Here is a 53,582-nt window from a genome sequence, read left to right on the forward strand (position 1 = left end):
GACGGGATGTCGGCGACGATCATCGGAGACAAGCCGCCTATCACGGTGACATCGCCCCACCAGTTCAGCATGCGCGCCATGGCACGGCCGCCCTCGCCGCCGAACAGCGACGGCCGGTCCGGATATTTGTCTTCGAGATAGTTCGCAATCGCCCAGGAATCGACAACAGACGTTTCGCCGTCGAGCAGCACCGGCACCCTTTCGGATCCGTGCGGCGCGATCGCGTCCTTTTCCGTAAAACACCACGGAATGGTTTTCGCGGAAAGCCCCTTATGCGCCAGCGCCATCCGCGTCCGCCAGCAGTACGGACTGAACGGGCGGGCGGCGTCGGCGCCGACGAGTTCGAAGAGTTTGAGAGGCATGCGGGCTGAACCTGTGCGATTTCAGCCATCAGACTATCCGTCATTGCGAGGAGCGCAAGCGCGTGCTCCCTCTTCTTGTCATGCCCCGCGCAGGCGGGGCATCCAGTACGCCGCGGCGGTCGTGTGAACCACCACCGCCGGTGAATACTGGATCATCCGCCTTCGCGGATGATGACAGCGGAGCCTACCGCACCACCGCCGCGGTTTGGCCGAACAGCACCCGGCGCTCTTCCTCGGTGCGGTTGACCGGTTGGCCGAAATTCGGATTGACCTCTTTCGCCAGCGCGTAGGCGCGCTCGGTCGCGGGCCGTGCGCGGATGGTTTCCAGCCAGCGCTTCAGATGCGGGAAGTCGTCGATGTTCTGTTCCTGGTTCTTGTAGGGCACGATCCAGGGATAGCTCGCCATGTCGGCGATCGAGTAATCGCCGGCGATGAATTCGCGGTCGGCGAGGCGCTTGTTGAGCACGCCGTAGAGCCGGTTGGTCTCGTTCACATAGCGGTCGATCGCGTATTTGATTTTTTCCACCGCATAGTTGCGGAAATGGTGGTTCTGCCCGGCCATCGGCCCGAGCCCGCCCATCTGCCAGAAGGTCCACTGGATCGCGTCATAGCGGCCATGGAGATCTGATGGCAGGAACTTTCCGGTCTTCTCGGCGAGATACAGCAGCATCGCGCCGGACTCGAACACCGAGATCGGTTTGCCGCCGCCCTTCGGCTCATGATCGACCATCGCCGGAATCCGGTTGTTCGGCGCGATCGCCAGAAACTCCGGCTTGAACTGTTCGCCCTTGCCAATCTGCACCGGGAAGATCTTGTACTTCAGCCCGGTCTCTTCGAGGAACATCGTGATCTTGTGGCCGTTCGGCGTGGTCCAGTAATGAAGGTCGATCATTGGCACGGTCCCGCTGTGATGAAATTGCACGCATCGCAAAAAGGATGCGGATGCATGAATGTGGTCGGGTCGCGCCGTGGAGTCAATGGAATTGGTGCCGTGCGCGCGAATGTGATGACTTCCCGCACGCGCGCGAAACGATCAGTTCGCCCGGCCGTGTTCCCGCAGGAAATTCCTGCCGCCTTCGGTGATCGCGACGCGCACGCCGAGGCCTTCGACCGGCTGGCGCGCGACATAGCCGCGGTCGACCGCGTCTTCCCAGATCGTCAGCCGCGGGCATGAGGTGCGCCAGGTCTCGATCACGTCGGCATAAAGCCGCGGCTCGCGCGCTACCCATTCGACGAGATCGAGCACCAGTGCGTCGGTCGTCTCGGTCATCGGGCCCTCCTTCGTTCGGAATGCCTCTATCAAAAAGCCATCGCGCTGGAGCGCGTGACCAGCAGCCAGCTGCCATAGAGGATGTAATAGCTGGCAACCGTCGTGATCAACCGTCCGGCCCAGGTGCGGAACTGCGCGTCGCTCATCGCTTCCAGGATACGCCGCGCCAGCGTGGTGCCGAGCATCGAGGCCGCGATCGCAACCAGCGCCAGCACCGGATCGAGCGTCGCCGCCTGATCGATGATGCCGCCGAAATAGACCAGCTTGACGAGATGGCTCGCGACCTGGCAGGTCGCCTTGGTCGCGACGATCTCGCGGCGATCGAACTTGCCGCCGAGAAAGAACGTATCCATCAATGGGCCGGACACGCCGGTCATCAGCATCAGGCCCATGCAGATGAAGCCGTAGAAACTGCCCTGCCAGATGCTGTCCGGGTCCGGCTTCAAATTCGCCGGCATCAGCCGCGCCATGAACGGCGTGACCCCGAGCAGCAGCAGCGCGATCGGCTTGTCCGGCACGTAGCGGGTCAGCGACCAGAGCCCGAGCGCCAGTGCGCAGCCGATCAGATAGACGCACACCGGCCGCCAACGGATGTGATTGCGCCACAGGAAGGCGCGCCAGCCATTGGACGCCATCTGCGTGATCGCATGCAGCACCATCGCTGTCGGCAGCGGCATCAGGGCCAGCAGCACGCCGATCAGGATCATGCCGCCGGCCATGCCGAACAGGCCCGACAGGAAAGCTGTCGCGACCATCAACAAGCCAAGTGCTGCGATCAAAAGCGGCGTCATCCTAAATCTCCTGACATACTACTGCCGCGCTTGGACGCGACGTGCAAACTGAGTTATCTTGCCCTGGCATCAGTTTTCCTGAGGGTTCGAATGCGGCGGCTGCTCTTCCTCAACGGCATCAAGGCATTCGAGGCCGCGGCGCGGAGCGGCAGCTTTGCGGCGGCGGGTAGCGAGCTCAACGTCTCGGCAGCGGCGGTCAGCCGGATGGTGCATCTTCTGGAAGACCGGCTCGGCGTGGCGCTGTTCGAGCGCAAGGCCAACCGCCTGGTGACGACGGCCGCCGGTCGCACCTATCAGAGCGGGCTGACGCCGATCTTCGACGCGCTGGCGAGCCTGACCGCGCAGGTCACCGCGCCCTCCACCGTCCGCGTGCTGACCATCGGCGTCGGGCCGACCTTTGCGATGCGCTGGCTGATCCCGCGGCTGGCGGATTTTCACAAGCAGGAACCCAACATCGACGTGCGCATCACCACCGGCGGCGCGGCCGCGCCGTTCGGCGAGGACTGGAGCTGCGGCATCCAGCTCGGCGACGGCGAATGGCCGGGACTGATCGCCGAGCCGCTGTTCGCGGCCGACCTGTTGCCGGTCTGCGCGCCCCGCCTTGCAAGCTCGCTCAAGCGGCCCGGCGATCTGAAGGGGCCCACGCTGCTGCGCGTCGCGCATTCGCCCGACGATTGGCCGTCATGGCTGAAGGCGGCCAGCGTCGCCCGCGTCAGCGCGCGCGGACCGGAGTTTCAATTCTACGGCCAGGCGCTGCAGGCCGCGGTCGACGGCCTCGGCGTTGCGATGGGCATCCGCCCCTATATCGACGACGACCTCGCCGCCGGCCGGCTGGTGGCGCCGTTTGCGCAGAGCGTGCCGAAGGGCATGCGCTGGTACCTGGTCTATCGCGAATTCCGCACCGGCCAGCGCGACTTCGTCGCGTTCCGGCGCTGGATCATCCGCGCGGCGGCCGAGCCCGCCGCGCGCCGCAAGGGCCCACGCCATGCCAATTGAACGCATCGACACGCTCGTGATCGGCGGCGGCCAGGCCGGGCTCGTGATGAGCTACCGGCTCAAGCAGCGCGGCATTTTGCACCTCGTGCTGGAACGGGCGCGCATTGCGGAGCGCTGGCGCAGCGAGCGTTGGGACGGATTAAAATTCCAGTTTCCGAACTGGTCCGTACAGCTGCCGGATTTTGCCTTTCCGCACAGCGATCCCGACGCCTTCGCCACATCAGGCGAGATCGTCAAATTCATCGACGCCTTTGCCGAATTCGTCGCGCCGCCAATCCGCTGCGGCGTCGAGGTGACGCGCCTGAAACGTGGCGGCGACGGCTTCATCGCCGAGACCGCTGATGGCACCATCGAGGCCAGAAACGTCGTCGTCGCGACCGGGCCCTATCAGCAGCCGCTGGTGCCGGATCTGCTGCGCGATCATCCGGTGTTTCAGGTCCATGCCAACAGCTATCGGAATCCCGGCCAGCTGCCACCGGGCGCCGTGCTGGTGGTTGGCGCCGGCGCGTCGGGCGCGCAGATCGCCGACGAACTGCATCGCGCCGGCCGCCGCGTTTTTCTTTCGATCGGCCAGCACACCCGCATGCCGCGCCGTTACCGCGGACAGGATTTGACCTGGTGGTTCGGCGCCCTTCACCTGTTCGACATGACGGCGGAGCAGCGCGGGCCGATCCGGGTCAACCCGTCGATCACGGGCGCCTATGGCGGCTACACCATCGACTTCCGCAAGTTCGCCGCCGACGGCATCACGCTGCTGGGACGGGTTTTGGCGGCGCGCGACGGCGTGCTCGAGATTGCCCCCGGCCTCGCCGAGAGCCTCGCGACCGGCGATGCCTATTACGCAGGCTTCCTCGACATGATGGACGCGCATGTCGAACAGCACGGCCTCGATCTCCCCGCTGACCCCGCCGCCCGTACTGTGCTGGCCGACCCGCCTTGCGTCACCGAGCCGATCCGGCGCCTCGACCTCGGCAAGGAGGAGATCCATGCGGTAATCTGGGCCACCGGCTACGGCGTCGATTTCAGCTGGATCGACCTTCCGGTCCGGGATGGCAGCGGCGAACCGGTCCATCGGGGTGGCGTGTCAGAGGTGCCGGGGCTCTATTTCCTCGGCCTGCCGTATCTGTCGAAACTATATTCCGCCTTCCTGTCCGGCGTCGGCGACGATGCCGCCATACTCGCCGATCACATCGCCGCCCGCCGCTGAAGTTCCCTCTCCCCGAAAATACGCCGAGATGTGAAGCGGTTCACACCGGCTGCCGAAAAACCATGGTCTGATCAGGCCCGGATAATCGCGGGGGCGATTGTAATGCCGGGAGTTCAGCCATGATTTACGGCGGCTTTGAAATTCAGTCGTTCGAAGCGGGGAGAGGGCAATGGCACGCCAGGATACAACGAACCGATCTCGCGCCGGTCGTCATCGATGGCTTGTCGTTTCCGACGCTCGAAGTCGGCTTTGCATGGTCCGATCCGGAAGCGGCGATCGCGGATGCGAAAGCCCATATCGACCACAACCGGCAGCGCTACACGACGGCGGCGTCCGCCTGAAGCAAGCGGCCGTGATGTCGTCCCCCGAATCCAATCCGGCGGCGCAGCCATCCAGGCAGGTGATGTCGAACTGCCCGCAATGCAGCGCCTCCCTCGCCGTGCTGCGCATCATCCCCGGCAAGGCCGGCGCCGAATACTGGACCATGCGCTGCACGAAGTGCGGCGGCATCCATCTCGACATCGTCCAGGCGGATTCACCTGCCGCGACGGTTGCGGATTCCAGCGACGTCTTCGCCTGACGCTGACATCTGCTGACATTGGAACGGCCTGAATCGGCCGTTCAATCAACACCGGCTTTGCCCTTTTTTCGCGCGGCGATTGGCCCCATATTCGCCCCATGGCGAAGAAACCCGACTCCCCAAAAAAATCAGGCAAAACCCCGAAATCCAAAGCTCACCGGCCGGAAGTTCAGCCGATCGGGCCCGCTTTGGCGGAACTGCTCAATCCCGCGATCAACCGCGGCGATGCCGGCATGGGCTCGGGCACCGGCCTGCAGCCGCCGCCGGACAATTCGAAGGACCGTCGTTCCGGCGGCGAAGCCGCCGTGCATCGCGCGCGATCGTCGACGAAGGGAACGAGTGAGGATGTGGCGAGGCGTGATGCGTCTTCTTCCTCCCCTCCCTCCACGCGCGAAGCGCGTGGCGGGGAGGGGTCAGGGGTGGGGGGTAGCGCGGCAAACTCACTGCCAGCGGAACTTGCCGAAACACCCCCCACCCCCGACCCCTCCCCGCCGCTTCGCGGAGGGAGGGGGGAAGAAAGGCATGGCCTCGACGAAGCCCCGCAAGCCAATTACGGCACCTCAGCGACCATCCCGACGCTCGATCCGGAACTGGCAAAACAATTCGGCTTCACCACCGAAGAGGAAGACGCCGCCGCGCTGGCGCGGCCGCCGCGCAACAAGATGGAGGCGCTCGGCGTGCAGGCCACCGCCGATGCGCTGGAAGACCTGATCCGCGAGGGCCGGCCCGAATTCAAGGGCGAAGGCGGCGGCGTCAAGGTCTGGACGCCGCACCGCCCGCCCCGCCCCGAGAAGTCCGAAGGCGGCGTGCGCTTCGAGATCAAGTCCGAATACGAGCCGAAGGGCGACCAGCCCACCGCGATCAAGGAATTGGTCGAGGGCATTGAGCGTAGCGACCGCACCCAGGTGCTGCTCGGCGTCACCGGCTCCGGCAAGACCTACACCATGGCCAAGGTGATCGAGGCGACGCAACGCCCCGCCATCATCCTGGCGCCGAACAAGACGCTGGCGGCGCAGCTCTACGGCGAGTTCAAGAGCTTCTTCCCCGACAACGCCGTGGAGTACTTCGTCTCCTATTACGACTACTACCAGCCCGAAGCCTATGTGCCGCGCACCGACACTTACATAGAAAAGGACTCGTCGATCAACGAGCAGATCGACCGCATGCGCCACTCGGCGACGCGCGCGCTGCTGGAGCGCGACGACGTCATCATCGTGGCGTCCGTGTCGTGCATCTACGGTATCGGCTCGGTCGAAACCTATACTGCGATGACGTTTGCGCTGAAGAAGAACGAGCGCATCGACCAGCGGCAGCTGATCGCCGACCTCGTCGCGCTGCAATACAAGCGCACCCAGGCCGACTTCACCCGCGGCACCTTTCGCGTGCGCGGCGACGTCATCGACATCTTCCCGGCGCACTATGAAGACCGCGCCTGGCGCGTGAACCTGTTTGGCGACACCGTCGAAAATATCGAGGAATTCGATCCGCTCACCGGCCACAAGCAGGACGATCTCGAATTCATCAAGATCTACGCCAATTCGCACTATGTGACGCCGCGGCCGACGCTGGTGCAGGCGATCAAGTCGATCAAATCAGAACTGAAGCTGCGGCTCGACCAGCTCAACAACCAGGGTCGGCTGCTGGAAGCGCAGCGGCTGGAGCAGCGGACGACGTTCGATCTCGAAATGATGGAAGCGACCGGCAGCTGCGCCGGCATCGAGAACTATTCGCGCTACCTCACCGGCCGCCGCCCCGGCGAGCCGCCGCCGACGCTGTTCGAATACGTTCCCGACAACGCGCTTGTCTTCGCCGACGAAAGCCACGTCACCGTTCCGCAGATCGGCGCCATGTTCAAAGGCGATTTTCGGCGCAAGGCGACGCTGGCCGAATACGGTTTCAGGCTGCCCTCCTGCATGGACAACCGCCCGCTGCGCTTCGAGGAGTGGGACATGATGCGCCCGCAATCGGTCGCGGTGTCGGCGACGCCGAGCGGCTGGGAGCTGAACGAGAGCGGCGGCGTGTTCGTCGAACAGGTGATCCGCCCGACCGGCCTGATCGATCCACCGGTCAATATCCGCCCTGCCCGCACCCAGGTCGACGACCTCGTCGGCGAAGTCCGCGCCACTGCACAGGCCGGTTATCGCAGCCTGATCACGGTGCTGACAAAGCGCATGGCGGAAGACCTCACGGAATACCTGCACGAGCAGGGCATTCGCGTGCGCTACATGCACTCTGATATCGACACGATCGAGCGCATCGAGATCATCCGGGATCTTCGCCTCGGCGCGTTCGACGCGCTGGTCGGCATCAACCTCTTGCGCGAGGGCCTCGACATTCCCGAATGCGCGCTGGTCGCAATCCTCGACGCCGACAAGGAAGGCTTTTTGCGCAGCGAGACCTCGCTGATCCAGACCATCGGCCGCGCCGCGCGCAACGTCGACGGCAAGGTGATCCTCTACGCCGACCAGATGACCGGCTCGATGGAGCGCGCCATTGCCGAGACCGACCGCCGCCGCGAAAAGCAGGTCGAATACAACACCGCCAACGGCATCACGCCCGAAAGCATCAAGAAATCCATCGGCGACATCATGAACAGCGTCTACGAGCGCGACCATGTGCTGGTGGAAATCGGCGACGGCGGCATGGCCGACGACGTCATCTCAATCGGCCACAATTTCGAGACCGTGCTCAACGATCTCGAAACAAGAATGCGCGAAGCCGCCGCCGACCTGAACTTCGAGGAAGCCGCAAGACTGCGCGACGAAGTCAAACGCCTCCGCGCCACCGAGCTTGCCGTGGTGGACGATCCCACCATCAAGCAGCGCGGCGTGGCGGCGAAGGCCGGTGCGTACGCGGGCACGAAGAAATACGGCGATGCTGCGAACCTGCCGGCCAGCGCCTCGAAGAAGCGCGGCGGCTTCTCCTCCCCCTCTCCCCGTTCTTCACGGGGAGAGGGTCGGGGTGAGGGGCGCCCCACGGGCGGTCCCTCCACCTCCAAAGTCCACAAACCCCACCTCGACGAAATGCACGGCCCGGAATCCCTGCCCTACCGCCCCAGCGGCGCCAAACCGCGCAAGCCCGACATCGGCGGCAGCACCAAAATCTTCCAGCCCACCGACTCGCGTCAGTCGGGGCCGGAGTTCGGGCCGGCACCGCGTTCGAGCGGTGGCGCGCCGGGGCATCGGGGCGGGTGGAAGAAGAGGTAGCGATCAAGAACTAGGTCGTCATTCCGGAAGCTGCGAAGCGGCTGTCCGGAATCCATACTCCCCATCGTGGTTATGGATTCCGGGTTCGATGCTTCGCATCGCCCCGGAATGACGAAACAGCCCTACCCCACGCCCGCCACCCCCACCGCCAGCAGCGACAGCAGCATCACGTTGGTTACCAGTTGCAGCGAGGTCAGCGGCTGGGTCCGCCAGCGCGCGATCTTTTCGATGAAGGACAGGCTGGCGTCGAAGAACAGCGGTTCGAAGCCGTACCCGAACCGCTTCGGGAATTTGCGTGCCAGCCATGGCGTCAGCAGGGCGTAAAAGACAGCGGCCAGCACGACGAAGATCGCGGCGCCGTAGCGCTGGCCGACGATTTCGTGGCTGCCGACGAGCTTGAGCATCAGCGCGGCGGCGGCGAAGGTGGGGAAGCCTTGGAACAGCGCGGTCAGCACAAAGCCTTCGAGACGGTTCCGCGAGCTGGATTTCGGGGCTGACATGGCGTTCATGGCGGCGGCTTCCTGTGGTCCCCGATGGGGAGGTTGATGCCGCCAGGATAGGTGGTCACGCAGGGGTGAGACGTGATGCGTGTCACGGATTCACTCCCCTTGTCATTCCGGGGCGTCGCGAAAGCGACGAACCCGGAATCTCGAGATTCCGGGTTCGCTTCGCGCCCCGGAATGACGGAGAAAATCACCCCGACCGTCGATTGCTCGTGTTCTGCGTCATATTCCCGTGGTCGCCCTGCTCGCGGATGTTGTTCTTCTCGTCGTCGCGATGGCCCTTGGTGGTGTCGACGGGCACCTTCGGCGTGCTGCCGGGGCCCTTGTGACTCCTGTTCTCCTCGGGAACGGGCGTAATGGTTTTTTCAAACGGTTTGGTCATCAGATTCTCCATTGATAGGAGGAGAAACGCGGGACAGGCCGTAGTCGTTCCCGACCTGAACGCGTCCCCGCCTTGCGCCGACCAAGCCAACATGAACCAATTGTTCCCGCCGACTGAAACCATGATCCGCCCGATGCCGAAAATTAATGCCTTCACCGCGCTGGCCACTGCCGGCGCCTGCCTTCTCGCCAGCCCGGCTCGCGCTGACGATGCCGACCGTGCGCTGCTGTCGACGTTTTGCGACGCCGCCGATATCGAGGGATCGACCTGCAAGCGGGCGAAGAACTATCCGGATGCGGGAAACCGCGAATGCGACGTCAAGCTGACCGCCGATCGCCATAGCGGCCGGTTCATCGCCGCAGGCAATCCGCTTCTGGTGGTCAATTACGAGAGCGGATGCGAGCCGCACGCCACCGACAATGGCGGCGCCGTCGTGTTCGAGCAGAGCCGCGGCAAAAGCATTTTCCGAAGCTTCCAGCCGGGCTCGCAGGTCAATGACTGCATCACCCTGGCGAGGAGCGCGCAGCAGGATTGGCTGATGTGCATCACCGGTCATGTCGGCCAGGGCAATCTGGAAACCGGCGTCGCCGAGTTCGTGTTCACCCAGGACTACAGCAGGAACGTCAGCATCTCCCCGGATTTTCTGATCACCGCGTCGGATTCCATTCGCGCCTATGGCGCCAACGTCGTCTCCTGCAAGGAGCGTTCGAAATATTTCGAGGTCTCGGACATCAAGGCCGGGCCGCGGCCGCAGACCGTGACCGTGACGGTTCGCCATGCCGACGCGAGCACGATCAGGAAGGCCTGCCGCAAGGGCTTTCCCAAACCGAAGGAAGTCTTTGGCACGCTGTCGCGCGGCGAGGCCTATGTGCCTGAAAGCTACGAGAAGCGCGGCACATTCATCATCGATCTCGTCACACGCAAGGTGACGCCGCAGGGGTGACGCGTTGTGAACTCGTCGTCCCGGCGAAGGCCGGGACCCATACGCCGCAGCGGACGTTGGTGAAAAAGGAAGATAACGACCAGCGTCTGTACCAATTGCCGCTGGTGGCTATGGGTCCCGGCTTTCGCCGGGACGACGATGACAATAGTGGTCAGCTGCGGCAAAACGGCACGACGGGCAAATCACTTCTGTTTTACGGAAAACATGTCAAGTCCTAAATTTCTGTAAATCAAAAATATTTCCCTTTCCTTCGACCCAAATCACCTGCACAACTATCGCCATCCCGTCCCACTCAGAGGGCGTCGGCCGTCGTCACGACGAGGGGCGGGTCGCGGTGGACGTAACAGTTGCGATTGACGGTCGCGGCTGAAGCGTACGGCGAAAGCGTGTGGTCCTGGCGCCCGTAACGGCGTCAAGTCTTTCGGGAGCCAACGCTTCCGAGGGGCGACGGTGGCAATAGAGGCCGTCTCACCGGGGAGAGCACGCCATAAGCCGTAAAGCCATTGCGCAGGGAATGTCGGATGTTCTCCGCTGCCCTGTATGCTCGTGTGCGCACTTCCTTGTGCACATTGCACACGAGACCGCGGGTGCAGCGCGCGTCCGGCATTCCCTGCGCCCTCTGAATTTCGGGGGCGAGAACTAAATTGAAAACCTCGGGCGCAATGCGTCGCGAGATCGCAACCACATACCCAGTCGTCATCGCCCGGCTCGACCGGGCGACCCAGTATTCCAGTGACGCCAATGATTGAATCGAGAGGCCGCGGCGTACTGGATCACCCGCCTTCGCGGGTGACGACAGCACGGTGTGGAGCGCACACTGGCATCGTCGGTAAGACGGCCTGGCTGTTTGAAATTCGAATCCATTTCATTCGCACGCGAACGCACCGGCAGCCGCGCCGGGTGCAGCGGACGCCAGCGGTCTCCGTAGTTCCTCGCATTGCCAATCCAGCGGTTCGGCCCACAATGCAGCCGGGCGTCAGCTGCACGTGTGGATTGAGGACTTGCAGCTGGCGGTAGTGAACCGTTTCCACGCTGGCGACGTCAGACTTTGTGCCTGCTTTTGCGGATCGGCCGCTGTGTTATGGCGTTCGTTGTGGAACCGGCGGGCGCGGGGCAGGTTGAATATCGGCGGAGAAAGACCGGATGACCGCGGACCTGCATCGGCAGCGCCTACTGAATTTCCTCGACGTCTACTATGCCGGCGACATCGAGGGCGCGCTGGCGCGCTGCACCGACGATGTCGAATTCGTCGCCAACGCCCCGGTCGACCTGCTTCCCCACATGGGTCATCGCCGGGGCACCGAAGCGATGCGGCAGATGTGGACCACCGTCCACGCCCGCTATTCCGAGATGCGCTGCGAGGTGCCGATCCTGGTCGCCGAGGGCGACAGGGTGGCGGCGAACATCCGCGTGTTCTTCCGCAAGCGCAGCAATCAGCGGATGGTGCATTTCGACATCGCGGCGTTTTATACCTTCCGCGACGGCCGCATCGCCCAGATCCGCGAGATCATCGACACCTTCGACATGGTCGAGCAGGTGCTGGAGCGCGACGTCAGCGCGATCCTGAAGGGCGACAAGCCGCAATAGAGATTATGACGACGTCATTCCGGGATGGTCCGCAGGACCAGACCCGGAATCTCGAGATTCCGGGCTCGATGCTGCGCATCGCCCCGGAATGACGAATTATACGACAGCGTTGAACCTCACCGCCCCGGCGGCGACTCACCACAAGGCTTTTTCCGGGGCAAAAGAACATATGAAGATCGCGTTGCTGGCTCTGCTGGGTTTGGCGTTGGGGGCGCTGGGAGGTGCAGCGCTTGGAATCGGGGCCGGGCTGGCCTGGGTCGAAATCTTTAAAGTCACGAGTTTTGAAGGCTATAACGGCATGCTGGTGTTCTTCACCTTCATGCCGCTGGGCGCCGCAATCGGCGGGATCGCAGGCGCTTTATTGTTCGGCGTGATCGCGATCAAGGACGCCGAAATCGCCATCGAGCGCGAGCCGGTGCGCCGCCGGGAGCGGTAAAAGCGGCGCCAGGGGCGGTAAAAACACGGAAAATCCTGCATTTGTGCAATGCAAAAACGTCGGTTGTATTTTAGCGAAAAACGCCTATTGTTAGTGTACGAATGAATTTAGCGGCGAGAATTTAGCAACTGCACGGCGTCGATGCGGACGCCTCCTGGGCCGTTGCCGTTTGAAATCAGTTTCAAGGACCATCTCAAATGACAGAGCATAGTCTCTGGCGTTTTTCTCGCGCGTTGCATCGTGCGATCAATGAACGCCAGCCCGCCGATCTCGACGCCCTGCTCGACGAGGACGTCGATTGGGCGATCTATGGCCCGATCGACATGTTTCCGTTCTTCGGCTCGCGCCGGGGCAAGGCGGCCGTGATCGAGGTCATCAGGCAGATTGCCGAGAACATCCGCGTCCATCGCTTCGACCGCGAGTCGATCATGCTGGGGGTCGATTCGGCCGCCTCGATGATGCGCTATTCGCTGACCGCGCTGGATTCGAACAAGCCGATCAGCCTGCGGGTCGCGCATTTCGCCCAGTTCAAGGCCGGCAAGCTGACCAATTTGCGCGTGCTGGTCGACACCTTTGACCTGGTCGAGCAGGCGGTGGGTTATCCCATCCATCTGCCGCGAATGGCAGTCTAGCCGCCAATCCCTTTCGTCATGGCCGGACAAAAGCGCGAAGCGCGTCTTCGCGCTCGAGATCGCGGGGACCCACGTCCTCCTCACCAGCCCCTGGAAGACGTGGTTGCGACAACACGTCGAGGCGCGCTTCGCGCTTGATCGAGCAGCGAAGCCGCACTCGGCGCTGTGGCCCGGACATGACGGAGTGCGAGGGCGCGCGAATGCGCCCTCGCCATAATTTCGCACCACCGCCGACGCATTCTCCGCCTGATTTGGAATGCGGGCGGGTTATGATTTCCTCGACACGATTTGGCTGGATAAGGCTGCCGTTGCTGGTGGCCGGCTTCAGCTTGGGCGCGGTGCTGGCCGTGGCGGCGCAAACGCCGCCCGCCGATGAAGACACCGAAGAGCCCGTGGAGGAAGCGGCCCCCGACGTCGCGGCGGCGCCTGATGTCAATGACCCCGATATCATGAAGGATATCGACGTCTCCAAGCTCGACTGGAGCCAGCTCGACCTCGATGCCGCGCCCCTGACCGGGCTTGGCGCAAAAACCCGCGCCGCGTCGAAAGCCGCAGCCGCGACCAGCGCGGAGACGGCCTGGTCGGCGAACGAAAAGGCGAACGGCAGCTCCGCCGTGTCGGTGAAGCAGTCGCTGACCCCGTTCTGGGATGCGCGGATCGGCGCCGACATGACGGTTGCCCGGCAAGGCACGCTGACGGCCCAGGAATTACTGTCGGAAAAACTCGCCAATGGCGGCAGCCTGCCGCAATCGTCCGGCACCGCCTGGGCCGCGATCACAGCGCCGGGTGTCGGCTCGATCTGGGACAAGACGTCAGTCGAAGCCCGCGTCGATCCCGGGGCGGACCAGAGCAAGCTCGGCACCTCCTTGAGCAAATCGCTGCCGCTCAGCGAGCAATACTCGCTGACGCTGCAGAACAGCTACAATCTGATCCAGCAGGGCATCGTTCCGGTGCCCGGCATCATCAGCCATCCGACCCGCAGCTATGAGACCGACCAGTCGGCGCGACTGAGCATCGCCGACACCGGCACCAGCTTCATGGCCGGCCAGACGCTGTCGACCTCGGACGACAGATGGCTGCGCAAGGTCGGCGCCGAACAAAAACTGTTCGACGGCGTCACCATCTCGGGTTCGGTCGGCGAGACCCCCTCGGGCGTGGTTAACAAGAGCTTTGGCGCAGGCTTCAAGCGCAGCTGGTAAGCCCCTGCAGTTCTTCGCCAATCCTTTTCAGAATGATGCAGCATTGCCGCATATTGGCCCAGATGCGGTCAAATTCCACACTACTGATAGGAACGCTTCACTTCGTCGTGCGGGGGACGTCCGCGCTCGCTTTTCGCGAAACAGAGGAATGGCCGATGAACGCTACCAATCGAACCGAACAAGTTGAATCAACTGAGGATGTCGTCGACAGCAACCTCGCTGCGGTGTCGGAAGTCGAGGCCGGGATCCGCGACTTCGTCCGCAACGACATCGCCTATCTGCGCCGTCCGCCTGCCGGTGCCACGGAAACCGTGCCGCTCGATGCCAGCGCGGAGGCCACCGTCAACAACGTCAACTCGCTGATCCAGCGCGTCGCCGGCACCTCGCTTGCTGAAATCGAGAAGCTGATCTCGGAACTCGAAAGCCTGCGCGATCTCCTGCATGCCGAAGGCCAGCGCGTTCAGCGCGAAATCTCCGGCTATGCGCAGCTCAGCCAGGCGGCGATGAAGTCGACGCGCATGATCGCCGACAACGTCACGCAGTGGAAGCGCGCCGCCGACGGGCTGCGCAACAGCTGATCCGGAATCTTTTACTGATTCCAGACCGTTGCAAAAATCCTACACCCGCCGTCTCCTTCAACAGAAGGCGGCGGTTTCGTTTGATGTGTGGCTGTTTTGAACTTTATAAGCAGCGCGTCGGGATCAAGGGACGGGTGCCGCCACCAACGGTAGGCAAACTTCCAGGGATACGAGATGCAAAACAGTCAGCCCAACAACACCCATCCACTGCCGCATTCGGCACATGGCATGGGCACGCTCATGGTCCGGTTCGTCGGACTGCTGACGGTTGCGGTGGTGCTGATGACGCTGATCTGGAACAGCTGACCCGGCGACGATCAGTTCCAGGTGCTGGTACGATCCAGCGCCGTGGTTAGCAAAGCCTGACCTTATTGGACGGACGACGTGCTCTCGAGCGTGTAGCCGCCGTCGGCATAACCCTTCACCACCATCGCAGTCGTCAGCATCACGCCAAGCGTGATGGTCGCGAAAATAAAGCCGACAAGTTTCAGGTGACTGCGATCTGCCATGGTCGTGCCCTCGGTACTTCCCCTAGGTCTCATATGGCAGGCAGAAAGTTCAAAATGTGTTAGCAAATAAATTGCTTCGCAGAATGGTAAACTGCGCCCGGACCAAGAAACGGTTCGCTAAGCGTACCGGCTCGGGTCAGGAACCAGGCTTCCGCCGCGGCACGAACGCGGTGGCCAAAAACGAGTACACCTGTTCGCCGCGCTGGTTGGCGCCGGTGTTGCGGGCCTGCAGGATGCCCCATTCGGGACGCTTGTCCGACGTGCGCTTGGTTTCGACGACACTCGAAAAGCTGATGGTGTCACCGGCCAGTACCGGCCTGATCCAGCGCAGTTCGCGAAAACCGGGCGACGGTCCCCAGACCGCAACTTCCTCGCCGCGCGCGATAGCCTCCCGCGTCAGGCGCTGGCCGTCGGCGACCAAGAGCTTCATGCAGACAGAGCCGACATGCCATCCCGACGCCGCCAACCCGCCGAACAGCGATTGGCGTCCCGCCTCCTCGTCGAGATGAAACGCCTGCGGATCGAACTGCGCGGCGAATTGCTTGATCAGCTCGGCGGTGAAGGTGAACGATCCGAGCTCACGCCGCGAACCGATTTCAATGTCCTCAAAGAAACGCATCGAAGATCCTATTCCGCCGCGGCATCGGCGCGACGGCGCACGATGATAGGCGACACCATCTCGCACAGCGTCACGCCGGCGGCGTTCTTGACCACGCCCTTGAACGTCACGATGCCGGTCTCGGGACGGCTGCGCGAGACTCGCGCCTCCGCGACCTCGATATCGAGCATCAGATCGTCGCCCGGCCGCAGCGGTGAGAGCCAGCGCATCTCGTTGACTCCCGGCGAGCCCATCGACGCGGTGCGGCCGATGAAGCCGTCGAACATCATCCGCATCATGAGCGAGCAAAGATGCCAGCCCGACCCGGAAAGGCCCTTCAGCATCGACTTGGCTGCGGCCGCTTCGTCCAGATGCATCGGCTGCGGGTCGTACTCCGCAGCGTAAGTCAGGATCTCCTCGCGCGTGACGTGGCGCGGTCCGAACGTACCGAAATGGCCGGGTTTGAAATCTTCGAAGGTGAGCGTTGTCATGATGGGATTTTACAGTGCGGAAGCCCGATTGTGGCCGTTATTTGCAGCAATCTCAACCCGTCCACCCGCATGGCTCGTGCCCGACGGGGCGAACACCGTCGCGACCGGTGCCCGCCTTCGGCTTGCTCGGGACCCCATTCGGAGCTAGGCCCTGTGCTCTCAGGAGCGAGGCTGGACGCGAATCACTTTCGACTTGCCGGGAGAACCACCGATGTTCGATTTTCAGGATCTGTTTCAGTGGGACCGTTTTATCACGCCCACGATCATCAAGACCTTTTACTGGCTGGTGATCGGCCTGATCGTGCTGTTCGGCATATCCGGCATTTTCTCAGGGCTAGCCGCGATGGCGATCAGCCCGTTCGGCGGATTCATCGTGCTGCTGTCCTCGATCGCCAGCGTCGTGGTCGGCGTGGTGTTCTCACGCATCGCCGCAGAATTCATCCTGATCGTATTCCGCATCAACGAGCACCTCGGCGCGATCCGCGACCAGGGCCAGACGCATTAGGATCTCTCAAGTATTGAACCTGAAATGCATGACGTCGCCGTCAGCGACGACGTATTCCTTGCCTTCCAGCCGCAGCTTGCCGGCGTCGCGTGCGCCGGCTTCGCCACCCAGCGCGACATAGTCGGCATAGGCGATGGTTTCGGCGCGGATAAAGCCCTTTTCGAAATCGGTATGAATCACCCCGGCCGCCGCAGGCCCTTTGGTGCCGCGGTTGATGGTCCAGGCGCGGGCCTCCTTCGGCCCGACCGTGAAATAGGTAATGAGGTCGAGCAGCTGGTAGCCGGCGCGGATCAGGCGGTCGAGGCCGGCCTCTTCGAGGCCGAGCGTATCGAGGAACTCGGCGCGCTCCTCGCGTGACAGCGTCGCGATCTCGGATTCGATCTTGGCCGAAATCGCCACCGCGACCGCACCCTCTTTCTTGGCGTGCTCGAACACCTGTTTGGAAAAGCTGTTGCCGTCCTTGGCGGAGCCTTCCTCGACGTTGCAAACGTACAGCACCGGCTTGGACGTCAGCAGGCCAAGCATGCCAAAGGCACGCTCTTCTTCCGCCTTGCGTTCGAGGAACCGCGCCGGCTTGCCGTCGCGCAGCAGCACCAGCGCGCGGTTGACGAGGTCGAGCTGTTCCTTGGCGTCCTTGTCGTTGCCCTTGGCCTTCTTGGCAAGATTGTCGACGCGCTTTTCGAGGCTGTCGAGATCGGCCAGCATCAGCTCGGTCTCTATGGTCTCGATATCGGCCAGCGGCGCGATCTTGCCTTCGACATGGGTGATGTCGGAATCCTCAAAGCAGCGCACCACATGCGCCACCGCGTCGACCTCGCGGATGGTGGCGAGAAACTGATTGCCGAGGCCCTCGCCCTTGGAGGCGCCGCGTACCAGGCCCGCGATATCGACGAAGGTCAGCCGCGTCGGGATGATCTGGGCTGATTTGGCGATCTCCGACAGCTTGTCGAGCCTGGGATCAGGCACCGCCACCTCGCCGACATTCGGCTCAATGGTGCAGAACGGATAATTCGCCGCCTGCGCTGCTGCCGTCTCGGTCAGCGCGTTGAACAGCGTCGACTTGCCGACATTGGGCAGGCCTACGATACCGCATTTGAATCCCATGACGTGTCCTGAAGTCTGTTGCTGGCGGTCGGCGGCGCGTTACGCAGCGCCGTCATCGCCCTTGTCTAAAAATCCCTTGGCCTGCAGCGCCAGATGCACCTTGTTCTGAAACGTCGAGGCGCGCTCGGTCGCGAGCAAGCCGGCATTGTCGGCGACCGCCTCGCACAGCGCCTCGACCCAGGGCCGATCGCTCTTGGCGAAATCCGACAGCACATGGCTGTGTACCAGCTCCTTGACGCCGGGATGACCGATCCCGAGCCGCACCCGGCGATAGTCGTTGCCGATATGCGAGGAGATCGAGCGCAACCCGTTATGGCCGGCAATGCCGCCACCGACCTTGACGCGTACTTTCGCCGGCGGCAGTTCGAGCTCATCCTGAAACACGATGATCTCACCGACCCCGAGCTTGAAAAAGTTCGCGGCTTCCTGCACCGCACGCCCGGACTCGTTCATGTAGGTCGTGGGCTTGAGCAGGACCACGCGCTCGCGCTCAAGCGTGCCTTCCGACGTCTCGCCCTGAAAACGGCGGCGCCATGGTGCGAAACCATGACGCCGCGCAATTTCATCGACGACCGCGAAACCGATATTATGCCGGTTGTTCGCGTACTTCGTGCCGGGATTACCGAGGCCGACAAACAGGCGCATGACGCGGCATCCCGCGTTCGCTTACTTCTTTTTGTCGCCGCCAGGCGCCTTGGCGCCAGCCGCCGGCGCCTTCGCACCCGCCGCCGGAGCAGCAGCACCCGCTGCGGGCGCAGCAGCCGCACCCGCTGCCGGAGCAGCACCAGGAGCCGCAGCACCGCCAGCAGCAGCCGCCGCAGCCGCCTTGAGTTCTTCGGCGTAGCCGGACGGCGGCACGATGGTCACCAGCGTCGCATCTTCACGCGACAGCGACTTGACGCCAGCGGGCAGCTTGATGTCGGACAGATGCAGCGAGTGGCTGATTTCCAGCGTGCTGGCATCGGCCTCGATGTACTGCGGAATATTATCGACCGAACACTCGAGTTCGATGGTGTGGGTGACGATGTTGACCGTGCCGCCGCGCTTGACGCCGGGCGAGACTTCACCGTTGACCACATGCAGGGGAACGCTGACGCGGATGGTGGCGCCTTCGCCGAGCCGCATGAAGTCGACATGCAGCGGGAAGTCACGCACCGGATCGAGATGGAAGTCGCGCGGGATCACGCGGTGCTTCTTGCCCTCGAGATCGATGTCGTAAATCGTGGTCAGGAACCGGCCGGCCAAAATGCGCTGGCGCAGTTCGGCGTCATCGACCGAGATGGTCACGGGGGGCTGGTTGTTGCCATAGATCACTCCGGGAACTCTCCCGGCGCGACGCTCTGCCCGGGCGGCCCCCTTGCCGCTCTGCGGACGCGCGGTCGCCTTCAATTCCTTGACGGTCGCCATCGTGTTAAGTCCTTGTTTTCTAAAAAGTTAAAGGCCGCAACGCGGCCCGGTAGCGTCCGACAGCAAGCCTCCAGGGGTGCGGGGGCTGCGGACGTGGCGGGCTTTTAGCCCCAAAGCACCAAAATGACAAGGAAATCAGGGGATTTTTCTGCCCCCCTTCAAAGCCTGTCATTGCCGGGCTTGACCCGGCAATCCATCCCTCTTCGCGGGTTTTTTCATGAAGATTGATGGATGCCCGGGCACAGGCGAGCGGAAGCGACGCCGTTCTTCGAACGGCTATGCCCGGCAATGACATGCCCCTCAGCTGGTCGCCGGCTGAGAACCCCCTAGCCTGGCTTCCAGCGCTTCGATCCGGGCCTTCAGCGCCTCGTTTTCCTCGCGCGCCAGCCGGGCCATGTCCTTGACCGCATCGAACTCCTCGCGCTTGACGAGGTCGAGGTCGCGCAGGATGCGTTCGGCCTGGTTGCGAACGACCGCATCGACCTCGCGCTTGACGCCCTGGGCGGCGCCGGCGGCGTCGTTCATCAAACGACCGATCTCGTCGAAAAACCGATTGTTGGTCTGGGTCATCGCTAAACGCTCCGGTCGCTGCAACTGGATCTGCTTCCACCAAGACAATGGCGATCCAAACGCCCGGGTTCAAGAGTGCCGTTCAACGCCAAGGTGATGTCCGTTTGCCTTGTCATGCCCTCCTTTCCTTGCAATCGTAGTGGGCGCCCGCCCCAAGAACCAAAATCAGAAAACAGAAACGCACATGATCGACCAGCAGATCGACATCCAGACCAAGGACGGCAAGACCACTACTTTCATCACCCATCCCGAGCGCGGCGGACCGTTTCCCGTCATCCTGTTCTACATGGATGCGCCGGCGATCCGCGAGGAACTACGCGACATGGCGCGGCGGCTCGCAACCTCAGGCTATTACGTGATGCTGCCCAATATGTATTACCGCGCCGGAGTGATGGAGTTGGGGCCGATCAATCCCGATCCGGAATCGCCCGAACGCAAGCGGATGTTCGAGCTGATGCACTCGCTCAATATCCCGCTCGTGATGGAGGATACCAAGGCGTTGCTCGCCTATGCCGAGACACAGCCCGCGGCCAACACCAAAATCATCGGTACCGTCGGCTACTGCATGAGCGGCCGCTACGCGGTCAACGCGGCGACGCATTTTCCGGACCAGGTGAAAGCCGCAGCCTCGATCTACGGCACGCATCTGGCGACCGACCAGCCGGACAGCCCGCATAGTGCCGCCGGCAAGACCAAGGCCGAACTGTACTTCGCCTGCGCCGAAACCGACATCTACGCGCCGGCTGAAATCATCGAGCAGCTGAAGCAGGGCATGAAGGGATCGAACAACGAGGTCGAGATCTATCCCGGCACCCATCACGGCTTCGCCTTCCCGAAGCGGCCGGTCTATCACCGCGACGCCGCCGAGCGGCATTGGGAGCGGCTGCTGGCGCTGTATCGCCGCAACCTCGCCACCTGATCGCAAGGTTCCGATGCAGGGCCGAGATGACTGACATCCTAATCAGGGATTATGAAGGTTCGGATGCGGACAACCTCAATCGGACAGCCGCCGCTGCCTTTGGCCAGTTTCGCGATCACTACAATGATTGGCCGGCGATGCTCGCCGGCCTGTCGAAGACCCCAGCGCTTGGCACCACCGGAGAAGTCATCATTGCCGAATTGCAGGACAAGTTCGCCGGCGCGGTCGCCTATTTCGGGCCGGACCGTCCCAAGGCCGCGTTCTTCGATCAAAGCTGGCCGATCATCCGCATGCTCATCGTCGATCCAGCATTTCGCGGTAGAGGGATCGGGCACGCATTGAGCAACGAATGTATCGCCAGGGCCAAACGCGACGGAGCACCGCTGATCGCGCTCCACACCAGTCCGATCATGACGGTGGCCTTGCCCATGTATCTCAAGATGGGTTTTGTCAAAGCCTATGACGCTCCGCCGATTTTCGGCGTGGCCTATGCCGTCTACACCAAAGCCCTGTGAGCCAGATGCCCTTCCTGACCATCGCCTTTCCGGTATTCGATCCGATCGCGCTCTCGATCGGACCGATCGCCATCCGCTGGTATGCGCTGGCCTATATCGGCGGCATCGTGCTGGGATGGATTTATGCGCGGTCGCTGGTCAAAAATGAGAGATTATGGGGCGGGCCGGCGCCGATCACGCTGGTGCAGCTCGACGATTTCATCCTGTGGGTCACGATCGGCATCATCGTCGGCGGCCGCACCGGCTACGTGCTGTTCTACAATCCCAGCTACTTTGCGCAGCACCCTGCGGAGATTTTCGAATTGTGGAACGGCGGCATGTCGTTTCACGGCGGCTTCCTCGGCTGCGTCGCCGCGGTGATGCTGTTCTGCCGCAAACACGGCATCCCGATCCTGTCGCTCGGCGACATCACCACCGGCGTCGGGCCGATCGGCTTGTTCCTCGGGCGGCTCGCCAACTTCATCAACAGCGAGTTGTGGGGCCGGCCGGCCGATTCCAGCGTGCCCTGGAGGATGGTGTTCCCCAACGGCGGGCCGCTGCCGCGCCACCCCAGCCAGCTCTATGAGGCGGCGCTCGAGGGCATCCTGCTGTTTACGATATTGGCGGTCATGATTCGGATGGGTGCCCTGAAGCGGCCAGGCCTGATCCTCGGCAGCTTCATCGCGATCTACGCAATTGCCCGAATAATAAGCGAGTTCTTCCGTGAGCCGGACCCGCAGCTTGGATTTTTGTGGGGCGGGCTGACTATGGGTATGCTGTTGTCGGTGCCGATGATCATTGCCGGAGCCATCCTGATGGTGATGGCATGGCGCAAGGCGCCGGAGCATTTGCAGAAGCCCATTTAAGGCAAGGAAGGCCGTGACCGAACTTTCGCCGCTACAGTCCGAGATCAGGAAGCTGATCCAGTCGTCAGGCCCGATGCCGGTCTGGCGGTACATGGAATTGTGCCTGATGCATCCCGAGCACGGCTATTACGTGTCGCGCGATCCGCTCGGCCGGGAGGGCGATTTCACCACCGCGCCCGAAGTAAGCCAGATGTTCGGCGAACTGCTCGGATTGTGGGCCGCTTCGGTCTGGAGGGCGATCGGCTCGCCGCCGGCGCTGCGGCTGGTCGAGCTCGGGCCCGGCCGCGGCACCATGATGGCGGACGCGCTGCGCGCGCTGCGGGTGCTGCCGCCACTCTATCAGTCGCTCAGCACGCACCTCGTCGAGATCAATCCGGTGCTGCGCGAGAAGCAAAGCGCGACGCTGTCGGGCGTTCGTAATCTCAGCTGGCACGACAGCATCGACGACGTGCCCGAGGGCCCTGCGGTCATCTTCGCCAACGAGTATTTCGACGTGCTGCCGATCCACCAGGTGGTGAAGCGGGAGACCGGCTGGCACGAGCGCGTGATCAAGATCGACGACGGCGGCAAACTGGTATTCGCGGCCGCCGACGAGCCGACGCCGCGGTTCGAGGTGCTGCTGCCGCCGCTGGTGCGTGCCGCCCCCGTCGGCGCCGTGTTCGAATGGCGGCCCGACGCCGAGATCATGAAGATCGCCAAGCGCGTTCGCGAACAGGACGGCGCGGCGCTGATCATCGATTACGGCCATCTGCGCAGCGACGCCGGCGACACCTTCCAGGCCATCGCGCGCCACAGCTTCGCCGATCCCCTGAAAAATCCGGGACAGGCTGACGTCACCGCCCATGTCGATTTCCAGGCGCTGGTGCGCGCCGCCGAAGACATGGGCGCCCGTGCCCACGGCCCGGTGACGCAGGGCGAGTTCCTCAAGCGGCTCGGCATCGAGACCCGCGCCCTCACGCTGATGGGCAAGACCACGCCGGAAGTATCCGCCGATATTTCCAATGCGCTGAAGCGGCTGACCGACAGCGGCCGCGGCGGCATGGGCTCGATGTTCAAGGTGCTGGCGATCACGGAGCCGCATCTCACCTCGGTCGCGGGCCTGTCCGACGAACAGGAATCTGCCGACGAAGAGGCGTCATGACCTTCGGATCCTCGTTGCTTTCGGCCATTCCGGGCCTGCGCCACGCTTTCTTCACCCGCGAGGGCGGCGTATCCGGCGGCATTTACGAAGGCCTCAATGGCGGCCTCGGTTCGAACGATGATGCCGCCCACGTCGCGGAAAATCGCCGCCGGATGGCCGAGCAGATGGGCGTCGCACCGGATCGTTTTCTCAGCGTACACCAGATCCATTCGCCCGATGCCGTGGTGGCGACCGGCCCCTGGACCGGGGACAAGCCGCGCGCCGACGCCCTCGTCACCCGCACCGAAGGCCTTGCGATCGGCGTCACCGCGGCCGATTGCGGGCCGATATTGTTTGTCGACCCCACGGCCCGCGTGATCGGTGCGGCCCATGCCGGCTGGAAGGGGGCGCTGACCGGAGTAATCGAATCCACCGTGGATGCGATGGAAAGCCTCGGCGCCGACCGCAGCGGCATGGTGGCGGCGATCGGTCCCCTGATCCGCCAGCATTCCTACGAGGTCGGCGGCGAATTCGTCGAACGTTTTCTCGATGCCGACACCGGCAATGCCGCCTACTTCATTGCTTCGGAGCGCGCCGGCCATTCGATGTTCGACCTTGCCGGCTACATCCGGATGCGGCTGGAAAATGCCGGCGTGCTCATGATCGACGACATCGGCGTCGACACCTATTCCGACGAGCGCTTCTACAGCTACCGCCGCTCGGTGCATCGCAAAGAGCCGGACTACGGCCGCCACGTTCACGCCATCGCCCTGGAACCGTGATTGCGCTTGAACCATTGCTGTGGCTCCCCTGCCCTAGACCTTAATGCTTTTTAACGATATCGGGGGGCAATGAGGGACCTCATCCCAGCCTCCTGCCTGCGAGCCCCGCGCGCGATCATCGCCGCGGCGCTGTTCGCCGTTTCGTGCGCGCTCGGCGGCTGCGCCGGTGGCGGCGCGGCGAGCGGATCGTTCGCGATGGCGACCAGTGGCGTTGGCGGCGGCTCGACCGTGGCTTTTGAATCGATCGACGGCCCGCCGCCGCACGTCTTCGACCGCATGGTCGGCGTCATCGACAGCGAATCCAAGCTGCGGAACCTGCAGATCGTCTCGCGCGAAGGCGGCGCCTCCTACCGCGTACGCAGCTATCTCTCGGCGCAGGTGGTGCGCGGCAAGACCATGATCGCCTGGGTCTGGGACGTCTACGACAACAACCAGCAGCGCGCGCTGCGGCTGTCCGGCGAGGAGCCGGCGGGCAAGGCCGGCCGCGACGCCTGGGCCGCCGCCGACGATCTCGTGCTGCGGAAAATCGCGCAGGCCGGACTTGCCGGCCTCAGCGGCATGATCAACGGCACACCAGGAGCACCGCAGCCCGCGCCGGCGGCCCCCAGCCTCCGCGGCTCCGCGGTCGCGAGCGTGGAGCAGACCGCACCCGCCGAGGGTGCATTCGGTGTCGCTGCGCTGGGCTTCAGCAGCCATTAAGCCTACCCCGTAAAGTCCCGTATCGGCTCATTTTTAATCGGGAAAACAGCTGCGACGGGTTGCCAGCCGCGCCACCTGCCTGATATCTCCTCGCGCATCGAAACCCGCCGGTATACAGGTATCCCAGATGCTGAACGTCGTATCCAGCAAGGCGCGGGGAGAGGCCTCGATGTCCGCCAAGAATGGCTCCATCAAGCTGGTCGCCGGCAATTCGAACCCTGCTTTGGCGAAGGCCATCGCCGAAGGGCTGGATCTGCCGCTGACCAAGGCCAGCGTCCGCCGCTTTGCCGATAACGAAATCTTCGTCGAGGTCCTCGAGAACGTGCGCGGCTCGGACGCCTTCATCATCCAGTCGACGTCGTTTCCGGCCAACGACCATCTGATGGAATTGCTGATCATCACCGATGCGCTGCGCCGCTCGTCCGCGCGCCGCATCACGGCGGTGATCCCCTATTTCGGCTACGCCCGGCAGGACCGCAAGGTCGGCTCGCGCGCACCGATTTCGGCCAAGCTGGTGGCCAATCTGATCACGCATGCCGGCATCGATCGCGTCATGACGCTCGACCTGCATGCCGGCCAGATCCAGGGCTTCTTCGACATCCCGACCGACAATCTCTACGCCTCGCCGCTGATGGTGCGCGACATCAAGGAGCGCTTCGACCTCGCCAATGTGATGGTGGTGTCGCCCGACGTCGGCGGCGTGGTGCGCGCCCGCGGCCTCTCCAAGCGCATCAACGCGCCGCTCGCCATCATCGACAAGCGCCGCGAACGCGCCGGCGAATCCGAAGTCATGAACGTGATCGGCGACTGCGCCGGTTATACCTGCATCCTGATCGACGACATCGTCGATTCCGGCGGCACGCTGGTGAACGCGGCCGACGCCCTGATCGCCAACGGCGCCAAGGAAGTCTACGCCTACATCTCCCATGGCGTGCTGTCGGGCGGCGCCGCCGCGCGCATCGCCGGCTCCAGGCTGAAAGAGCTCGTCATCACCGACTCGATCCTGCCGACGGAAGCGGTCAACAAGGCCGCCAACATCCGCACGCTCTCGATCGCGCCGCTGATCGCCGAAGCCATCGGCCGCACCGCGGCGGAAGAGTCGGTTTCGAGCCTGTTTGATTAAGACAACTCCGTATCGTCGTCCCGGCGAACGCCGGGACCCATACTCCGCGGCGGTCGTTGTAACCGAAGGTCTCTAACGCCAGCGCTCTCATCGATGGGCCGCGGCGTATGGGTCCCGGGTCAAGCCCGGGACGACGGCGGTATTTGTTGTTGGCATCATCATACAAACGCACCTTCGCATTCTCGCGACGCATTGCGCCCGAGCTTTGCCAGAAACTTCCCGCCCTCTCATTAAGAGGGCGCAGGGAAGACCGGGTGCGCGCTGCACCCGCGGTCCCGTGTGCGGTTTGCACTAAAAAGGCTGCACACGAGCATACAGGGCAGCGGGGAACACCCGGCCTTCCCTGCGCAATGGCTTTACGGCTTATGCCGTGATCTCCCCGGAGACGAGTTCTTGGTTGACTCCGTCACCACCGGTTCAGCTTGCGCCTAGCCGACAGCTTGACGCCAGCAACGGGCGCCAGGACCACACGGTTTTGCCGTACGCTTAGTGCACGCCATCGTCAGACGTGAACAAGCGTCCACCGCAACCCGCCCAACGTCCGTGACGACGGCCGACGCCCTTCTGAGTAGGACGGGATGGCGATAGATGCGCACTGATTTGGGTCGGCCGACTACAGAAATATTTTTGATTTACGGAAATTTTCTACTTGACACGATTTCTGGAAACCGGAACTGATTTGCCCGTCGGGTTGTTTTGTCGCACCCCGCATCTCACCACGCGTACCGCACCACGCCCTTGCCGGCGTAGCTGCGCGTCACGTTGGAGAACTCGCCTTCGAAGGTGGCGGCCGTCGACCAGCCGTTCGTCCATCTGGTTTCGGCGGAGGCGGTGACCAGCGCGGAGTTGGCAGCTTGCGCCGCGCCGTTGACGAAGAAGCTGGCGCCCGGCAGCGTCTGGAAGGTCGCACCGATGCCGCGGTCGGGGTTGAAATCATGCGCCCAGGCGACGCGGCCGCGCAGCGTCAGGATCGCGCTCTGCATGGCAAAGGATTTGTCGGTGCGCAGACCAAGTTCGCTGCGGGTGTCGGTCACGCTCTTCGCACCATAGGCCAGTGCAAAGGTGTTGGCGCCCGAGATGACGCCTTCCGCATAGGCTGGCAGTTCGAACGTGGTGAACTGGCCTGCCGCGTACGGCGTGAAGCCGACCCCGCCGATCACGGGGGCGACGAAACGATAGCCGCCTTCGGCGCGTCCGGACCAGGCATTGGCGTTGAACCGCGCGCGCAGTTGATCGATACCGGCGACGGTGACGGTGCGATCGGTGGTGACGTCCTGCCAGCCATAGGCCAGCGCACCGGAGAGGTAAGCCGCGCCGATATTGTGCCGGATGAACGCACCGGCCTGGAACAGATCGGATCGCCCGGTGCCGTTGTTGGCGACACTGAAACTGGTGCCACCGCCGGCCAGCGAGAAGCCGGCGATGGTGAACGGCGAGAAGCGATAGTCGGCACCGATGGCGGTGCCGTAGATCCGCGACGTCGCAGCATTGGAGCCGGTTGCATTATTGCCGTCCGTGGTCTGCGAGCCGCCGAAGCCGGCCGCCCACACGCTCCAGCGCTGCTGGAACGGCGCCATTGATGGCGCCTTGGTATGGATCGCCGCCAGCGCGTCGTTCGGGTTGCGCTTCTTCGCAGCATAAGCCAGCGCTTCCTCGTCGGCGTAACCGGGCACGTTGCCGCCGGCAATTGCCGCGTCACCGCGTCCGGCAATGAACGGGTCCATCAGCACGCCCATGAACTGGTTCATCGCGTTGAAGGTGGACTGCTGCGATCCCGTGCCGGTCTCGCCGGAGATCTGCGTGAGCCCCGCTGGCGTCAGAGCGCCGAATACCAACGGAATGCCGCCGGTGGTGTTGAAGAAATTGACGATGGCGTTGCCGACGTTCTTCTGGTTGGTGGAGAGTCCAGTGCCGGGCGGCGGAACGAAGGTGAGCGCCAAGTTTAGATAGGCGTTACTGGCATCGTAGCTCAAGCTCGACTGGAAACCGCCGGGTAGATTGGTATTGACGATGGAGCCGAACGTTCCGCTCAGGCCTCCCGCCGCGGTCACGATCGTGTAACGTTTGGCAATGTAGTTGCCGTTGGCATAATTGGCGCTGACAGTGCCACCGTTAAGCGTAGCCGCGCCGGTGACAGCCGTGAACGAGGCTGCCGACGGATTGATCTGCACGAGATATGTTGCGGCAGATTGAAACACGAAACTTCCGGTGACGGTCATCGAGGCGCCCGGCGCGCCGTTGCCCGGGGCGAATGTGCCACCGTTGACCGAAAGATTTTGGGTGTTGCCGACGCCGCTCAGGGTTCCGGCCACCATCGCATAGGCGCCGCTGATCGTGCCGTCGTTTATGGTCGAGTTTGTCGTAATCGTGCCGAGATTGCCGATCGTAGCGCCGGCGGCGTTTACCAGTGAGATCGCCCCAAGGGTGCGTCCCGCAGAGATACTGATGCCGACCGCATGGGTCGAATTGTTGGTCAGGGTCGTGATGCCGGTGAAGTCGCCGTTATTCACTTCCAACCTCGCCGTCCCGTTGTTCGTGAACGAGGTCGTGGTCCCGTTACCCGCGAGATTGCCTGTTACCGTGAATGGTCCGTTGCCGTTGTTGACGATTGCCCCATTGATCGCGCCCATGAGGTTGACGCCGCCGCTGTTGTTGGTCAGGTCGCCATTGATGACCGATCCGGGCAGCATGCTGTTGATATTGCCGTGATTGGTGATTGTCGTCGCCGTCAGTGTACCGAAGATTCGGAGGTCCGAAGTGTTACCATTCATGATGCTGTTCGCACCGAGCGTCGCGCCTGCCCTTACAAACACAAAGCCGCCAAAAGTATTGGTGAGCGTCGTGACGCCGGTAAAGCTGCCAGCGACCACATCCACAAGGCCCCCGGTATTTGTGACCGTGCTAGTTGCGGCAACGGTGCCGTTGACGTTGAAAGTATTCGTATTGCTGATAGCGCCGTTGATCGCCCCGCCGTTCGCGTTGAAGGTTCCGCCATTTGTAACGGCGCCCGTCAACGTTCCTGAGTTGGTAAATGTTGCGCCGTTCGTGACTGCGGAGGTGAGGCTTCCAGTGTTAATCAGCGTACCGGCGGTCACGCTGGTGGTCGCAAAGATGCTCGTACCCGAGATCGTCAGCGCGCTGGCCCCGGCCTGGGATAGGGTGCCTCCAGTCATGTTGTTGCTGACTGAAATTGCCTGACCGGCAGTCGCATCGTTGGTCAATCCGCCACCACCGAAGTTTACCGCGCCACCGGTCACGACATACGACTGTGCGTTCGACGAAAACGTCCACGAATCGGGCGCGATGGGCCCCGCCGTTACCACGACCGAGGCCGTCCCGGTGTTGGCAAATTGAGCCGACTGCCCGACAGCCACTGGCGGGGCGCCGACGGGCGCTGTGCTCCAGTTGGTGTTGAGGTGGTAGTCAGTAGTGGCTGTTGTGCTTCCGATGCCGCCCCAGACACTCTGCGCCTGAGCAGAAGAAGGCATTAGTGCCAGCCCGGCCAGCGTGGAGCCGGCCAGCAATGCAATGCGGTATGGGGACAAGCGGCATCGGCGGGAAACATGCGATGCAATACCTGATTTCAAAATCACTGCACTCCCAACGCCGGCCGCAAACTTGGCTGTTGAAATGTTTCCGCGCGAGGGCTCGTTTCCAAAGCTAAAGAATGACACCCCGCTCCAGGAACTTCCGCTGATATCTGCGGTTTCGATTTTTATGCCCCGGTTAGCCATCGTGATTTCGTCCTCATGCAACGGACGAGCGCAAAGATACATGCGCCAACGCTCGCTGGTCCCATCGAGACAGTTCGTTTGCGATTCGGTTGTTGATTGATTGGGTAGCCGCCCAGGAATTCATGGGGCGATGTTGGTATACGGGGGATCGTTGCACATCATCGGAACCAATGAGACCGACGAATTGCTTGCAAGTATTTGTCTTGGTGAGGCGCTCACGCCACACCGCCATCTACAGATTAAGCAGCTACGGCGCGCGAACCGCGGGCGTTGAGCTCTGCAACAAGCGCAGCAGGTCGGCCTGCCGCAATGTGTTGGTCTTCGCGAACATATGCTGCAAATGGGTGCGCACGGTGGGCTCGCTGATGCCGAGCATGTCGGCCGCCTCCTTCGCGCCCAGCCCCTGGGCCAGCGCCAGCAGGACGCGCAGTTCTCCGCCGGTCAGCTTGTGAAGCCTGGCAAAGGCCTCCCCCGGCAGCATCGGGGCTTCGAGCGGATCCTGCATGAAGATCGCGACGGAAGCGGCGAACGGCGCCACGATGTCGGCGCGCTGACCGCGCTGAACCGGCAGCAGGGTCGCGATATAGCCCGCGCCGTTTCCACTGGGGATGGCGAGCGAACGCTGGTTTGCACCCGCACTATCGTCATCGCGGGCCGCTCGGTCGATCGCCATCGACAAGGCGGCGCTTGCGGCCGGATCGACGGGATCGAGGCGATTGTTCAGGATGCGAATGGAGGTGCCGGCTTTGACCTGACGCTCGGCCGCTTCATTCATATACACGACCCGGCCATCGCGGGCCGCGAGGAAAACGCCGGCGGAGAGGACATCGAGCGTCTTCTCCAGCATCTCCGAGCGCAGGGTGCGGATATCGAGCGCATCCGAAATCGTGAGCGCGCGACAGACGTGCGGCGACAACAGCTTGAAGAGCCCGATCTCGAGCTGCTGGTAATGCGGCGCCTGTTCCTTCCGGGATGCGTGCAGCGAGGCCATGCGGCCGCCGGTCCGCAACGCCGGAAACCAGATCATGTCCGTCAGGGCGAACGGCGCCAGCACATCCCGGTAGAAACGGCTTTCGAGCAACTCCTGGCGGTCGGTGGAGAGGATGCTGACGTCGCCGACGCTGGCGACAATGTCGGCTGCCGCCATCGGGCTTTGCGCATACTGGCTTCCCAGCTTTTCCAGGAATTCCGGCTGGTATCCGAACACGAACAGTTGATCGTTCTGCACGTGCCGCATGTCGTGCACGCAAATGCCGCCGCCTGTGCTTTCACAGAGACCGGCGATCTTCCGGCAGGTCTCGGGCCAAAGCTGCGGATCAAGCGCGCAGTCATAGATCGCGCCGATCGTATCCGACAGTGCTTGGGCCGAGACGCCCTCCAGACCGATCACGTTGACATAACGGCTGCATTCACGGCCGACAGGCCGACCAATGCACGGACCGCGTGCAGTAAATTTCCTTTGCAATACATGGAGTTCCCCTATGAAACGATTGTTTCAGGTCTGGGAAATCGGGTCAAACGATATTGCGCGCAACTCGCCAGCGCGCAGCCAGACGCAACGGCTTGTCGGCGTGCTGCAGGTTGAACCAGCCGACCGTCGTCGGGGTGACCGCGGTGGCCTCGATCTCGCGATTGGCCACCGCTGCAACAAGATCGTCCTCGAATGCGAACGAAGATGTCGGTGGCTTTGAGCCCTCGCCGGGCCATCGCTTGACCACTATCAAGCGGCCAGCGCAACTCACATCCCGATCCAGCCACTTGTCGCGCTCGCACCGCTCGACGGCCCGGTCAGCGAGAGGGATCTTGAGTCTCGGAATTCGGCGTCCGGGACGCATAAAGCGTCGCACGATCATCATTGGGGACCCATTCCTCCGCGCTTGAGTCCCAATGATGGGTGTCGTCGAAGTGTTTCCAGAGTGGCAGCCTTGGTTTGCTTTCACCCCTCTGTCGCAATGCAGTCAGGGCGCGGAGTACAACGAGCGCGCCAGCCATCGTCACCCATCCGCGAGCGTTATATCGGGAGTTCCTGGTTGTCTCGAGCATCTGATGCCTCCTTCAAGAAAGAAGCCTTCCGCCATCCTAGCCCGGGCCAACAACACAGGACTGTAAACTACTTCACAGTCGGCCGACATCTTCGACATCGCCAGGGGCGAACCCATGAGGGGATGCGTCTGGCGGTGCCGCCGAGGACTGAGTGTCCCGGATCATATCCGCTCCATCATATCCTTTCTATCGCAAGGACGGAACATCGTCGGCGCGCGTCATTTTGCAACACGCGCCTCCTGCTTCCTGGTCACATGCCAGATCACGAAGTGATAATGCGGCACGTCCACTCCGGGGTGACCCGGGTTGAAGTAGATGCTGACGTGGTCAAGCGCTGCGCCAGGGAATCCCGGCGCCTCCAATAGCTTGTGATCGTCGATGTCTCTTGTCGGGACCATGTACACGGTTGCCACCAGGCGATCCTTGCGGTCGAAGCACAGGAACGGTCCGAGCGGCAAGGTTTCGGGTTTGACATAGAGGACGCCGAGGCTGGGAAAGAACTTTGGGAAGTTCACGAGATCGCTGACGCGCTTGTATCCGTTCCTTTCGGCAAGCTTCCGCTGATTTGGAGGCGGACGAACGACGTGCTGCTTCCGGTGCGCTTTGCCGACTTTGCGAGCGGCTGTTTTGGCTTTTCCGACCTTGTCGGCGGTTTGCACCCGGGTCGGCGCGAGCGCCTGCGGCGCCGCGCTTTGGGATGGACCAAATTGGGGTTGAACAAACGGAGGTTGAACAAATTGCGGTTGACCGAATTGCGGTTGGCCAAATTGGGCGGCAGGCTGCCTCACGTCGGCGATCAATCCGAGCGAAGCGACGAGAGCTGCGGTCACCAGCGCGTGGCGCATCGTGATCTCCCAATCTCACCTGCCCTGCTTGCGTTCTTGCCACCGCATGTAGTTTTGGAACAACTCTTCGCGGTCCGGCGGATTGCCGGTTGGCTTTTGCTCGAGGAACCGGCCGAACGCCTTGCGAAGCGCGGCCTCTCCGCCCGATTGCCGCTGGAGCCAGCGCTCTGCCGGTCGAAATCGCCGCCAGCCAGTCAGCACCTCGGGCAAATTCACCTCTCGCCATTTGGGATGGTGGGGCTCACCGAGAAATTCGGGAAACCGCGAGAACAGCGTTTCGACAAAATGTTCCAGGAGCTGAAACCGCTCGCTGCGGGCCGGCCAGTTGTAGGCGAAAAGAGCGCATTTGATCGCGATCGTGTCGACGCTTTCATCGGTCCCAACGATGTTTGGGTAATCCTCGCGGCGGAACGTCGATGGCAGATAGTCTTGCTGCAGCGCCCGGGAATAGGGAATCGGCAGCAGGTGAATGCCATCCATTTGCGCGGTGCGGGACAGGGCGTTGACCGGTTTTCCCGAAACCAGCAGGCTGGCGAAGATTTGCCCCTTCCTCATCCCATCCAGCGCGGCGTCCAGCCCCAGGTTCAATTCGCTGAACTTCACCTCCAGACGGTTGAGCACCTCACGGCCAAGCACCGCGGCGGCACTGCCTTCTTCGCCGAGATTGACCGTCTTTCCCTCAAGATCCGCCAGGCTCCTGATCTCGGAGCGCGCGAGGAGATGGAACTCTTCGACAAAAAGCGGGGTGATGTAGACGAGCTTGTTCTGGATGTCCGGGATCGTCCTTGTATCCCGCAGCCGGTCGACCAGGACGACAGGCGCGATCGCCATGTCGGCACCCGCCAGCGTAAGCACGTCCATGATGTTGCGGATGCCACCGTTTCCCACCATCGGGAGCACCCGTAAGGCGACCTCGCCGCGCGGACCGGTCTCCTGGCCGGTGGCCAACGTTGTCGCGATGTCCTGCGTGATGGCGAACTCGGTGCTTTGCGGCGGACCGGTTACCAATCCCGCCGTGTATGGGCTCACAGCTGCTCCCGCTTCCTTCCGGGGAGCGCTTGCCTTGGGCGCGGACGCCTTGGCGGGTTCACTCGCGGAAGCGGATGGTCGGGTTTGGGCGAGCCCCTCCCGGACCGGTTGGCCGAGCCAAGCCGCCGCAATGAATGCGGTCAACAAACCGACCCGCACCACTCCGCAGACCCTCATTGTTCCCACCTGTTCGACCAGACCAGCCCCGGGCGTGACATTCGCTCGCCGTCAGGGAAAAGGCTTGAGCCGACAAATCGTCACCCCGCGACGTCAGAAGCACGGCCGGGTAGAATGGATTTGCTTCGCCTTTTTTAACGCGCCTGAACCAGCGGCGTTCCTTTGTCAGGGATGCCGATGAACGGACGTCGTCCGGCCGCTTCGGCAGGCCTGGAAACTGCCAATAGCGGGCTCGTGCACTGCAGCGAAGAGCAGGGCTATTCAATTACGGCGTCAGCGCGCGCAAGGGCAGTCCAATCGCGTACCACCCTATTTTCATGTGTGCTACCTAGTTGCGTGCAAACTGGCAGCAGGAGAAACCGATCATGACTGACGATCAGGTCAATCTCGTCGTTCAGCACCTTTGTGAGCAATTGCACCTGGCGCTCCGATTGAAGGGCAGCGAGGCACATCCACCAAACGCCAAGGAAATTGGATTTGATTCTGCCTCCGTGAGAACTGTATTGCTGACCGGGTTGCGTTCGGCGGGTGTCACGACCCACCACGAGGCAGCCGCGGCGAGCGAAGAGCCGCCGTGGTCCTGAAAGCAAAACGCGGGACAGAAGCCCCGCCAACGCCTCAGTTGGGTCAAACCCAGAAATCACAGCGCGCACTGAGGAAGTCCGCTTTGCCCTCAAGAACACACATGGTCCGCCTAGCCTGTCAGGTCAGATAAGTGCCGCCACGAGCAGACGAAAGGCTGGCGCAATTCCAGCTTTCTGCCGCCCTTCACCGATCGTCTTTGAACTCACGCGAAGGATGGCAGGTTCGGCGCGCCCGGTACTCGGGGCAAGGAAGCAATGTGCTTCGATGTAAGCCGCTACTTGGCTTTTATTCGTGCTATGCAGACTTTTGCGCGTTCTACAATTTCGTTTGGAGTTACCTGCCTAAGAAGCCGTTCGCGCTCCTTCAACACATTATCGAACGCTTCTCTTTCCTTAAGACCTTTGGGAATCGCCCACGCGTTCAGATGGGTCATCGCAGCATATAAACCCTTTGGCGTTACCGAGTCATCGGCGGCAACTCGACCAGTCGTTACAAGCTGACTCGCAGCGCCAATCATTGCCGCACAGGTGAAATGGTCGTCACCTTGTGGAGAGCAGGCTGCCGCCAACAAAACTGTTGAAAGAATAATCACGTTCAACAGAGGTCTTGCTAAGCGCTTCTGCTTCTCCATTAAGGAACTCTTCCGGTTGGCGTATCGAGAGCGTGGGGTCAGCAGATGTCAGGTTGCATCACCTCTCACTAACAAGTTGTGAACGAGTTGGAGCCTTAACAGCGCGCGAGTGTTTTCCCGTCGGGCAACCGCGGGACATCTCGCGCGATACCAGGCCTCACTGCGGTGACCGCAGCTCGATGCCGTAGCGGGCATAGATCCGCGCGATGGTGCCGTCGGCCAGCAGGGCCTCGATCGCCGCGTCGACACGCGCGCGCAGCTGGTCGTCGGGACGCAGCAGCCCGGCGGCGATGTTCCAGTTCAGGTCCTGATCGTCGCCGAACGCCGGAATCAGGCGGAGCGGCTTGTCGGCGTGCTGCAGGTTGAACCAGCCGACCGTCATCGGGGTGACGGCGGCGGCGTCGATTTCGCGATTGGCGAGCGCTGCAACGATATCGTCCTCGAAGGCGAACGGCGATGTGGCGGCGCCGCCCTTGGCGAGCGTCATCGAGACCACTGAGCCGACGGGTACCCCGACCCGCTGATCGGGACCGAGACCGGCCAGCGAGGACGCCGATGAATCGCCGCGCACCGCGAGCACGACGCCGCTGCGATGGTAAGGACGCGACGTCCGCACACCGCCGGCGGGCGGCGTATCCTTGCGGGCGATGACGTCGAGCACGAGGTCGCAGTCGGCGCGGCGATACTGGATCGCGCTGACCACCCACTCCCGCGTCAGCTTGACCCCGAGTTGCCCGGCAATTTTTTCGCCGAGTTCGACCTGAAATCCCGGAAGCGGTCCGGACTTGCTGGCAAACGGCAGCGCGTTGGGGCTGGCGCAGAGCGTCAACGCACCGCGTTCGATGACGGCTTCCAGCGAGCGGGCATCCGCCGGCGCGTGCCACAGCATTATCAGCGCGAGGCCTGCCGCGTATCGCGAGAGGCGATATCGCGGTTTCCGCGCCGCTTCAGTCATCAAGCCCTCTGATGTAGGCCAGGATCGCGATGATCTGGCCGTCGCTGAACACCGCACCATAGGCGGGCATGGCGCCGACCTTGCCCTTCTTGATGCGCTCGACGAGGTATTCGTCGCTGCGCTCGGACTTCGACAGCTTCGGACCCCTGCCCGCATGGCGGCCGCCCTCCTGGTGACAGAAGCCACAGGTGGTGGCGAACATTTTCCCGCCCTCGATGTCATCAGGCGAGGCTTCGGCTTGCGGCAGCGGATTTGCCGCGCCCACCGGGGAGGACTGTTGGGCTAACGCGGCGGTCGACAGAAATGGCCAGACGATGGCCGAAACAACTAGCAACGGTATTCGCATTCCAGCATCCGTATTCACCTATGGGGGTAGCGGGCAACGCATTGAACGGGGGCGGCAAGGAGATCCCTGCCGCCCGCGCCAACCATTATTGCCTGAGTGCGTAGACAATCAGAGCGCCGGTATTCTTCGACATGCTCTTGAAGGGCTCGCCATAGAGCGCAACGAACTCATCGGCCACCAGGCTGCCCCAGCCGGCCGGTACGGCGACGTACTGCTTGCCACCGGCCATGTAGCTGATGATGCCGGCGTTGTGCCCCATGCCGTTGTTGCGCGACCAGAGCTCTTCGCCGGTATCGGCATTGTAGGCGTGCACGATGCCTTCGGCGTCCGGCACGAATACCAGATTGCCCGCGGTGGCGAGAACGCTGGCGAGCGGCGGCTGCTTGTAGGCGACCTCCCACTTCTTGGCGCCGGTGACGGGATCGCGGGCGCTGAGATGACCACGGGCCGGCCCGTCCGGCGGCGCCACGATCTTGAACGTGGCACCGATGTTGAGCTGGGCCATCGGCTCCATGATCGGCGTGGTCTTCTCGACGCTCATCTCCATGCACCACTCCTGCCCGATCCGGTAGAACAGCCCGTTCTTGGGGCTGTAGGCGCCGGAGTTCCAGCTGATGCCGCCGGCGATGGCCGGGCACAGTGGCGGGTCCACCTTGCCTTCGACGAGGTCGCGGCGACCGATCAGTTCGCCGGTCTTCGGATCGATGCCCTTGACGAAGTTGATGTTCTTCACCAGCGCCCAGACGTTCTCGACCTTGGCGTTGGAACGATCATAGACGAAGACGTATCCGCTCTTGTTGGCGTGCACGACGAGCTTCTTGCCGCCGCGCTCGATCATGACGAACTCGCCGACGGAAGAGTCGAAGTCCCAGGCGTCGTGCGGCAGCTCCTGATGATAGAATTTGAGCTTGCCGGTATCAGGATCGAGCGCGATGACCGACGTCGTATAAAGATTGTCGCCCGGCCGCGGCCCGCTCTTCTTCCAGTCCGCGCCCGACCAGTCGTAGAGCGGCGCCGGATTGGCGGTGCCCCACCACACCGAATTGGTTTCCGGGTCATAGGTTCCGGGCATCCAGCCGCCACCGCCGCCGGTTCGCCAGGATTCGCCGCCCCAGGTCTTCATGGCCTCTTCGGTGCCGGCCACCGTGAAGAACTCCCATTTCTTCTGGCCGGTCTTGCCGTCGACGCCGAAGATCGGTCCGCGACCGGTCCACTCGCCGCCCTGCGCACCAATGATCACCATGTCCTTGACCACCAGCGGCGCGCCGGTGAAGCCGACGGTCACCTTCTTGGAATCCAGCAGCTTGGTGTCCCACACCGCCTTGCCGGATTTCAGATCGAGCGCGATCAGGCGCCCGTCGACGGTGCCGACATAGAGGTTGCCGCCTCCGATGGCGATGCCGCGGTTGTACGGCGAGTGGGTCTGCTTGGCGACCAGCTCCTCGTCGAGGTCCGGCGCATAGGCCCAGATCGTCTTGCCGGTCGCGCCGTCAAGCGCGTAGACGCGGCTGTAGGAGCCCGAATAATACAGCACGCCGTCAAGGGCGAGCGGCGTCGACTGCAGGCCGCGGGTGGCGCGCTCCGGAAAATGCATCCAGGCGACTTCGAGATTCTTGACGTTGCCGGCGTTGATCTGGTCGAGGCCGCTGTAATGGTAGGACTTGTACGTGCCGTGATAGGTCGGCCAGTCGTTCATGGTCGCCTCGGCATTCAGCGCCGCGGCGTTCTGCGCGCGCGCCGGCGAGACGGCGACAGTGACAGCGACTTGGGCAGCCACCGCCAGCGCAGCGCAGCCGACAACAGATCGTCCATAGAAAGTCATCTGCATCCTCCCTTTGTGTTTGTTTGTTGGGCCGAATTTTCGTCGCGACGCTTGCAGGATGTTCTGGAGTCAAATTCTCATGGGGTCGGCAGTTCGAGATGGATGGCGTGGACCGGCGGGACTGCCGTCGTGAGACGGCAGCACTTCATGCTGCCTGATTGAGAAGCGGGCATTGGCCCGAATGAAGAATTGGTCGGGGCGAAGGATTGTTTTCGAGGCGGGGACGTTTTCAGTGCAGCGCGGCACACGCGGTCATTGCCAGGGCTTGCCTGCCCTAAACGGTCCCCGGCGACGTCGGTGCGGTGCACCATGACATGTCCCTCGATGCGCCACGCCATTAGCTGACCGGATTGTTGTTTTTTTGTGGAGTACCGTCGGCTTTGGCAACCCAGAGCTGAATTGCCTGATCACTCCGGCAAGCAGCGCACAACAACGCTGCGCCGGGCACGCGCCTGCCCTGTAAAAATATCCTGTCGGCTTTTTTGGAAATTTCGGTCAGGCTCGCGCCTCAGCAGGAAAGAGCGGAGCAATGCGGCCTTACATCATCTGCCATATGGGCACATCCATTGATGGACGCCTCCATCCCAGCCGCTTCACCCGGGCAGCTGCCGGCATCTCGGCGGATGTTTTGCGCGGACACTATGAAAAAATACATGAAGGGTTCGAGGCCGACGGATGGATCGTCGGCCGCAAGACCATGAGTGAAATGGCCAAGGGAACCGAACGGAGCATCGCCGACGCGCCGAAGCTGCCGCGACAAGCGCATGTCGGCGAACGCCAGGGCCGCAAGCTCGCCGTCGCGATCGACCCGTCTGGCCGGGCCCATTACGGCAAGGACAATGTCGGCGGCGACCACGTCGTTGCGGTACTCGGCGAGCACGTCACCGACGCTTACCTCGCCGAACTTCGGGAAGACGGTGCTTCCTACGTCTTCGCCGGCGCCAAAGGCGATGATCTGTCCCGCGCGATGGCGCAGCTGGCCGCTGTTTTCGGCGCCCGGAAGCTGCTTCTGGAAGGCGGCGGCAGGATCAACGGCGCATTCCTCAAGCACAGGCTGATCGACGAGTTCAGCACATTGATCTGGCCTGCCGTCGACGGCGTGGCCGGCACCCAAAGCATCGTCGATTACGACGGCCCGGAAGGCGACCGTCCCGGCGCCGGGCAGTCGTTGCGGCTGACGCACTGCGAGACGCTTGAGGGCGGCATGATCTGGCTACGTCACGCCGTGGAGCGCGCTCCCGGTTAAGGCCGCGCGGATGCGCAACCTCGCCGCCGCGCGCTACGCCATCTCTGCATAAAAGAAAAACAGAAGTTACTCGATCACCTCGTCGGCGCGGCCGAGCAGCGACAGCGGCATGGTGAGGCCGAGCGCTTTGGCGGTCTTCAGGTTGACGACCATCTCTACTTTCGTGACTTGCACGACCGGCAACTCCGCAACTTTCTGGCCCTTCAGAATCCGTCCCACATAGGCGCCGGCCTGACCATGAGATTCGGCCACGCTGCCGCCATAACTCATGAGGCCGCCGGCAGCGGCGAACTCGCGTGACTGATGGACGGCAGCCACCCGATCGCGAAGCGCGAGTAAAGCAAGTTGTTCACTGCGGGTCACAAAAGACGCATCGTTGGCTATCACAAGTCCGCCGGCGCCAAGTTTGCCGAATGCCGAAAAGGCCTCATCGAAATCACTCTCCTTGCTGGCATGCAGGACGTGCAGATCGCAGCCGAGGGTTCTGGCCGCTGTTCGCAAGTCCGTTACGACCGCCTCGGCGTTTTTCGGATTGCCTGGGTTGACCAGCACCGCGAAGCTGCCTGCGGTGGGCACGACTTCATGCAGCAGTTGGAGCCGTTTCGCCGCGATCGCCCAATTTAGCGACGTCACGCCGGTTATGTTGTCTTCCGGCCGGCTCAGCCCGGCGACCAATCCGGTGGCCACCGGGTCTGCGCCGATTTCGAAAACGATCGGAATCGTCCGCGTTGCCGCTTTGGCGGCGAGCGCAGAAGCCACACTTCCGGGCGCCACGATGACGCTGACCTGACGGCTAACCAGTTCGGCCGCGAGCGCGGGCAGCCGATCGTTGCGACCTTCTGCCCAGCGATATTCGATCGTTACGTTGCGGCCTTCATCGAAGCCGGTCGAGCGCAGGCCGCGCCGAAATGCCTCCAGGCGACTTGCAAAGCGGGCCGCCGATTCCGCGCCGAGATATCCGATCACGGGTATCGCCGGCTGCGCGCGCGCCATCATCGGCAATGCCACGGCACCACCGAGTAGACCGAGAAATTTCCGCCGCTTCATGCTGGCCCTCAGGTTCTGAGCCCTCAGGTTCTCGGCGGCATCGTACCATTCTTTATGGGCAATCTGATAGGGTCGCCGGGGCATGATCCCCGAGCGATGCCCGATCTACCATCGCGATCGGGCATCGGCGGCGCATTGTCAGTGAGCACTTCGTCACTCAAACCCCGGCCGCGGCACCAGATTCATCAGCATGTTGGCGTAGCCGCCGTCGACGGTGATCTCGTCGCCATTGACGTAGGAGGAGCGGTCGCTGGCGAGATAGAGGATGGCGTCGGCGATATCCTGCGGCACGCCGACACGGCGCAATGGCACCACGGCGGAGCGGCGTTCGGTGACGCCGGGCGTATCGTAGAACGCCTGGCTCATCGGCGTGATCACCATGCCGGGGCTGACGACGTTGCTGCGGATGCCTGCCGGTCCCCATTCGCTGGCGAGCTGGCGCGAGAGCATGATGACGCCTGCCTTGCTGACGCTGTAGGCGCCGCTCTGGCCCTGCGCATGGCTGCCGGCGATCGACGATACGTGAACGATGCTGCCGCGCCCGGATTTGCGCATCTGCCGTCCAAAGCTCTGCGCGCAGAGGAAGTAGCCGGTGAGATTGACCGCCAGCACGGCGTTCCATTCGGCCAGCGTCAGATTCTCAAGACCGCCAGGCCGCAGCACGGCGGCGGTGTTGACGAGGACGCTGCATGGCCCGAGCGATTGCTCGACCGCCTCGGACACGCCGGCGACGCTCTCGGCATTCGCCGTGTCGCAGCGTCCGACGAAATGCCCGGCGCCGAACTGGCGCAGCTCACTGCGCGTGGTTTCAAGGCCGCGCTCATCGAGGTCGATCGCGGCGACGCGGGCGCCGGCCTGCGCAAGGCTCAGCGCCGTGGCGCGGCCGATGCCGCCGCCGCCGCCCGTCACCACGCACACGCGGCCGGTCAGGCCGAGCCAATCGGGTGGATTTTGTCCGGTCATGATGGCCTCCCGTTTTGTTTGTCTTGTCTTTTAATTTGTAGGGTGGGCAAAGGCGCGCTTGCGCCGTGCCCACCCTCACGAGCAACGCAAGAAATGGTGGGCACGCTACGCTTTGCCCACCCTACGATCTATCCGACGATCCCCGCGGCGACCTGTCCGCGCAGCCGCTCCAGGCTGTGCAGGGTGTTGGCGCAGGCTTCGGCGACTTCGATGCCCTTGATGACGAAGTGCTTGCGGAAGAAATCGTGGTGCACGGCGCTTTCGTGGAATTGCTGCGGCGTCAGCACCGCCGAGAAGATCGGCACTTCGGTCTTCAGCTGCACGTCCATCAGCGCCTTGATCACGGTGTCGGCGACGAATTCGTGGCGGTAGATGCCGCCATCGACCACCAGCCCCGCCGCCACGATCGCGGTGTAGCGCCGCGTCTTGGCGAGCAGTTGCGCATGCAGGGGTATCTCGAACGAGCCGGGTACTTCGAACAGATCGACTTGCGCGCGCGAAATATGCCGCGCCTCGATCTCTTCGAGGAAGGCGATGCGGCATTCCTCGACCACGTCGCGGTGCCAGGACGCCTGCACGAAGGCGACCCGCTGCGGCTTGACGAAACGCGGATGCACGGGCGCCGGCGGGCGCTCGGGCGTGTCGGGAACCCTAATCTCGGATTCCACCGTTTGGGCTAGCTGGGTTTGGGCTTCAGGCTCTTGCAACATCTGATTCATGGCTTTCCTCTTTCAGGACCAGAATCAGGGCACACGGAACGACGATTGACCCACGCAAACGCGCGGGCCGCCGCAACCGTTCTCTTTCATCCGGACTTTAACCGTCGGCTTCGGAATCACACCGAATCTGCTGACCCTTCTTCGGGAGAAGAAGGCGCTCGCGGGCTTGGGCTACGTCACCCTTACCGCCGGTGGGGATTTTCACCCCGCCCTGAGAACATCGGCCGCCCGGAATGGACGACCTGTCGGCAAATATGACCAAAGGCCGCGGCATCGGCAAGCACCATCAGCACCAGGAATCTGCATGATCCCCATGACGGCGGAACAGGGCAGCGGCGGATTCTCGATGTTTGATCTCCCTCTCCCCGCTCTTCGCGGGGAGAGGGTCGGGGTGAGGGGCTCTCTCCACCATCGCGATCTATCGATGGACCTGTACCCCCTCACCCGGATCGCATCTTCGATGCGACCCGACCTCCCCGCAAGCGGGGCGAGGTAAGCAAGAGAGCACCGGCCACTTTAAATTCAACCTCAGGCCGCCTTTTGCGCCGCCTTGATCAGGTCGAGGATCGCCTCAAGCCGCGCGGTGACGTCGCTGGTTTCCAGGAGCTGCTGGCGCTGCTCGATGCTCACCGGCAGCAACGGCGCGACGGTGTCGGCGAGCAGGCTGGGATCGCCGATGTCGGGAAGGTGGAGACGCGCCTGAAGCTGCGGCGGCACGTGGGAGTAATCGACGTTGGCGAACATCCGGTAGGCGTCGAGGACGAGGCGTGACAGCAGGACGGCCTTGTCGGTCTGGCCGTTGCTCTCTTCGATCGGCGCAATCTCGGCCGCCAGGAATTCGTCCGCGACCGGTTTGCCGACCGCGGCGCGTTCGAGGCCGGAGATCGCCAGCTTGAGCGTTCCGTCGGTCAGCACCACGCGATTGATCACGGCAGCGGTGACGCCGACCGGATAGAGCGCATCCAGTTGCGGATCGTCGTCGGCCGAGCGCCGCTGCGTGACCACGAGGACGCGGCGGTCCGTCGCCAGCGCGCGCTCGATCGCGCGCCGGGTCTTTTCGCGCCCGACGAAAATCGGCGCGACCATTTGTGGAAACACCACGAGGTCCCGCATCGGCACGATCGGGATGCCCGCGGTTACCGGATTTGTTGCTCCGGCCGGCATGAGCGGAGGCAGGCTCGACTCAATTCGCGCGGCGAGATGATTCCAGTCGGGCAGGCCCAACGTCCTGGCGACAAGTTCCAGGCTTTCGCTGTGGGTGAGAGAAACCGATTTAGCCTTGAGAGCTTCGCGCAACGAATGCGCCATAGCCTTGGCATCGCGAAAATCGCGCATGGGATACGTCCTCTGCATTGGCGAACAAGATGTGTCAGGCGCTTGCGTTACTGACTCGTTCGCTGGGCAAAGGAGGCCTCGAACGGCTCGATACGTTCACCGTACCCTCGAAGGGGCGCAAGCAGCGGGTCGTATCCACCCTGTGGAAAAATATGCGCTTCGACAGAAGCGGCTGTCAATTCAGGTTAAGAAAAAATTAACCATTGTGGCGGGCCGGTGCTCTTCCGGTGGCGGCCGACACCAATCCACAGAATCCGATTCCGATTTGTTCTCAAATTAATAATTACGACGACGAAGAGCTGTGGACGGCCCGCGCATTGGCTGTGGACGGACTCAGGGGTCGGTTGCGCAGATTCCGCAAATCACATCACTTGAGCCGGCAAGCCCCAAAGACGATCAGGAATAATCAGGGGATTGCAGTCGGCAGCGACGCACCACCTCCCGCGCCCGCCGGTCCCCGTTGTGCGTATCAACTCACGTGAAATGGCAAGGTCGAGACGGAATGTCCCTCCTCGAAAGCATTATCGATTCCCCGAACAACCCGCTCGCGGTTGTCGAGGACATCGCCAGCGATAACAACTGGGCGTATGAGCGTTCCGGCGAAGACGAGGTGACCATCGTCTCCAAGGGCGACTGGACCGACTATCAGCTCTCCTTCACCTGGATGGGCGAGATCGAGGCGCTGCATCTGGCCTGCGCCTTCGACATGAAGATTCCACCCGCGCGCCGGCCCGAAGTGCAGCGGCTGATATCAGCGATCAACGAGCAATTATGGATCGGCCATTTCGACATCTGGACCCACACCGGCATGATCATGTACCGGCAGGCGCTGGTGTTGCCGAACGGCCTCACCGCCTCGACCGCGCAATGCGAAGCCATGCTGGTCGGCGCCATCCACGCCTGCGAACGCTATTACCCCGCGTTCCAGTTCGTGGTCTGGGCCGGCAAGACCGCCGCGGAAGCCATGAGCGCCGCGATGTTTGATACCGAGGGCGAGGCGTAGGCCCCTCACCGTCGTCCCGGACAAGCGAAGCGCGATCCGGGACCCATACGCCGTGACGGCAATGGCTTAAGCAAACTGCTTGTGGCCTATCCTTCGCTTCACTAGAACCGGCTGTGGTTATGGGTCCCGGCCTTCGCCGGGACGACAGCGAATTCGTGGTGATCACCTTGAGCACAACCAACGCACTCAAAAACCTCCACGGCACCATCGCGCTTGCGGGCGCCGGCAAGATGGGCGGCGCGATGCTGACCGGGTGGCTGGCGCAGGGGCTCGATCCCCGGCGCGTCGTGGTGATCGAGCCGCATCCCGCCGGCGAGATCAACGCGCTGGCGGCGCAAGGCATCCGGCTGAACCCAACGCCGAAGGATGTCGGCGAGGTCGATACGCTGGTGGTGGCGGTGAAGCCGCAATCCTTTCGCGAAGCCGGTGCGGCGCTGAAGGCTTTTGCAGGATCATCGACGCTGGTGGTCTCGATCATGGCGGGCACGACGATTGCCGTGCTTGAATCGATCGTCGGCGGCAGCGTGGTTCGCGCCATGCCGAACACGCCGGCCGCGATCGGCCGCGGCATCACGGTTGCGGTCGCCGCCAAGAAAGTCAGCGCCGCGCAGCGCGTGATCGCCGATGCGCTGCTGCGCGCGACGGGCTCGGTCGAATGGGTCGACAAGGAAAGCCTGATGGACGCGGTGACGGCAGTGTCCGGTTCGGGGCCGGCTTACGTGTTCCTGCTCACCGAAGAACTCGCGCGCGCCGGTGTTGCGGCCGGACTACCGGAGGAGCTCGCTACCAAGCTTGCGCGGGAAACCGTCGCCGGCTCCGGCGAACTGCTGCACCGCTCGGAGCTGTCGTCGGCGACCTTGCGCCAGAACGTCACCTCGCCGGGCGGCACCACCGCGGCCGCGCTCGAAGTGCTGATGGGTTCGGACGGAATGCAGAAGCTGATGACGCGCGCGGTGGCCGCGGCGACGCAGCGCTCGAAGGATTTGGCGAAGTAGTCGAAGATCGTAGGGTGGGCAAAGCGAAGCGTGCCCACCATTCAGAGCAACACCGTGGAGATATGGTGGGCACGGCGCAAGAGCGCCTTTGCCCACCCTACGGCCCTACGTGAAACTACTTCGCGCCAAACCGCTTGTTAAACATCTCGACATTGACGAGGCCGCGGGCGTGGCGGCCGTCGCCGATCTTGCGCTCGCCCTCAAAGGCCTCGACCTCGAAGCGGATCACGCGGCGTTCTACTGCGACCACTTTTGCCGTGGTCCGCACGGTCGCGCCGACCAGCGAAGCGCCGAGATGGCGGATATCGACCTCGGTGCCAACGGTGATCCAGCCCGGCTGAAGATGGTCCCGGACAGCGTCACCCGATGCCATCTCCATCTCCAGGATCATCATCGGCGTCGCATAGACCATCGGCATATCAGGCACGAAATGCCCAACCGTGCGCTCCGGCGGCACCACCAGCGTGCGCTCGGCGCTCATGCCTATTTTTATGATTTCGCGTGCGTCCATGGGTGGTCCTGATGATATCGTCGTCCCGGCCTTGAGCCGGGACCCATAGCCACCGAACGTTGTTGTTGCCGAAGGTGTCGGCCACCTTGCTCCAACCGAGAGCACAACGCGGTATGGGTCCCGGCGTTCGCCGGGACGACAGGCGCCCTACTTCTTCGCCGCAGCCGCGCGCTCAACAAAGGTCTTGCCGCCCTTCATCTTGTGGGCGAGCGGCGCTTCGTTGATCTGGATCACGACCGCATCGGCATCGACGCCGAGGTTCTTGACCAGCGCCTGGGTGATGTCGCGCATCATGCCGGCCTTCTGCTCGTCGGTGCGGCCGGCGGCCATGCTCACGGTAATCTCGGGCATTTTTTTCTTCTCCCTTTGCTCTTGCTGTACTCGCCACAAAACTCAGTCCTCATCCCTGCATAACGGCTCCGCCGTTATTGCTGGAGGAGCGGCCTCTTGGCCGCGTCTCGAAGGATGGCCTATTGTCCTCATGGTTCGAGACGGCGCAAGGGCGCCTCCTCACCATGAGGGCTTTTAATTCCACTTCGCGTCATGGCGCGCCAAAACTTCGCGCACGGCATCGACGAGCTTGCTTGCATCGACCTCATATTGGGCTTCGGACTGCTTCTTCAGATATTCCTCGCGGTCCTTGATCTCGGTCAGCCCCGCGCCGAGGATCAGGTCCTTGAGTTGAACCTTGCCGTTCGCCCGCTCGTCCGAGCCCTGGATGATCGCGCAGGGCGCGTTGCGGCGGTCGGCATATTTCATCTGCTGGCCGAGGCTGTGCTTCGGGTTTCCGAGATATAGTTCCGCGCGGATACCAGCGTTGCGCAGCGTCGCGACCATTTTCTGGTAATCGGCGATTTCGCCGCCGAACACGGTGACGACGACAGGCCCGACAGCGGGCTTGGTATCGACCTTGCCGATCAGTGTCAGCGCCGCCTGCAGCCGCGACACGCCGATGGAGAAGCCGGTTGCAGGAACGGGTTCGCCGCGGAAGCGCGAGACGAGACCATCGTAACGTCCGCCGCCGCCGACCGAGCCGAAACGGACCGGGCGGCCCTTTTCGTCCTTGGTGTCCAGCAGCAGTTCAACTTCGTAGACTGCACCGGTGTAGTATTCGAGACCGCGGACGACGGAAGGATCGATACGGATGCGATCCGATGCGTAACCGGATGCTGTGACCAGTTTGGCAATCTCTTCCAATTCGCTGACGCCGGCCTGACCCACGTCGCTCTTGGCGAGATAAGCATCCGCGGCGGCAATGGCCTCTTTCCAGTCGTCGCGTTTTTGCGTGACGGCCAAAACGATGTCGGCGTCCGCGGCGCTCAGGCCGGCTCCGTTTGTGAAGTCGCCCTTGCCTTCTTCGCCTCCATCCCATCGTCCGGGACCGAGCAACTTGCGAACTTCGTCGGCCGAAAATTTGTCGAGCTTGTCGATGGCGCGCAGCACCGTGAGGCGGCGTCCGGCATTCTCCTCGCCGCCGAGACCGATCGCCTCTAACGCCCCGTCGAGCACCTTGCGGTTGTTGACCTTCACCACATAGCTGCCGCGGGGAATGCCGAGCGCTTCCATGGTATCCGCCGCCATCATGCACATCTCGGCATCCGCGGCCGGCGTCGGCGCGCCGACGGTATCGGCGTCGAACTGCATGAACTGGCGGAAGCGACCCGGACCCGGCTTCTCGTTGCGGAAAACCCACCCGAAACGATAGGAACGATAGGGCTTCGGCAGAGAGTCAAAATTTTCCGCGACATAGCGCGCCAGCGGCGCGGTCAAATCGTAGCGCAGCGAGATCCACTGCTCGTCGTCGTCCTGAAACGAGAACACGCCTTCGTTCGGCCTGTCCTGGTCGGGCAGGAATTTGCCGAGCGCGTCGGTGAATTCCATCGCCGGGGTTTCCACCGGCTCAAAACCGTAGCGCTCATAGACTTCGCGGATTTTCTCGACCATCTGCCGCGTCGCCGAGATCGCGGCCGGGCCACGGTCTTCCAGCCCGCGCGGCAGGCGCGCCTTCAGCTTCTGGGGTTTCTTGGGTTTGTCGGCCATGGGCGGCGTTGCAACTTGTGTAGGGTGGGCAATGCCGCTTCTGGCGCCGCGCTCACCGGGAAAAACAGGTGGGCTCGTTTCGCTGGGCCCATCCCTCGCACTTAGCCCACCGGGCCGGTTTTGACCAGAACGTCCTGCCCGGCGTTTAGGGAGTTTCCATCCTGGCACGCAGCGCATCGGCGTCGGCCTTCGACATCTTCTTCAGCATCGGCCGGATGGTCTCGCCGCCGACGATCTTGCCGTTCCGCAAGAACATCCAATCCGAGATGTCGGCCTCCCTGAACTCGGCCAGGTCGCCGGCCCGCTTGCCGGGCAAATGGCGCGGCGCATTGGCGAACCTGCCCGAATAGCGGCCGTCTCCGATCTTCTTCACCTCGGCCATCCAGATATGTTCGCCACTGTTGTTCGGATATGGAAACCGCGCCTTGAGAGAGTGACCGGTCTCCGACGGTTTTGGCGCGTCGTAGGAGGCCCAGAATTTCGGCAGCGTGGACCGCGCCTGCGCGATCGCAGCATTGATCTCCGGGTCGCCGTTGCGAAAGTCGATCACGGGGGAACGGTCTTCGGCCCTGACACTCGTTGTGGGGGAGCCGAGAAGCGCAAGCGCCGCCGCGAAGGCGGCCGCCACGACGCATTTCGAGCATGTCGAGAGGGCTGAGCTCATTGTAACCATTTCACGCACCGCTATCCGCAAGTCCGGAGTTGGTCGCGCAAGGGGGCGAAACAGTTCATGGGCTGGCAGAGGCAAAGGGCAGTTGCTCCGACGTTCCCCGGATGCTGCGCAGCGCGCCGCAGGCGTGGTGCGCTGCTGATCCGGGGTCCATCCATGTAGGTGCCATGGGTCCCGGCTCTGCGGCGCAGCGTTGCACGCTGCACCGCGTCCGGGACACGGAGAGCGCCTTACGCCGCTGCTGCCTTGCCCCCGGGCTGCACTTCGACCGCAAAATCCGCCATCAGCTGTTCCGAGATCTTGCCGGGCGTGAACTTCCACTCGGCGATCTCAGCCACCGGTGTCACCTCAGCGGCGGTGCCGGTGATGAAGCATTCCGTAAAGCCCGAGAGCTCCTCCGGCATGATGCGGCGTTCGATCACTTCGATGCCGCGACGCCGCGCGAGATCGATTGCGGTGGCGCGGGTGATGCCGGCGAGGAAGCAGTCGGCGATCGGGGTGTGTATCTTGCCATCGGCGATGAAGAAAATGTTGGCGCCGGTGCATTCGGCGACCCGCCCCTGCCAGTCCAGCATCATGGCGTCGGCATAGCCGGCACGCTCCGCTCTGTGCTTTGAGATGGTGCAGATCATGTAGAGACCCGAGGCCTTCGCCATCGCCGGGATCGTCATCGGATCGGGGCGCCGGTATTCGGCAAGGCACATGCGGATGCCTTTCATCTTGGTGGCCGGATCGAAATAGCTCGGCCAGTCCCAGGCGGCGATCGCCAGATGAATGGTGTTTGAGGACGCCGACACGCCCATCATCTCCGAACCGCGCCAGGCGATCGGGCGAAGATAGGCATCAGGCAGATTGTTGTTGTCGATGACGAGCTGCTTGGCGGCATCGATCTCGGCGACCGAATACGGAATCTCGAAATCGAGGATGTTGGCCGAATTCTTCAGCCGCTCGGAATGTTCCGTGCTCTTGAACACCCTGCCGCCATAGGCGCGCTCGCCCTCGAACACGCAACTCGCGTAATGCAGGCCGTGGGTCAGCACATGGACGTTGGCGTCAGCCCACGGCACGAGCTTGCCATCGTACCAGATGACACCATCGATCTTGTCGAAGGAAATTCCCATGGCCTCTCTCCCAGTTTGACCGCGCACGCGCGCGCGACTCCGCGAGGCGTGCGCGGCCCCGTGCTCAAATCAATGAAACGCTGCTTGTCTCAAGAGGCGGCGGAAGATTCCGCCGCCGGTTACAGGACCTTTCGGATCCACTCGTGCGGGTCGTCCGCACGGCCGTACTGGATGTCGACCAGCTTCTTGCGCATCCCCATCGCGACGGGGCCGGCAGCGCCGCCGCTGATGAGGAAATCGCCGCTCGCCGAACATACCTTGCCGATCGGCGAGATCACCGCGGCCGTGCCGCAGGCGAAGGCTTCTTTCAGCTTTCCGCTGGCGGCGTCGCTGCGCCACTGGTCGATCGTGTAGAGTTCTTCACGCACGCGCGTGCCCGAATCCTTGGCCAGCGCAATGATCGAATCCCGCGTAATGCCGGGCAGGATGGTGCCGAGCGGCGGCGTCAGCAGCGAGCCGTCGTCGAACACGAAGAACACGTTCATGCCGCCGAGTTCCTCGACGTTGCGGCGCTCGACCGCATCGAGGAACACCACCTGGTCGCAGCCGTGCTCGATCGCCTCGGCCTGTGCGCGCAGGCTGGCGGCGTAATTGCCGCCGCATTTGACGGCGCCGGTGCCGCCGATCGCGGCACGCGTGTAGTTCTCCGACACCCAGATCGACACCGGCGCGGGTCCGCCCTTGAAATAGGAGCCGACCGGCGAGGCGATGACGGAAAAGATGTACTCGGAGGAAGGCTTGACGCCGAGGAAGGTCTCGCTCGCGATCATGAAGGGCCGCAGATAGAGGCTGCCCTCGCCGCCGGGTATCCAGGCGCTGTCGATGCGCACCAGTTGTTCGACCGCTTCGATGAAGACGTCCTCGGGGATCGGCGCCATCGCCATGCGCTCGGCCGAATTCCTGAAGCGCCTTGCATTGGCGTCGGGACGGAACAGGTTCACGCCGTTGTCGCGCTTGTAGGCCTTGAGGCCTTCGAAAATCTCCTGCGCGTAGTGCAGCACGGCGGCGGCCGGATCGAGCGGAAAATTGGCGCGGGATTCGACCCGCGCGTCATGCCAGCCCTTGGCCTGGTTGTAGCGGACGATCGCCATGTGATCGGTGAAGACCCGGCCGAAGCCGGGGTCCGCGAGCTTTGCCGTGCGCTCCTGCTCGGATGTCGGAGTGGGCGTTGGCCGGATTTCGAATTTCAAACTCATTGTCTTGCTTCCCGCCCTTGCTTCCTGCTGTCGGAACCGGTGCGTTTCCTGGCGCAGGCCTGTTTCGTCAAGCCTGCTTGCTTGATTGGTCCGAACTTCACCACCACCGGCCTTGCCGCTGGTTTCCATCGCTGGCAAGTCCCTTGAGGACACGCTTTTGCGGAGTGCCGAAGTCCAGTATGTTTGCGCAAATGCCGCTCGACAATCGCACGGTAGTCCAATTCGCGGCCGTTGCCGCCATCGCTGGCTTACTCCGGCCGCCCCTAACGTTGCCAAGGCCGAAACGACTTAAAGTTTCGTCGTGGCTGGTAGTTTTGTAACATTGAACCCAAGATATGTCAACATGACTGACATAAATTTCTCGAGGCCTGCCGGTGACCCTGATTCGAGGGGGCCTGACGGTGTGTCGCCGGCCCCGCGCGCGGGCGAATTGCGCTGGGATATCATCGAGCTCCTGTTCTTCGCCTATCGCGACTTCGTCGGCGATGCCGACCATGAGCTCGAGGCGTTCGGGTTCGGCCGCGCCCATCACCGGGTGATGCATTTCGTCCACCGCTATCCCGGCCTCAAGGTCGCCGACCTCCTGGACGTATTGCGCATCACCAAGCAGTCGCTGGGCCGGGTGCTCAAGCAGTTGCTGGACGAAGGCTATATCGTGCAAAAGACCGGCAATAACGACCGCAGGCAGCGCCTTCTCTACGCCACGGCGAAGGGCGAGGCCCTGGTGGGCAAGCTCGCCGGGCTGCAGACCGATCGCATCAACCGCGCCATGCAGGACATCGATACCGCCGGCCAGGAAGTGCTGCGGCAGTTCCTGCGCGCGATGATCGATCGCGACGATCCGGACAAGGTGCTGGAGACGATCTTCGGCAGCGGAAAGAAGCCAAGGGAGTGACCGTGGCCCAAGGAACTGCCAACCCAACCGTCGCCGCAGCCACCGTGCGGTCGCCGCGGCAAATGGCCGACGACGCCCCGCATCTGCTGCTGGTCGACGACGACCGCCGTATCCGCGACTTGCTGTCGCGCTTCCTGTCCGGCGAGGGCTATCGCGTCACGACCGCGGCGAGCGCCACCGACGCCCGCGCCAAGCTGCTCGGCCTGCATTTTGATCTTCTGATCCTCGACGTCATGATGCCCGGCGAAACCGGCTTCGATCTCGCCCGCTTCATCCGCACCTCCTCCTCGGTGCCGATCATCATGCTGACGGCGCGCCATGAGGCGGAAGCCCGCATCGAAGGCCTGCAGATCGGCGCCGACGATTATGTGGCGAAACCCTTCGAGCCGCGCGAACTGGTCTTGCGGATCGGCAACATCCTCAAGCGCACCGCAACGCCGGCAGTTGAAGCGCTGGAGCAGATCGCGTTCGGGCCCTACGTCTATCATCTCGAACGCGGCGAACTGCGCGAAGGCGATGAGATCATCCACCTGACGGACCGCGAACGCGAGATGCTGCGCATCCTGAGCCTGAGCCCCGGCGAGACCGTGCCGCGCGCGGCACTGACCGGCGGCGGCACCGTCAACGAGCGCGCCGTCGACGTGCAGATCAACCGGCTGCGCCGCAAGATTGAAAAAGATCCGGCCAATCCGTTGTTCCTGCAGGCGGTGCGCGGCATCGGCTATCGCCTGGTGGCGTCGCCGTGAGCCAAACGAACCAAGCGCGATGAGCACGCTCGACACCGGCCTCACGCTGATCCGCACCGCCGCCGGCCGGGTCTCCAAGGTCAATGGCTGGATGGGCAACGCGTTCAAGGGCTGGATGCCGACCGGCCTCTACGCCCGCGCGCTCTTGATCATGATCGTGCCGATGGTGGTGCTGCAGACCGTGGTCGCGTTCGTGTTCATGGAGCGGCACTGGAACACGGTGACGCGGCGCCTGTCGGCTGCCGTGGTGCAGGATATCGCCAGCCTGATCGACATCTACAAGTTCTTTCCGCAGGACAAGGACCGCGCGCAATTGCGCCTCGTCGGGCAGCGGCTGCAGCTCGTGGTTGATTTTCTCCCGGTCGGCGACATGCCGCCCCCCGGGCCGAAGCCGTTCTTCTCACTGCTCGACCAGACCCTGTCGGCACAGATCGGCCGCCAGATCCGCCGCCCGTTCTGGATCGACACCGTCGGCAAATCCAACCTCGTTGAGATCCGCATTCAGCTCGATGACGCCGTGATGCGTATCTTTGCGCAAAGAAGCGCGGCCTATGCCTCCAATTCGGAGATCTTCATCTTCTGGATGCTGGGAACGTCCTCGATCCTGTTGATCGTCGCGGTGCTGTTCCTGCGCAACCAGATCAGGCCGATCCTGCGGCTCGCCGACGCCGCCGAAAGTTTCGGCAAGGGCCGCGAGGCGCCGAACTTCCGTCCCCGCGGCGCGCGCGAAGTGCGGCGCGCGGCGCAGGCCTTCCTGGAAATGAAAGCCCGCATCGAGCGTTCGATCGAGCAACGCACCGCGATGCTCGCCGGCGTCAGCCACGATCTGCGCACCATCCTGACCCGCTTCAAGCTCGAGCTCGCGCTGATCGGCGACGTTCCCGAGGTCGACGGCATGCGCAAGGACGTCGACGAGATGTCCGCGATGCTCGAGGCCTATCTCGCCTTTGCCCGCGGCGACAGCGGCGAGGTCGCGCAACCGACCGACATGTCGATGGCGCTGGAGGAGTTGCGCAGCGATGCCGAGCGCCACGGCCACACCGCGACGGTGGCGTTCCACGGCCTGCCG

The 53,582-nt window shown here is 63.1% G+C and carries 60 protein-coding genes and 1 riboswitch (2 of these 61 only partly in view); of the genes, 28 read left to right on the top strand and 32 right to left on the bottom strand.

Annotated features, from left to right (window positions below; all coding sequences use genetic code 11):
* The 4 genes from JQ641_RS24600 to JQ641_RS24615 all read right to left on the bottom strand — a co-directional run.
* Nucleotides 1–362 carry the 5' portion of a glutathione S-transferase family protein gene (locus JQ641_RS24600; RefSeq protein WP_211998475.1) on the bottom strand. 334 nt of this gene lie to the left of the window's left edge, so only the first 362 of its 696 coding nucleotides appear in the window; its start codon is at nucleotides 360–362; the stop codon falls past the left edge of the window.
* 184 nt (nucleotides 363–546) lie between these two features.
* Complete coding sequence (locus JQ641_RS24605; protein ID WP_211998476.1) at nucleotides 547–1,254, bottom strand: glutathione binding-like protein; 708 nt, start codon at nucleotides 1,252–1,254, stop codon at nucleotides 547–549.
* A gap of 141 nt (nucleotides 1,255–1,395) precedes the next feature.
* The gene (locus JQ641_RS24610) at nucleotides 1,396–1,632 is read right to left on the bottom strand and encodes a hypothetical protein (RefSeq protein WP_211998477.1); all 237 of its coding nucleotides are present in this window, start codon (nucleotides 1,630–1,632) and stop codon (nucleotides 1,396–1,398) included.
* A gap of 29 nt (nucleotides 1,633–1,661) precedes the next feature.
* Nucleotides 1,662–2,423: a sulfite exporter TauE/SafE family protein gene (locus JQ641_RS24615; RefSeq protein WP_211998478.1), complete on the bottom strand. Its 762-nt coding sequence runs from the start codon at nucleotides 2,421–2,423 to the stop codon at nucleotides 1,662–1,664.
* 90 nt (nucleotides 2,424–2,513) lie between these two features.
* Between JQ641_RS24615 and JQ641_RS24620 the strand changes: the two genes are divergently transcribed.
* From JQ641_RS24620 to uvrB, 5 genes are all read left to right on the top strand, one after another.
* Nucleotides 2,514–3,419, top strand: coding sequence for a LysR substrate-binding domain-containing protein (locus JQ641_RS24620; RefSeq protein ID WP_211998479.1), 906 nt, complete (start codon nucleotides 2,514–2,516; stop codon nucleotides 3,417–3,419).
* On the top strand, nucleotides 3,409–4,626 hold the full coding sequence (locus JQ641_RS24625; RefSeq protein ID WP_211998480.1) for an NAD(P)-binding domain-containing protein: 1,218 nt from the start codon (nucleotides 3,409–3,411) through the stop codon (nucleotides 4,624–4,626). The genes JQ641_RS24620 and JQ641_RS24625 overlap by 11 nt, the downstream gene beginning before the upstream one ends.
* 119 nt (nucleotides 4,627–4,745) lie before the next feature.
* A complete protein-coding gene (locus JQ641_RS24630) occupies nucleotides 4,746–4,967 on the top strand; it encodes a hypothetical protein (protein WP_211998481.1) in 222 nt (73 codons plus the stop codon).
* A gap of 14 nt (nucleotides 4,968–4,981) precedes the next feature.
* Entirely contained in the window at nucleotides 4,982–5,206 is a 225-nt protein-coding gene (locus JQ641_RS24635) for a hypothetical protein (RefSeq protein ID WP_211998482.1), read from the top strand.
* 98 nt (nucleotides 5,207–5,304) lie between these two features.
* Nucleotides 5,305–8,412: an excinuclease ABC subunit UvrB gene (uvrB, locus tag JQ641_RS24640; RefSeq protein ID WP_211998483.1), complete on the top strand. Its 3,108-nt coding sequence runs from the start codon at nucleotides 5,305–5,307 to the stop codon at nucleotides 8,410–8,412.
* A 122-nt stretch (nucleotides 8,413–8,534) separates the two neighbouring features.
* On the opposite strand, the gene JQ641_RS24645 is transcribed toward uvrB, so the two are convergent.
* Nucleotides 8,535–8,921 (bottom strand): hypothetical protein, encoded by a 387-nt coding sequence (locus JQ641_RS24645; protein ID WP_211998484.1) that lies wholly within the window; start codon nucleotides 8,919–8,921, stop codon nucleotides 8,535–8,537.
* A gap of 184 nt (nucleotides 8,922–9,105) precedes the next feature.
* Nucleotides 9,106–9,297, bottom strand: a complete 192-nt coding sequence (locus JQ641_RS24650) for a hypothetical protein (protein ID WP_211998485.1) — start codon at nucleotides 9,295–9,297, stop codon at nucleotides 9,106–9,108.
* A 91-nt stretch (nucleotides 9,298–9,388) separates the two neighbouring features.
* Between JQ641_RS24650 and JQ641_RS24655 the strand changes: the two genes are divergently transcribed.
* The 8 genes from JQ641_RS24655 (at nucleotide 9,389) to JQ641_RS38505 (ending at nucleotide 14,978) form a co-directional block, all read left to right on the top strand.
* Nucleotides 9,389–10,240: a hypothetical protein gene (locus JQ641_RS24655; protein WP_211998486.1), complete on the top strand. Its 852-nt coding sequence runs from the start codon at nucleotides 9,389–9,391 to the stop codon at nucleotides 10,238–10,240.
* Nucleotides 10,241–10,299: 59 nt separating this feature from the next.
* On the top strand, nucleotides 10,300–10,458 hold the full coding sequence (locus JQ641_RS24660) for a hypothetical protein (protein WP_211998487.1): 159 nt from the start codon (nucleotides 10,300–10,302) through the stop codon (nucleotides 10,456–10,458).
* Nucleotides 10,459–11,383: 925 nt separating this feature from the next.
* Entirely contained in the window at nucleotides 11,384–11,827 is a 444-nt protein-coding gene (locus JQ641_RS24665; protein ID WP_211998488.1) for a nuclear transport factor 2 family protein, read from the top strand.
* 169 nt (nucleotides 11,828–11,996) lie between these two features.
* Nucleotides 11,997–12,263 carry a hypothetical protein gene (locus tag JQ641_RS24670; RefSeq protein ID WP_192737663.1) on the top strand — a complete coding sequence of 89 codons (267 nt, stop codon included), beginning with the start codon at nucleotides 11,997–11,999 and terminating at the stop codon, nucleotides 12,261–12,263.
* Nucleotides 12,264–12,460: 197 nt separating this feature from the next.
* On the top strand, nucleotides 12,461–12,895 hold the full coding sequence (locus JQ641_RS24675) for a nuclear transport factor 2 family protein (protein ID WP_211998489.1): 435 nt from the start codon (nucleotides 12,461–12,463) through the stop codon (nucleotides 12,893–12,895).
* 269 nt (nucleotides 12,896–13,164) lie between these two features.
* Nucleotides 13,165–14,094, top strand: coding sequence for a hypothetical protein (locus JQ641_RS24680; RefSeq protein WP_211998490.1), 930 nt, complete (start codon nucleotides 13,165–13,167; stop codon nucleotides 14,092–14,094).
* A gap of 155 nt (nucleotides 14,095–14,249) precedes the next feature.
* Nucleotides 14,250–14,672 carry a hypothetical protein gene (locus JQ641_RS24685; RefSeq protein WP_192737666.1) on the top strand — a complete coding sequence of 141 codons (423 nt, stop codon included), beginning with the start codon at nucleotides 14,250–14,252 and terminating at the stop codon, nucleotides 14,670–14,672.
* Between the two features lie 174 nt (nucleotides 14,673–14,846).
* Nucleotides 14,847–14,978, top strand: coding sequence for a hypothetical protein (locus tag JQ641_RS38505; protein WP_283813481.1), 132 nt, complete (start codon nucleotides 14,847–14,849; stop codon nucleotides 14,976–14,978).
* Nucleotides 14,979–15,040: 62 nt separating this feature from the next.
* Here the strand turns inward: JQ641_RS38505 and JQ641_RS24690 are convergent, their stop codons facing one another.
* The 3 genes from JQ641_RS24690 to JQ641_RS24700 all read right to left on the bottom strand — a co-directional run bounded on the left by JQ641_RS24690 (nucleotide 15,041) and on the right by JQ641_RS24700 (nucleotide 16,270).
* Nucleotides 15,041–15,181: a hypothetical protein gene (locus JQ641_RS24690; RefSeq protein WP_211998491.1), complete on the bottom strand. Its 141-nt coding sequence runs from the start codon at nucleotides 15,179–15,181 to the stop codon at nucleotides 15,041–15,043.
* 136 nt (nucleotides 15,182–15,317) lie between these two features.
* Nucleotides 15,318–15,800, bottom strand: a complete 483-nt coding sequence (locus JQ641_RS24695) for a MaoC family dehydratase (protein WP_211998492.1) — start codon at nucleotides 15,798–15,800, stop codon at nucleotides 15,318–15,320.
* An 8-nt stretch (nucleotides 15,801–15,808) separates the two neighbouring features.
* Entirely contained in the window at nucleotides 15,809–16,270 is a 462-nt protein-coding gene (locus JQ641_RS24700; protein WP_211998493.1) for a MaoC family dehydratase, read from the bottom strand.
* Nucleotides 16,271–16,481: 211 nt separating this feature from the next.
* On the opposite strand from JQ641_RS24700, the gene JQ641_RS24705 reads away from it, so the two are divergent.
* Entirely contained in the window at nucleotides 16,482–16,775 is a 294-nt protein-coding gene (locus tag JQ641_RS24705; protein WP_192737670.1) for a DUF4282 domain-containing protein, read from the top strand.
* Nucleotides 16,776–16,781: 6 nt separating this feature from the next.
* Here JQ641_RS24705 and ychF read toward each other — a convergent pair whose 3' ends face one another.
* The 4 genes from ychF to JQ641_RS24725 all read right to left on the bottom strand — a co-directional run bounded on the left by ychF (nucleotide 16,782) and on the right by JQ641_RS24725 (nucleotide 19,856).
* Nucleotides 16,782–17,879, bottom strand: coding sequence for a redox-regulated ATPase YchF (gene ychF / locus JQ641_RS24710; RefSeq protein WP_211998494.1), 1,098 nt, complete (start codon nucleotides 17,877–17,879; stop codon nucleotides 16,782–16,784).
* Nucleotides 17,880–17,918: 39 nt separating this feature from the next.
* On the bottom strand, nucleotides 17,919–18,524 hold the full coding sequence (pth, locus tag JQ641_RS24715; RefSeq protein WP_192737672.1) for an aminoacyl-tRNA hydrolase: 606 nt from the start codon (nucleotides 18,522–18,524) through the stop codon (nucleotides 17,919–17,921).
* Between the two features lie 21 nt (nucleotides 18,525–18,545).
* Nucleotides 18,546–19,286, bottom strand: coding sequence for a 50S ribosomal protein L25/general stress protein Ctc (locus JQ641_RS24720; protein ID WP_192737673.1), 741 nt, complete (start codon nucleotides 19,284–19,286; stop codon nucleotides 18,546–18,548).
* Between the two features lie 300 nt (nucleotides 19,287–19,586).
* Complete coding sequence (locus JQ641_RS24725) at nucleotides 19,587–19,856, bottom strand: accessory factor UbiK family protein (protein WP_211998495.1); 270 nt, start codon at nucleotides 19,854–19,856, stop codon at nucleotides 19,587–19,589.
* Between the two features lie 184 nt (nucleotides 19,857–20,040).
* Between JQ641_RS24725 and JQ641_RS24730 the strand changes: the two genes are divergently transcribed.
* The 7 genes from JQ641_RS24730 (at nucleotide 20,041) to JQ641_RS24760 (ending at nucleotide 25,859) form a co-directional block, all read left to right on the top strand.
* Nucleotides 20,041–20,775, top strand: a complete 735-nt coding sequence (locus JQ641_RS24730) for a dienelactone hydrolase family protein (protein WP_211998496.1) — start codon at nucleotides 20,041–20,043, stop codon at nucleotides 20,773–20,775.
* A gap of 26 nt (nucleotides 20,776–20,801) precedes the next feature.
* A complete protein-coding gene (locus JQ641_RS24735; RefSeq protein WP_211998497.1) occupies nucleotides 20,802–21,290 on the top strand; it encodes a GNAT family N-acetyltransferase in 489 nt (162 codons plus the stop codon).
* Between the two features lie 5 nt (nucleotides 21,291–21,295).
* Nucleotides 21,296–22,135: a prolipoprotein diacylglyceryl transferase gene (gene lgt / locus JQ641_RS24740; RefSeq protein ID WP_211998559.1), complete on the top strand. Its 840-nt coding sequence runs from the start codon at nucleotides 21,296–21,298 to the stop codon at nucleotides 22,133–22,135.
* A 13-nt stretch (nucleotides 22,136–22,148) separates the two neighbouring features.
* Nucleotides 22,149–23,276 carry a class I SAM-dependent methyltransferase gene (locus JQ641_RS24745; RefSeq protein ID WP_211998498.1) on the top strand — a complete coding sequence of 376 codons (1,128 nt, stop codon included), beginning with the start codon at nucleotides 22,149–22,151 and terminating at the stop codon, nucleotides 23,274–23,276.
* Complete coding sequence (gene pgeF / locus JQ641_RS24750) at nucleotides 23,273–24,037, top strand: peptidoglycan editing factor PgeF (protein WP_211998499.1); 765 nt, start codon at nucleotides 23,273–23,275, stop codon at nucleotides 24,035–24,037. Before JQ641_RS24745 ends, pgeF begins: the two co-directional genes overlap by 4 nt.
* Nucleotides 24,038–24,106: 69 nt before the next feature.
* Entirely contained in the window at nucleotides 24,107–24,736 is a 630-nt protein-coding gene (locus tag JQ641_RS24755; RefSeq protein WP_211998500.1) for a hypothetical protein, read from the top strand.
* Between the two features lie 169 nt (nucleotides 24,737–24,905).
* The gene (locus JQ641_RS24760) at nucleotides 24,906–25,859 is read left to right on the top strand and encodes a ribose-phosphate pyrophosphokinase (RefSeq protein WP_192737680.1); all 954 of its coding nucleotides are present in this window, start codon (nucleotides 24,906–24,908) and stop codon (nucleotides 25,857–25,859) included.
* A 713-nt stretch (nucleotides 25,860–26,572) separates the two neighbouring features.
* Here JQ641_RS24760 and JQ641_RS24765 read toward each other — a convergent pair.
* The 5 genes from JQ641_RS24765 to JQ641_RS24785 all read right to left on the bottom strand — a co-directional run bounded on the left by JQ641_RS24765 (nucleotide 26,573) and on the right by JQ641_RS24785 (nucleotide 33,510).
* Nucleotides 26,573–29,347, bottom strand: a complete 2,775-nt coding sequence (locus JQ641_RS24765) for an autotransporter outer membrane beta-barrel domain-containing protein (protein WP_211998501.1) — start codon at nucleotides 29,345–29,347, stop codon at nucleotides 26,573–26,575.
* A gap of 493 nt (nucleotides 29,348–29,840) precedes the next feature.
* Complete coding sequence (locus tag JQ641_RS24770; protein WP_211998502.1) at nucleotides 29,841–30,983, bottom strand: helix-turn-helix transcriptional regulator; 1,143 nt, start codon at nucleotides 30,981–30,983, stop codon at nucleotides 29,841–29,843.
* A 124-nt stretch (nucleotides 30,984–31,107) separates the two neighbouring features.
* Complete coding sequence (locus tag JQ641_RS24775) at nucleotides 31,108–31,449, bottom strand: hypothetical protein (RefSeq protein WP_211998503.1); 342 nt, start codon at nucleotides 31,447–31,449, stop codon at nucleotides 31,108–31,110.
* A 405-nt stretch (nucleotides 31,450–31,854) separates the two neighbouring features.
* Nucleotides 31,855–32,481: a hypothetical protein gene (locus JQ641_RS24780; RefSeq protein WP_211998504.1), complete on the bottom strand. Its 627-nt coding sequence runs from the start codon at nucleotides 32,479–32,481 to the stop codon at nucleotides 31,855–31,857.
* Between the two features lie 15 nt (nucleotides 32,482–32,496).
* Nucleotides 32,497–33,510, bottom strand: a complete 1,014-nt coding sequence (locus JQ641_RS24785; RefSeq protein WP_349628613.1) for a TAXI family TRAP transporter solute-binding subunit — start codon at nucleotides 33,508–33,510, stop codon at nucleotides 32,497–32,499.
* 542 nt (nucleotides 33,511–34,052) lie between these two features.
* Here JQ641_RS24785 and JQ641_RS24790 point away from each other — a divergent pair.
* Nucleotides 34,053–34,271, top strand: coding sequence for a hypothetical protein (locus tag JQ641_RS24790; protein WP_211998505.1), 219 nt, complete (start codon nucleotides 34,053–34,055; stop codon nucleotides 34,269–34,271).
* Between the two features lie 275 nt (nucleotides 34,272–34,546).
* On the opposite strand, the gene JQ641_RS24795 is transcribed toward JQ641_RS24790, so the two are convergent.
* The 4 genes from JQ641_RS24795 to JQ641_RS24810 all read right to left on the bottom strand — a co-directional run bounded on the left by JQ641_RS24795 (nucleotide 34,547) and on the right by JQ641_RS24810 (nucleotide 38,026).
* Nucleotides 34,547–34,903 carry a hypothetical protein gene (locus tag JQ641_RS24795; protein ID WP_211998506.1) on the bottom strand — a complete coding sequence of 119 codons (357 nt, stop codon included), beginning with the start codon at nucleotides 34,901–34,903 and terminating at the stop codon, nucleotides 34,547–34,549.
* 157 nt (nucleotides 34,904–35,060) lie between these two features.
* Nucleotides 35,061–35,858 carry a substrate-binding periplasmic protein gene (locus tag JQ641_RS24800; protein WP_211998507.1) on the bottom strand — a complete coding sequence of 266 codons (798 nt, stop codon included), beginning with the start codon at nucleotides 35,856–35,858 and terminating at the stop codon, nucleotides 35,061–35,063.
* Nucleotides 35,851–36,204: a c-type cytochrome gene (locus tag JQ641_RS24805; protein WP_211998508.1), complete on the bottom strand. Its 354-nt coding sequence runs from the start codon at nucleotides 36,202–36,204 to the stop codon at nucleotides 35,851–35,853. Before JQ641_RS24805 ends, JQ641_RS24800 begins: the two co-directional genes overlap by 8 nt.
* Nucleotides 36,205–36,289: 85 nt before the next feature.
* The gene (locus tag JQ641_RS24810) at nucleotides 36,290–38,026 is read right to left on the bottom strand and encodes a pyrroloquinoline quinone-dependent dehydrogenase (RefSeq protein WP_211998509.1); all 1,737 of its coding nucleotides are present in this window, start codon (nucleotides 38,024–38,026) and stop codon (nucleotides 36,290–36,292) included.
* A gap of 529 nt (nucleotides 38,027–38,555) precedes the next feature.
* Here JQ641_RS24810 and JQ641_RS24815 point away from each other — a divergent pair.
* A complete protein-coding gene (locus JQ641_RS24815; RefSeq protein WP_211998510.1) occupies nucleotides 38,556–39,272 on the top strand; it encodes a dihydrofolate reductase family protein in 717 nt (238 codons plus the stop codon).
* A gap of 66 nt (nucleotides 39,273–39,338) precedes the next feature.
* Here JQ641_RS24815 and JQ641_RS24820 read toward each other — a convergent pair whose 3' ends face one another.
* The 4 genes from JQ641_RS24820 to JQ641_RS24835 form a co-directional block, all read right to left on the bottom strand.
* Nucleotides 39,339–40,268, bottom strand: coding sequence for an ABC transporter substrate-binding protein (locus JQ641_RS24820; protein ID WP_249150652.1), 930 nt, complete (start codon nucleotides 40,266–40,268; stop codon nucleotides 39,339–39,341).
* A gap of 204 nt (nucleotides 40,269–40,472) precedes the next feature.
* On the bottom strand, nucleotides 40,473–41,282 hold the full coding sequence (locus tag JQ641_RS24825) for an SDR family NAD(P)-dependent oxidoreductase (protein ID WP_211998512.1): 810 nt from the start codon (nucleotides 41,280–41,282) through the stop codon (nucleotides 40,473–40,475).
* A gap of 128 nt (nucleotides 41,283–41,410) precedes the next feature.
* The gene (locus tag JQ641_RS24830) at nucleotides 41,411–42,001 is read right to left on the bottom strand and encodes a 6,7-dimethyl-8-ribityllumazine synthase (RefSeq protein ID WP_211998513.1); all 591 of its coding nucleotides are present in this window, start codon (nucleotides 41,999–42,001) and stop codon (nucleotides 41,411–41,413) included.
* A gap of 74 nt (nucleotides 42,002–42,075) precedes the next feature.
* Nucleotides 42,076–42,224: riboswitch (FMN riboswitch) on the bottom strand.
* 305 nt (nucleotides 42,225–42,529) lie between these two features.
* Nucleotides 42,530–43,336 carry an LON peptidase substrate-binding domain-containing protein gene (locus tag JQ641_RS24835; RefSeq protein ID WP_211998514.1) on the bottom strand — a complete coding sequence of 269 codons (807 nt, stop codon included), beginning with the start codon at nucleotides 43,334–43,336 and terminating at the stop codon, nucleotides 42,530–42,532.
* 502 nt (nucleotides 43,337–43,838) lie between these two features.
* On the opposite strand from JQ641_RS24835, the gene JQ641_RS24840 reads away from it, so the two are divergent.
* Complete coding sequence (locus JQ641_RS24840) at nucleotides 43,839–44,339, top strand: type III secretion system chaperone family protein (protein WP_192737688.1); 501 nt, start codon at nucleotides 43,839–43,841, stop codon at nucleotides 44,337–44,339.
* 119 nt (nucleotides 44,340–44,458) lie between these two features.
* Nucleotides 44,459–45,334: a pyrroline-5-carboxylate reductase gene (gene proC / locus JQ641_RS24845; protein ID WP_211998515.1), complete on the top strand. Its 876-nt coding sequence runs from the start codon at nucleotides 44,459–44,461 to the stop codon at nucleotides 45,332–45,334.
* Nucleotides 45,335–45,449: 115 nt separating this feature from the next.
* On the opposite strand, the gene JQ641_RS24850 is transcribed toward proC, so the two are convergent.
* The 6 genes from JQ641_RS24850 to JQ641_RS24875 all read right to left on the bottom strand — a co-directional run bounded on the left by JQ641_RS24850 (nucleotide 45,450) and on the right by JQ641_RS24875 (nucleotide 50,872).
* Entirely contained in the window at nucleotides 45,450–45,845 is a 396-nt protein-coding gene (locus tag JQ641_RS24850) for a thioesterase family protein (RefSeq protein WP_211998516.1), read from the bottom strand.
* A 147-nt stretch (nucleotides 45,846–45,992) separates the two neighbouring features.
* The gene (locus JQ641_RS24855; RefSeq protein WP_025590867.1) at nucleotides 45,993–46,196 is read right to left on the bottom strand and encodes a tautomerase family protein; all 204 of its coding nucleotides are present in this window, start codon (nucleotides 46,194–46,196) and stop codon (nucleotides 45,993–45,995) included.
* Nucleotides 46,197–46,370: 174 nt separating this feature from the next.
* The gene (gene hisS / locus JQ641_RS24860) at nucleotides 46,371–47,885 is read right to left on the bottom strand and encodes a histidine--tRNA ligase (RefSeq protein WP_211998517.1); all 1,515 of its coding nucleotides are present in this window, start codon (nucleotides 47,883–47,885) and stop codon (nucleotides 46,371–46,373) included.
* 145 nt (nucleotides 47,886–48,030) lie between these two features.
* Entirely contained in the window at nucleotides 48,031–48,549 is a 519-nt protein-coding gene (locus tag JQ641_RS24865; protein ID WP_211998518.1) for a YegJ family protein, read from the bottom strand.
* A 236-nt stretch (nucleotides 48,550–48,785) separates the two neighbouring features.
* The gene (locus tag JQ641_RS24870) at nucleotides 48,786–49,676 is read right to left on the bottom strand and encodes a branched-chain amino acid aminotransferase (RefSeq protein ID WP_211998519.1); all 891 of its coding nucleotides are present in this window, start codon (nucleotides 49,674–49,676) and stop codon (nucleotides 48,786–48,788) included.
* Between the two features lie 119 nt (nucleotides 49,677–49,795).
* Nucleotides 49,796–50,872, bottom strand: a complete 1,077-nt coding sequence (locus JQ641_RS24875) for a branched-chain amino acid aminotransferase (protein ID WP_211998520.1) — start codon at nucleotides 50,870–50,872, stop codon at nucleotides 49,796–49,798.
* 343 nt (nucleotides 50,873–51,215) lie between these two features.
* Between JQ641_RS24875 and JQ641_RS24880 the strand changes: the two genes are divergently transcribed.
* The 3 genes from JQ641_RS24880 to JQ641_RS24890 form a co-directional block, all read left to right on the top strand.
* A complete protein-coding gene (locus JQ641_RS24880) occupies nucleotides 51,216–51,767 on the top strand; it encodes a MarR family winged helix-turn-helix transcriptional regulator (RefSeq protein WP_192737695.1) in 552 nt (183 codons plus the stop codon).
* Nucleotides 51,768–51,829: 62 nt separating this feature from the next.
* Complete coding sequence (locus JQ641_RS24885; RefSeq protein ID WP_192737696.1) at nucleotides 51,830–52,513, top strand: response regulator; 684 nt, start codon at nucleotides 51,830–51,832, stop codon at nucleotides 52,511–52,513.
* A gap of 19 nt (nucleotides 52,514–52,532) precedes the next feature.
* Nucleotides 52,533–53,582, top strand: the 5' portion of a protein-coding gene (locus tag JQ641_RS24890) for an ATP-binding protein (protein WP_211998521.1). It continues 336 nt past the right edge of the window; the window shows 1,050 of its 1,386 coding nt (coding positions 1–1,050); it begins with the start codon at nucleotides 52,533–52,535; the stop codon falls past the right edge of the window.

It is taken from the genome of Bradyrhizobium sp. JYMT SZCCT0180 (genome assembly GCF_018130165.1).
Classification (GTDB): Bacteria; Pseudomonadota; Alphaproteobacteria; order Rhizobiales; family Xanthobacteraceae; genus Bradyrhizobium.

What these genes read in the sequence shown, in the direction of transcription:
- JQ641_RS24605 (WP_211998476.1), bottom strand. Translation starts at nt 1,254, where the DNA reads ATGATCGACCTTCATTACTGGACCACGCCGAACGGCCACAAGATCACG.
- JQ641_RS24610 (WP_211998477.1), bottom strand. Translation starts at nt 1,632, where the DNA reads ATGACCGAGACGACCGACGCACTGGTGCTCGATCTCGTCGAATGGGTA.
- JQ641_RS24615 (WP_211998478.1), bottom strand. Translation starts at nt 2,423, where the DNA reads ATGACGCCGCTTTTGATCGCAGCACTTGGCTTGTTGATGGTCGCGACA.
- JQ641_RS24620 (WP_211998479.1), top strand. Translation starts at nt 2,514, where the DNA reads ATGCGGCGGCTGCTCTTCCTCAACGGCATCAAGGCATTCGAGGCCGCG.
- JQ641_RS24625 (WP_211998480.1), top strand. Translation starts at nt 3,409, where the DNA reads ATGCCAATTGAACGCATCGACACGCTCGTGATCGGCGGCGGCCAGGCC.
- JQ641_RS24630 (WP_211998481.1), top strand. Translation starts at nt 4,746, where the DNA reads ATGATTTACGGCGGCTTTGAAATTCAGTCGTTCGAAGCGGGGAGAGGG.
- JQ641_RS24635 (WP_211998482.1), top strand. Translation starts at nt 4,982, where the DNA reads ATGTCGTCCCCCGAATCCAATCCGGCGGCGCAGCCATCCAGGCAGGTG.
- uvrB (WP_211998483.1), top strand. Translation starts at nt 5,305, where the DNA reads ATGGCGAAGAAACCCGACTCCCCAAAAAAATCAGGCAAAACCCCGAAA.
- JQ641_RS24645 (WP_211998484.1), bottom strand. Translation starts at nt 8,921, where the DNA reads ATGAACGCCATGTCAGCCCCGAAATCCAGCTCGCGGAACCGTCTCGAA.
- JQ641_RS24650 (WP_211998485.1), bottom strand. Translation starts at nt 9,297, where the DNA reads ATGACCAAACCGTTTGAAAAAACCATTACGCCCGTTCCCGAGGAGAAC.
- JQ641_RS24655 (WP_211998486.1), top strand. Translation starts at nt 9,389, where the DNA reads ATGAACCAATTGTTCCCGCCGACTGAAACCATGATCCGCCCGATGCCG.
- JQ641_RS24665 (WP_211998488.1), top strand. Translation starts at nt 11,384, where the DNA reads ATGACCGCGGACCTGCATCGGCAGCGCCTACTGAATTTCCTCGACGTC.
- JQ641_RS24670 (WP_192737663.1), top strand. Translation starts at nt 11,997, where the DNA reads ATGAAGATCGCGTTGCTGGCTCTGCTGGGTTTGGCGTTGGGGGCGCTG.
- JQ641_RS24675 (WP_211998489.1), top strand. Translation starts at nt 12,461, where the DNA reads ATGACAGAGCATAGTCTCTGGCGTTTTTCTCGCGCGTTGCATCGTGCG.
- JQ641_RS24680 (WP_211998490.1), top strand. Translation starts at nt 13,165, where the DNA reads ATGATTTCCTCGACACGATTTGGCTGGATAAGGCTGCCGTTGCTGGTG.
- JQ641_RS24685 (WP_192737666.1), top strand. Translation starts at nt 14,250, where the DNA reads ATGAACGCTACCAATCGAACCGAACAAGTTGAATCAACTGAGGATGTC.
- JQ641_RS38505 (WP_283813481.1), top strand. Translation starts at nt 14,847, where the DNA reads ATGCAAAACAGTCAGCCCAACAACACCCATCCACTGCCGCATTCGGCA.
- JQ641_RS24690 (WP_211998491.1), bottom strand. Translation starts at nt 15,181, where the DNA reads ATGGCAGATCGCAGTCACCTGAAACTTGTCGGCTTTATTTTCGCGACC.
- JQ641_RS24695 (WP_211998492.1), bottom strand. Translation starts at nt 15,800, where the DNA reads ATGCGTTTCTTTGAGGACATTGAAATCGGTTCGCGGCGTGAGCTCGGA.
- JQ641_RS24700 (WP_211998493.1), bottom strand. Translation starts at nt 16,270, where the DNA reads ATGACAACGCTCACCTTCGAAGATTTCAAACCCGGCCATTTCGGTACG.
- JQ641_RS24705 (WP_192737670.1), top strand. Translation starts at nt 16,482, where the DNA reads ATGTTCGATTTTCAGGATCTGTTTCAGTGGGACCGTTTTATCACGCCC.
- ychF (WP_211998494.1), bottom strand. Translation starts at nt 17,879, where the DNA reads ATGGGATTCAAATGCGGTATCGTAGGCCTGCCCAATGTCGGCAAGTCG.
- pth (WP_192737672.1), bottom strand. Translation starts at nt 18,524, where the DNA reads ATGCGCCTGTTTGTCGGCCTCGGTAATCCCGGCACGAAGTACGCGAAC.
- JQ641_RS24720 (WP_192737673.1), bottom strand. Translation starts at nt 19,286, where the DNA reads ATGGCGACCGTCAAGGAATTGAAGGCGACCGCGCGTCCGCAGAGCGGC.
- JQ641_RS24725 (WP_211998495.1), bottom strand. Translation starts at nt 19,856, where the DNA reads ATGACCCAGACCAACAATCGGTTTTTCGACGAGATCGGTCGTTTGATG.
- JQ641_RS24730 (WP_211998496.1), top strand. Translation starts at nt 20,041, where the DNA reads ATGATCGACCAGCAGATCGACATCCAGACCAAGGACGGCAAGACCACT.
- JQ641_RS24735 (WP_211998497.1), top strand. Translation starts at nt 20,802, where the DNA reads ATGACTGACATCCTAATCAGGGATTATGAAGGTTCGGATGCGGACAAC.
- lgt (WP_211998559.1), top strand. Translation starts at nt 21,296, where the DNA reads ATGCCCTTCCTGACCATCGCCTTTCCGGTATTCGATCCGATCGCGCTC.
- pgeF (WP_211998499.1), top strand. Translation starts at nt 23,273, where the DNA reads ATGACCTTCGGATCCTCGTTGCTTTCGGCCATTCCGGGCCTGCGCCAC.
- JQ641_RS24755 (WP_211998500.1), top strand. Translation starts at nt 24,107, where the DNA reads ATGAGGGACCTCATCCCAGCCTCCTGCCTGCGAGCCCCGCGCGCGATC.
- JQ641_RS24760 (WP_192737680.1), top strand. Translation starts at nt 24,906, where the DNA reads ATGTCCGCCAAGAATGGCTCCATCAAGCTGGTCGCCGGCAATTCGAAC.
- JQ641_RS24765 (WP_211998501.1), bottom strand. Translation starts at nt 29,347, where the DNA reads ATGCCTTCTTCTGCTCAGGCGCAGAGTGTCTGGGGCGGCATCGGAAGC.
- JQ641_RS24775 (WP_211998503.1), bottom strand. Translation starts at nt 31,449, where the DNA reads ATGATGATCGTGCGACGCTTTATGCGTCCCGGACGCCGAATTCCGAGA.
- JQ641_RS24780 (WP_211998504.1), bottom strand. Translation starts at nt 32,481, where the DNA reads ATGCGCCACGCGCTGGTGACCGCAGCTCTCGTCGCTTCGCTCGGATTG.
- JQ641_RS24790 (WP_211998505.1), top strand. Translation starts at nt 34,053, where the DNA reads ATGACTGACGATCAGGTCAATCTCGTCGTTCAGCACCTTTGTGAGCAA.
- JQ641_RS24795 (WP_211998506.1), bottom strand. Translation starts at nt 34,903, where the DNA reads ATGGAGAAGCAGAAGCGCTTAGCAAGACCTCTGTTGAACGTGATTATT.
- JQ641_RS24800 (WP_211998507.1), bottom strand. Translation starts at nt 35,858, where the DNA reads ATGACTGAAGCGGCGCGGAAACCGCGATATCGCCTCTCGCGATACGCG.
- JQ641_RS24805 (WP_211998508.1), bottom strand. Translation starts at nt 36,204, where the DNA reads ATGCGAATACCGTTGCTAGTTGTTTCGGCCATCGTCTGGCCATTTCTG.
- JQ641_RS24810 (WP_211998509.1), bottom strand. Translation starts at nt 38,026, where the DNA reads ATGACTTTCTATGGACGATCTGTTGTCGGCTGCGCTGCGCTGGCGGTG.
- JQ641_RS24815 (WP_211998510.1), top strand. Translation starts at nt 38,556, where the DNA reads ATGCGGCCTTACATCATCTGCCATATGGGCACATCCATTGATGGACGC.
- JQ641_RS24820 (WP_249150652.1), bottom strand. Translation starts at nt 40,268, where the DNA reads ATGATGGCGCGCGCGCAGCCGGCGATACCCGTGATCGGATATCTCGGC.
- JQ641_RS24825 (WP_211998512.1), bottom strand. Translation starts at nt 41,282, where the DNA reads ATGACCGGACAAAATCCACCCGATTGGCTCGGCCTGACCGGCCGCGTG.
- JQ641_RS24830 (WP_211998513.1), bottom strand. Translation starts at nt 42,001, where the DNA reads ATGAATCAGATGTTGCAAGAGCCTGAAGCCCAAACCCAGCTAGCCCAA.
- JQ641_RS24835 (WP_211998514.1), bottom strand. Translation starts at nt 43,336, where the DNA reads ATGCGCGATTTTCGCGATGCCAAGGCTATGGCGCATTCGTTGCGCGAA.
- JQ641_RS24840 (WP_192737688.1), top strand. Translation starts at nt 43,839, where the DNA reads ATGTCCCTCCTCGAAAGCATTATCGATTCCCCGAACAACCCGCTCGCG.
- proC (WP_211998515.1), top strand. Translation starts at nt 44,459, where the DNA reads ATGGGTCCCGGCCTTCGCCGGGACGACAGCGAATTCGTGGTGATCACC.
- JQ641_RS24850 (WP_211998516.1), bottom strand. Translation starts at nt 45,845, where the DNA reads ATGGACGCACGCGAAATCATAAAAATAGGCATGAGCGCCGAGCGCACG.
- JQ641_RS24855 (WP_025590867.1), bottom strand. Translation starts at nt 46,196, where the DNA reads ATGCCCGAGATTACCGTGAGCATGGCCGCCGGCCGCACCGACGAGCAG.
- hisS (WP_211998517.1), bottom strand. Translation starts at nt 47,885, where the DNA reads ATGGCCGACAAACCCAAGAAACCCCAGAAGCTGAAGGCGCGCCTGCCG.
- JQ641_RS24865 (WP_211998518.1), bottom strand. Translation starts at nt 48,549, where the DNA reads ATGAGCTCAGCCCTCTCGACATGCTCGAAATGCGTCGTGGCGGCCGCC.
- JQ641_RS24870 (WP_211998519.1), bottom strand. Translation starts at nt 49,676, where the DNA reads ATGGGAATTTCCTTCGACAAGATCGATGGTGTCATCTGGTACGATGGC.
- JQ641_RS24875 (WP_211998520.1), bottom strand. Translation starts at nt 50,872, where the DNA reads ATGAGTTTGAAATTCGAAATCCGGCCAACGCCCACTCCGACATCCGAG.
- JQ641_RS24880 (WP_192737695.1), top strand. Translation starts at nt 51,216, where the DNA reads ATGACTGACATAAATTTCTCGAGGCCTGCCGGTGACCCTGATTCGAGG.
- JQ641_RS24885 (WP_192737696.1), top strand. Translation starts at nt 51,830, where the DNA reads ATGGCCGACGACGCCCCGCATCTGCTGCTGGTCGACGACGACCGCCGT.